The following is a 46,240-nucleotide window of genomic DNA, read 5'->3' as shown; positions in this document are numbered from 1 at the left end:
GGGATCGCTCCCTCTTGGTCTTGTAAGTCGCCGCAGACACATCAAGACTTTCGCCTCAAGCGCTTCGGCTTGCGCAACAGCCTCTCGGCTCCCGCGCAAGACAAAACCATAACACCACAACCTTCACACATGCAATAGCGACATTTCAGCGCTGCACCAGAGCCTCTCCCCAGGGAAGAAAACGCGCCAAATGGGCCCATGAACCGGCCGCCAACATCGGGAATCCGCGTTCAGCGACGTCTTCTCCCGGGGAGAGCTGCGCAGGATCCGCATCCAACCAGCGGATCGGACAGCCCAGTTCATCAAGCACCAACCATGCCGCCGCAAGATCCCAGATTTTGGGCGTGGCCTCCAGTGAAGCGATGGTCTGACCCATCGCAACACTCACCAAATTGAGGCTGGCAACACCCAGCAGACGAATCTTTCCTGGGAAGCGCTGATCAGGTTTGCGCTGCAGGACACGAATCGAGCGGCTGCAGAGCGAAACACAAGCACTGGTGGCCAAGGCTCGGGTCTCCGAAGTGAGCGATTGATTGTTTCGCGTGGCACCGCGTCCACGCAAAGCGACAAAGCGTTGGTCAAGCGCTGGCACATCCAGGAAAACCTCACTGGGACGACCATCGACGAAGCGCGCCACCGAAATCGCCCAGTAGGGAATGCCGGCCGCAAAGTTGGTGGTTCCATCCAGGGGATCCACCACCCAATAAGCCCGAGTCGTGGGAACTGTTTTTGATCCCTCCTCACTGAGGACACCCTCCCCAGGGGCGATGCTGGCCAACCCCTCCACCAAGGCTCCATCACTCCAGCGATCGCAGTCGGTAATTAACGAACCATCAGGCTTCACATCCGAGCTGATCCGACCAAAGTCCTGCAGCTGACGAGCACGAATGCGATCCAGCAACAGATGAACAGCGCCCAGTTGATCGTCACTGAGCACCAACGTCACCACAGAGGCTGAACAGGACTGCTATCAGTTTGAGTCACCGACGAGCCGACAGACGCGATCGATGGGCAGGCGGCCTTGAGTGGCGTTGGCTCAATCGGAATGGGTTCTTGATCAGGTTCCTGCTTGGTTCCCGACAGTGAGACTGCGTTACAGGCAATCAAGGCATCCAGGCCTGTGCGCCGCTGCAGCTGCGCCAGGCTGCTGTTGTAATCCTTGATCGCACGGGCGTATTTCAACTCTGCTTGGGTGAGATCACGCTGGTTGTTGACCACCTCTCTTTGGACGCCAACACCTGCCTGAACCCTCAGGTTCGAGAGGCGCAGTGATTCGCGTGATGAAAGAACCTCGATCGCTGTGGTGTCGATGCTCTGGATTGCCGAACGCAAGCCAAAGAAGCTTTCCTCCACTTCAAGCCGGATCCGATCACGGGTTCTTGCAAAGTTGAAGCGACTCTCTTCAGCGGCCTGTTTGGCACGCCGATAGTCAGCACGAGCGCGACCACCATCAAACAAGCGCCAGCTCGCCCTGAGCGACGTACTGTTCTGCACCCCATAGGTGAAATCACCCATATCGATGTCACTCAGCGACGTCTGACCGCTCTGTCCTTCTGAGCGGGACGCCGTGGTGGAGTTCACAAAGCGAAGAACAGGCTGAACAGCGGCCAGAGAGGCATTGGCCTGGCTGTTATTGATCGAAATATCAAGAATGAGCTGATCTAGCTCTTCGCGGTAGTTGTAGGCAGCAACGATGCTTTCCTGCAATGAAGGCTCCCAGAGCCCCAAAGGACGTGCGGGCGTTGCAGCCGTCGGTGTGACGTCCTGAGGAAGGTCAAGCGAAGCAGCGAGATTGCGGCGCCGAAGATCTTGAAGTCCAAGATTTGTCGTCAGAGTGTTGCGATCACGCGCGAGTTGGGTTTCAGCTTCCAGAACCTCTAGCTTCGTGTTCACGCCTGCATTGAAGCGCGCCCTGGCATCTCGGTAGCTGACTAATGATGCTTTGACAGAAGCCTGGCCAATGCGCACCCCTTCATCGGCTTGCTGCAGATCGAAGTAAGCCTGCTGCGCCTCCAAACGAAGATCACGAAGGGCGATCAAGTAGGCATCCCCGGCTCGCTCAAACCGATCCCGAGCTGCCGCAATTTCAGGAACCCGGGCCGGATTGATCAAATCCCAGCTCACCTGAAGGCTGACGTTGGCGCGCCACTCGCGGCCATAGCGCTCGTTGTATCCATCTCGTGTCTCAGGACGGGTTATCTCCTCACCAGTTGCGGGGTTGATCTGACCCGTGGGTTTCTGCACGACCCGATCGGGGACGAAGTCTGGATTTCGGTAGGAGTACGACTTGAAATATTCGGGGAGTCCGCTGGCCGAAAGGTCGACGGTGGGATACCACGAAGCAATGGCTGCACGCAGTGCAGATTTGGCCTGATCCACCTGACTGGCCGCAGCTTTGAGCTTCGGGCTGTTGAACTCCGCCAGCTGTACGGCTTCTTCGAGCGTGAGCGGGCGCAGCTCATGGATGCGCACCTGAGACGGCGCATCGGGGAGAGCCAGGCTTGGGGGAGCAACCAGCGGTTGGAGGGATGCAGGCAAAGCATCCATTGCTGGAGCCATCGCAGAGGGGTCTGCCTTGGGACGAGCACCCTTCAGATCAATCGCATCCGGGAGCGTTGCCTGGTCGACCAAGACCGACTCAGACTGCGCAGTCTCCTGGCTGAGCGCAGAGGGAACACCGGTGGAAACGACACCCGCAACGAGACAGATACCCGCAGTGATCCGGCGCACAGCAATCAAAAACCTTTGACGGAGCTTAGGGACTTTTTCCTACGACACCCAAAACTGAGTCCACGACGTCAGCCGCCCCATGAACGATCTGAATGGGGACCGGAAGCTGCGCGGCGAGGGCTTCCAGGGTCATGTCATCCAGGAAGACGGGCTCCCCCTGTCGCAGCATCACCGACGGGAGCAGCAGCTCATCGCCCAGCTCTTGGCCCTTGAGGCCAGTGAGCAGATCCTGTCCCGTCAACAGTCCGGTCACCACCTGCTCCTGCCCCCAATAGGGACTCGGCAACCCGATCAGATGAAACTCGACGCCATCAACAGCATTCAGCCGTTCAGCCACAGGCTGCAACGCCTGAGCCACGATTTGTCCGACCACCCAGCTGCAACGACGGGGCCCAGGGACGACGCTGGGCAAATCCTCAGTTGCAGCATCCAACGCTTCAAGGAAGGCACGGATGCTGCCCACGCCATTTTCCTGCTGCGGGAGATCCTCGTAGTTATCCCGGGGAGGCAAAGGCAATCCCGCCACCAGGTACCACTCATCGGAGAGCCAAGCAAAACGGGTGCCCAATACTTCCTGGAAGTGCTGCTGCATGGGTTCCACCTGAGCAATCACCCTGCGGGCGCAGTCCGGATCCACAGGAACCAAGCCGTCGTCCGCTGGCCTGAAGCGGGTGAGCCCCACCGGCACCACCGCCGCAGACAGCACCGCCGGCCAGGGGCCTGCCGCGAAGGCGGCGAGGTCATTCAGCGTTCTCTCCAGGGCAGGACCGTCGTTCAGCCCTGGGCAAACGACCACCTGGGCATGGATCTGCAAATCACGCTGGTCAAACCAGGCGAGCTGGTCCATCACCTGGGCAGCACGCGGATTCACCAGCAGTCGTGAGCGCAGCTCGGGATCCGTTGCATGCACCGAAACAAACAAAGGCGATAAGCGCTGCTCCTCAATCCGCTGCCAGTCGGCCTCGCCCAGGTTGGTGAGCGTCAGATAGGAGCCATAAAGAAAACTCAGCCGGTAATCGTCGTCTTTGAGATACAGGCTGTCGCGCCGCCCAGGGGGCTGCTGATCAATGAAACAGAACGGACAGTTGTTGTTGCACTGGCGCAAGCCATCAAAAAGAGCCTCGGTGAAGGCCAGCCCAAGGCCGTCATCGGCATCTTTTTCAAGCTCCACCTGATGCAGCGCACCTTTTGCATCACGCACCTCAAGGCAAAGCTCCTCCTCCACGCAGAGGTAGCGGTAATCGATCAGATCGCGTGGGCGAATGCCATTGATGCTGAGCAACTGATCGCCCGGCTCAAAACCCAGCTCCTCCCCAATCGAGCCGGACTCCACGGACGCCACGACCGCTGGCTGCGGTTGACGACCTTTGCTAGTTGGATCCAGAGCTGCAACAGCAACCCCGGCGGATGGCTCATTCCACACAAGCCGACTTCATCTGAACTCAGTGTGCGCCGTAAACGCCCCACCAGACCAGAAGCAGCAGCCCGAAGAGCAGCCGGTAGGCGACAAAGAGCCAGGTGCTGTTGCGCTGCAGGAAGTTCAGCAACCAATCGATCGCCAGCCACGACACCACTGCAGCCGAACCAATTCCGACCAGCAACGGAAGGGGACCGGTGCCAGGGCTAGCGGTCAGAGCATCCTTGAGCTCCACCAGACCCGCGATGGTGATGGCGGGAATACCCAAAAGGAAGGAAAACCGGGCTGCATCAGCACGCTGCCAACCGTCGAACAGCGCCGCGGTGAGGGTGCTCCCGGAACGCGACACCCCCGGGAGCAACGCAAGCGCCTGGGCCAGTCCCACCAGAAGGCCATCACGGCCTGAAACAACTGGAAGCTGCTTACGCCGAGCGCCGACCCGTTCAGCCAGGGCCAGCAGCAGCGCCATCACGATCGAGACGATGGCAATCGAGGGAACGCTGCGCAGGGGTGACTGTTCATAGCCCTGAGCCCAGGCGAATTTGATTCCTAAACCGATCAGCAAAATCGGCAGGGTTCCCACCACCATCGCGAACCCGAGACGCGCCTCGGGTTCACGCCACTGGCCATAGCGAAAGGCGCGGCTGATACCCCGCAGCACCTGGCTGAGATCAGTGCGGAAATAGGCGATGACGGCAACGACGCTGCCCAGCTGAATGGCGGCGGTTACAGAAACACCCGGATCGCCCCAACCCAAAAGCTCAGGAACCACCTTCAAATGAGCGGTACTGCTGATCGGCAAAAATTCAGTGAGTCCTTGCACCACCCCCAACACCAGATCACGCCAGCAGGCCTCAAGCAGGGTGAGGGATGCAGAGGGGTCCGCCATCAACGTGTGTATGTCGCTTTGACGGTATCCCCAGCAGGCGAAGCGGGCATGTCGGCCGCGTCACTTGGAGATGTCTTCTAAGGTTCCGTGACTTTCTTCACAAAGGACATTTGATCGGCGGCACCTGGCAAACCTCAGCCCCCGTTCGGTCGTGGTCCTTCCCCGTGGCCCGTATTGCCGCAGCAATGGTGGTGCTGCCGGTGTTCCTTCAAGCTCCGTGGGTGCGCCTGGATCCATTTTCGGCCACGTTGTTCACTGCAGTTCTGATTGCAGCCGGCCTCGTCTTGCATCAGAGCCGCTCCCAGACGGCATCCGACCTGGGTTCCCTACTGGTGGGTTTCAGCGGCAGCTGGCTCGCGGGTTGCATTTTCTGGGGATGGCTACGAGCCCATCCAGTTCTGCATCTACCGGTTGAAGCCTTCGCTTTGCCTGTGGCCCTGGGCGGCCTACAGGGGCGCTGGCGCCTGGCCGCGACGTTTTATCTGTCGTCCCTGGTGGGCACAGCTTGTACAGACCTGGCCATGGCGGCTGCCGGAGTGATGCAGTTCTGGCCCGCGGTGGTGACCGCCTCCCTGGATCAAGCGCCGCTGCTGCTGCATCAAGCGGGGTTGCATCTGCTCCAGCCCCTTCCTCTGGCCACCCTGCTGATTTCAGCAGTCCTTGTGCTGATGGCTGGGCGTCGCCTGAGCAAGAACAGCAGCGGTTTCGCGGGTGATGCTGGATCCATGGCCGCTGCTGTCTTAATCACCACCCTGTGGGTGGACGGCTTGTTCCTGCTTTCAGCCTTGCTGCAGCCCGGGCTCAGTGGCCTGATCGAGTGAAACGAACTGCAAAAGCTCCACCGATTCAGGAGCTTGAACGGTGCAACGACTTGTAGTCTTCCGGAGCCGGCACCGCCGGTCGACCCGTTCCGACCCCCCTGATCGAGAGTTGAGATGAAGCGGCTTCTGAGCTGGCTGACCGGCGCCCTGGTGATGGCAAGTCTGATGGCAGGCCTTGTGCTTCCCAGCAGCGTCCACGCCGAAGACGACCTTCGCGACAAGTATTCCGGCAACGTGATCCGCAACGTTGTTGACGACAAGATCGCTGAACGTGAAGGGAAGGTTGACCTGAACAATTCCTCAGTGCGGCGTTTCCAGCAGTTCCCCGGGATGTACCCGACCATGGCTGGAAAGATCGTTCTGGGTGGTCCTTACGACAGCGTCGACGACGTGCTGTCGCTTGACCTGACCGAGCGTCAGCAGGAGCTATTCGCGAAATACCGCGACAACTTCACCGTCACCCCTCCCTCCATTGCTCTGAACGAGGGCGACGACCGCATCAATGACGGCCAGTACCGCTGATTCCTAACTCCGTCACACTGGTTGTGACTGGTTAAACCGCCGGACCACCGGCGGTTTTTTTGTCCCCTTGATGGCACAGCCCCGCAGCTCTGACCCCATCCCCTCAGGTCCCTGGGACGTGGTGGTGATCGGTGCCGGGGCGGCTGGCTTGATGACCTGCCTTGATCTGCCCCATGGGCTCAAGGTGCTGCTGCTCAACCGCAACACAGGACGGCGTTCGTGCAGCCGCTGGGCCCAGGGGGGAATCGCAGCGGTGACCCGCAAAGAGGACAGCGCCGAAAGCCATGCGGAGGACACCGTTCTGGCTGGAGCAGGCCTTTGTGATGGCGATGCGGTACGGCTGTTGGTGCAGGAGGCACCCCATTGCGTGGAGCGCCTGGGGCAGCTGGGGATGGCCTTCGACCGGGATCAGGACGGCCTGGCCACCACCCTGGAAGCAGCCCACAGCCACAGACGAGTGCTGCATGTGCAAGACCGCACCGGGCGAGCCCTGGTGGATGTGCTGCGGGATCGTGTAGAGCAGAGGCCGGGGTTGCTGCACCGCCGCGGCGTTCGCGTGACGCAGCTGCTGGTGCGCGATGGGCGCTGTTGCGGCGTACAGGTGCTGGATGGGGCACATCTTCACGGAATCGAAGCCCGCGCCGTGGTGCTGGCCAGCGGCGGAGGTGGCCATCTGTTCGCCAACACCACAAACCCTGCCCAGGCCTGCGGCGAAGGCATCGCCCTCGCCTGGCAGGCGGGCGCAGCCGTGGAAGATCTGGAATTCGTCCAGTTCCATCCAACGGCCATCCGCCTGGATGACGCCCCCTGCTTTCTGATCTCCGAAGCCGTTCGTGGCGAGGGCGGGGTGCTGGTGGATGCACTCGGGGGCAGCCCTGTGGCCCATCTGCCCCAACGCGACCTCTCACCGCGGGACCAGGTGAGCCGAGCCTTGATGCAGGCCATGCAGCGGCAGCAGGTAAAACAGATGTGGCTCGACTTCGCCGCCATCCCACGCGACCAGGCGGAGCGACGCTTTCCAACAATCCTGGACCGCTGCGACGAACTCGGACTGAATCCGTTGGAACGGCCGATCCCCGTGGCCCCAGCCGCCCACTACTGGATGGGAGGGGTGGCCACAGACCTGCAGGCCGCAACCACGCTGCCCGGGCTCTATGCCGTGGGCGAAGTGGCCTGTACTGGCCTGCATGGCGCCAACCGACTCGCCAGCAACTCCCTGATGGAGTGCCTGGTGTTCGCCCATCGCCTCAAAGAGATCGAGCTCGGGCCGATCCCAACGGCCCGAGCCCAAGGCACATCGCAAAAGCTCGCTTTGGACCTTGACGGCGGCAGCAGCTCGCACTTGATCGACGCCATCGAGCAGCTTCGACAGCTCTGCTGGCAACGGGCGGGGGTGGAACGATCCGCCGTTGGACTGCGCCAGGCCATCGGCAAAGTGAAGACCGACGAACAGAACCTGGAGCAGCAGGCACTGCTGCGAGCCCTCCTGCAGGAGGATCCCTGTGCCCCCAGGCTTTTAGCTGAAAGCAGCCGACGCGATCTGAACCTATTGCTGGATCTCCACCACAGGTTGCTGACCAGCCGTCTGATGCTGGAGGCCTGCATGTTTCGCGAAGAAAGCCGAGGAGGCCACTACCGCAGTGATGCTCCCGCCCCGCTGCCGCAATGGATGCAGCATTCCCGGCAGCAACGGCAGCGGGGCATCGTTACCCGTGCCGTCCGGGACTAAGAGCCTCCCTGATTCAGAAGTCGGTGTCGCCCTTGTAGCCGCTGAGTTCCGCCAGGGCGTCGAGCCCTTTCACCCCGGAATCAATGCTGCCGTTGATCTCCCAGCTGGGGAAACCCTCCAATCCTTTGCTGCGGCAAAGGTCGGCCTGGTTGTTCTCACCATCCGGCGCACACTCCACCACCTTCAGCTGATCGGAGGCCTCCTTGCCGAACAATTCCTTCTGTTCATGGCAGTGGGGGCACCAGTAGGCGGAGTACATCACTGCGCCGCTGCTGGTGAGGTGCTCAGCCAAGGCAATCGAAGCTGGCGTGCTCTCGGTGGTGACAACAGGTGAGACGCCGGATCCGGTGGCCACGGTCTCGGGCCGATTCGGATCCACCACTGACGCCCAGATCAAGCCCCCCAACAGCACCGCCAGGGCCAGAAGAACGCCGCGAAACAGCAGCTGCCCCAAGTCGTCCCAACCGCCACCAACGATGGAAAGTACGAACAGGGCCAGGGAAAGCCCAGCGGAGAGAACGCAGAAGAAACAGAAGGCCTGAATCTTGAGCAACATCACCCCCAGCAGCACACCGCTGAAGACAGCCATGGCCAGGGAAACCGTGAACAAGCCCCACCAGGTGCGGCGTGACAGGTCGCTCTTGTTTTCCTGCAAGCCTGGCAACAAGGGCAGCAACGCCATCAGCAGCACGGCGCCGTAGGCCAGCACCCCCACCATCGACAACGGAATCCCGGCGAAGACCGTCCCCCAGGCGCTGTTGAGCACCTTGTCGCAACCGTCGGCACCCATCGGACAGGTGAGATTGCCGAGCAAACCCCATCGCTTCAGGGTGATCGAACCGGTGTCGATCAGCCCCGCGGTGGCCAGCACCGCCATGGCGATGCGAGCCCATTTGGCGCCGGAATCCTGGCGGCGACGGCTAACGAGACGGGTGGTGCCCATCCTTGATCTTCAAGTGATCGGATTCTGTCAGTTCTGGAGTAATCAGGCCGCTTCGTAGGCTGATCTTTGGCCTGCCGGCGACGTGATGACAAGCACCCCGACGAAACCGACGGTCGCCTTCGCCCACCTGGGCTGCGAGAAGAATCGAGTGGACACCGAACACATGGTGGGGCTGCTGGCGGAAGCGGGCTACGGCGTCAGCACCGATGAGAGCAATGCCGCCGTAGTGGTCGTGAACACCTGCAGCTTCATCCAGGACGCCCGCGAGGAATCGGTGCGCACCCTTGTGGGACTAGCGGAACAAGGAAAGGAACTGATCATTGCGGGATGCCTGGCCCAGCATTTCCAGGAGGAGTTGCTGGAGTCGATCCCCGAGGCCAAAGCGATCGTGGGCACCGGCGATTACCAGCACATCGTGGATGTGCTGCAGCGGGTGGAAGCGGGCGAGCGGGTGAACCAGGTCAGCGCCGTTCCCACCTTTGTGGGTGACGAACACCTGCCGCGCCAGCGCACCACCGACCAAGCAGTGGCCTTCCTCAAGGTGGCTGAAGGCTGCGACTACCGCTGCGCCTTCTGCATCATTCCGAAGCTGCGGGGAGATCAGCGCAGCCGACCGATCGAATCAATCGTGGCCGAAGCCCACCAACTGGCGGAACAGGGAGTGCAGGAGCTGATCCTGATCAGCCAGATCACCACCAACTACGGCCTTGACCTCTACGGCAAACCCAAGCTGGCGGAACTGCTGCGGGCCCTGGGCGAAGTGGAAATCCCTTGGATCCGGGTGCACTACGCCTACCCCACCGGGCTGACCCCAGATGTGCTGGCGGCATACCGGGAGGTGCCCAATGTGGTGCCTTATCTGGATCTGCCGTTGCAGCACAGCCATCCGGAAGTGCTGCGGGCGATGAACCGCCCCTGGCAGGCGGATGTGAACGACCGCCTGCTGGATCAGATCCGCGACCAACTGCCCGACGCGGTGCTGCGCACCACGCTGATCGTGGGGTTCCCCGGCGAAACCGAGGAGCACTTCCAGCACCTGATGGGCTTCCTCGAGCGCCAGCGCTTTGATCACGTGGGTGTGTTCACCTTCTCGCCGGAGGACGGCACGGCAGCTGCCGACCTGCCCGATCGCGTCGATCCCGAGGTAGCTCAGGCCCGCAAGGATGCCCTGATGGCTCTACAACAACCCATTTCGGCGGAACGGAACAGCCGCTGGGTAGGGCGCACTGTTGACGTGCTGATCGAACAGCACAACCCGCAAACCGGCGAGATGATCGGTCGCTGCGCCCGCTTTGCACCCGAAGTGGACGGTGAAGTGCGAGTGCAACCCGGCGACGATGGTCAGCAGGCCGCGCCGGGCAGCCTGGTGCCGGTGGAGATCACCGGGGCCGACATCTACGACCTCGGCGGGCGGATTGTTGGTGCCCGCGCGATGGTGGCCGCAGCGAGACGCCAGGGTTGATCCTCCTCCAACTGCGGGCCGAACAGCAACGCCAGCTTTTTCTGATCGCCTCCGGCATGAGCACGGCGGGTTCTTTCGCCGGCATCACCGCCAAGGGCTGGATTCTGATGAAAGGGGGCGTGGATCCCTTCGTGCTGGCCTTGAACTTCGCAGCGCTATCGCTGCCCACACTGCTGGTGAGTGGTCCAGCGGGGGTGCGCACCGACCGCGTTGGCTGTGAACAGGTGCTGGTTCAGGCGCAATGGGCACTGCTGGCCGCTTCTGGCCTGGGGGCCCTGGCGATCCCCCTGCTGGAAGGCACAGCCCAGGTGCTGCTGCTGCTGTTCAGCACGCTGCTGGTGGGAATCGCCGGCGCCTACGAGCTGACGGCCCGCAACAAGTACTGCTCAATTTTGGTGGAACGCCCTGACCAACTGGCGGGCTACCTCACCAGCTTTTCGGTGGTGTTCAACGTGGGCAAGCTGGTGGGTCCCCCGATCGGCGGGTTGTTGCTGGCGGCCACTGGCCCGGCCTGGGCCCTGGGCATTGATGCTGCCAGCTATTTGCTGCCAATCGCCAGTGTGATGTTCTTGCTCAACCCGAATCGGGAACGGGAAGTGCGCAGCAGGGGCGGCCAAGACGCCAGCCTGCTCAATGCCTGGCGCCACTGCGGCAGCACCCTGCAGGGGGTGCTCAGCTTCACCGCGGTGCTGTGTCTGATCGGGTTCTATCACCCGGGACTGGCCCCATTGATTGCCTTCGATCAACTGGGGCCCAAGCCCACGGATCTGGGGCTGTTCACCAGCGTGCTGGCGGGCGGAAGCATCGTGGGCGGCCTGGTGCTGCAACGCAACAGCCAGCGTTTCTGCCGGCGCCCTTTCCTCACCCTCGGGGGCTTTGGCTTGATTACCGCGGTGGCCCAGCTGGGAATGGCCCGGACGCCAGGGCCTGTCTTCAGCCTGGCCATGGCCTTTCTGATCGGCGCCGGCACAGCCGGACTGCTGAGCAGCTGCAACTTGATCAGTCAGATCGGCTCACCGCAGGTGATGCGCGGTCGCATGGCTGGGCTCAGCCAGATCGCCTTCCTGGGCGGAGGCGGACTGAGTGGATTGATCGTTGCCCTGATGGTGATGTGCAGCAGCCTCTCCACGGCTTTCGCAATCACCGGTGGCCTCAGCGCTGCTGTGGCTGTGCTCTGGATGCGAAAACGAGGTACGAAGACGTTGGAACCGCTCAGATGAGCTTGATTCCCTTGAGCAGCTTGGTGAGCACAAAAGCCGTCACCAGACCGGAACCAACCAGGCCGAGATAGATGCCGACGCCCATGTGCAAGTACGGAGGTGACCACCATTAGATCACCCACTGGCCTGGGTTCAGGCCATTGCGCTTAGGGTTTGTGAACAGCTGATACCTATTGAGAGGTATCCCTAGCCGGGCCAACCGGACGACAATCCACCAACGCCCGAGGTCATGCGCACTCTTTTTGTTTACCCAGAGTTCCCGAAGACTTTCTGGAGTTACGAGAAAATTCTCGAGTTGGTCAACCGGAAGGTGCTTCTGCCTCCTCTGGGGATGGTGACCGTGGCAGCACTTCTTCCCCAGGAGTGGGAGATGAAGTTGGTGGACCGAAACGTGCGGGAGGTGACGGAGGAGGAGTGGAACTGGGCCGAGCTCGTGATCATCTCAGGGATGATCGTCCAGAAGGACGACATGGCCGTTCAGATCGGAAAGGCCAAACAGCGAGGTCTTCCTGTGGCCATCGGTGGCCCCTACGCCAGTTCCACACCGGATGCGCCGGAACTGGATCTGGCGGATTTCAAGATCCTTGATGAGGGAGAAATCACCCTGCCGATGTTCCTGGACGCCCTTGAACGGGGCGAGACAAGTGGCCGTTTCACCTCCAATGGCGACAAGCCAGATGTGACCTCCACGCCGATTCCCCGCTTCGACCTGCTGCAGCTCGAGGCCTACGACTCAATGAGCGTTCAGTTCTCGCGGGGCTGCCCCTTCAACTGTGAGTTCTGCGACATCATCGTTCTCTACGGCCGCAAACCACGCACCAAGACCCCTGAGCAGCTGGTGGCTGAGCTGCAGTACCTCTACGACTTGGGCTGGCGGCGCTCGATCTTCCTGGTGGACGACAACTTCATCGGCAACAAGCGCAACGCCAAGCTGCTACTGCCGCAGATCCGCACTTGGCAAGAGGAACGGCAATTCCCGTTCAGCTTCGCTACCGAAGCTTCGGTGGATCTGGCCGACGACGAAGAGATGATGCGGATGATGCACGACGCCCGCTTTGAAAGCGTCTTCCTGGGCATCGAAACTCCGGACGAAGCCAGCCTCGAAACGGCCCGCAAGGTGCAGAACACGCGCAACCCACTCGATGCCGCCGTGGATCGGATCACCGCCAACGGCATCCGCGTGATGGCGGGTTTCATCATCGGTTTCGACGGCGAGAAGGATGGCGCAGGTCGCCGGATCGTGGACTTCGTAACCCGCACCGGCATCCCCGCCGCGATGATGGGCATGCTTCAGGCTCTGCCCAAGACAGCTCTCTGGGCACGACTGGAGCGGGAAGGTCGCCTGATTCAGGGGGAAGACGCCGCCAAGGGGGTGAATCAGACCAACCTGCTCAACTTCGAACCCACCCGCCCCATTCGGGACATCGCCAACGAGTACGTGGAAGCGTTCTGCGCGCTCTACGAACCCAACGCCTACATGGATCGGGTCTACAGCTACTACCTCAAGATGGGCGCGCCCCGCTGGAAAACTGCCGCCAAGCTGCCGACCTGGATTGACATCAAGGCTTTGAGCACAGTTGTCTGGCGCCAGGGAATCAAACGCAACACCCGCAGCCGCTTCTGGAAGTACATGTTTGGCATGGCCCGCCATAACCCCGCCCTGCTAGAGCAGTTCTTGGTGGTGTTAGCTCACAACGAGCACTTCCTCGAGTACCGCTCGATCGTTCAGCAGGAAATCCGCGAACAACTGGAATCGCTTCCACCGGAGGAACCCACGGCAGCAAAAGAACTGCAGCCAGCCTGATCGTTAGTCCTGGACGTAGACCGTGCCGTCGCGCAGGCACTGCTCGGCCTTCTGCAACTCCCTCCCCAGATAGAGGGCATGGTCGAGACGACTGACCGGGTGTGGGTCTTCACCTTCCGTGAGCTGAATGCCCAGCTGTTTGGCTGTATTGCCGCGATAGACAGCTGAGGGACGGCGAGGAGCATTGCCGCCGTCGCAGCGCAACACCTCACCGGTTTCCGAATCCCTGGCCAACCCCTTGTCATCGATGGTGTTGCCGTAATGCTCCAGCACCAGTTGGGCGGCTTCACGATCCAGCTTGATCAAGAAATAGCCACTGGGATCCAGAGCGATGAACCGCTGGGACAGTCGCTGATCCAGAGCATCCATCGCCGCAGCGGTGGAGGCCGGTGCTTCCGGGGTGGTGGTCATGCCTTCAACCTACAAAGCCAAGGCCGGAGGTTCAGCTTTGAAGGGCAGCTCTGCATTAATGGCCTCGATCTCCTCCAGCATCAAGCCATTCACCTTGGGCAACCAGGTGCGAATCAATTGATCCATCTGGGGCTGATACCAACGGTGCAGGCTGGCGTGGGGACGTGCGACAAAGCCTCTCCGGCGCTTGTGGCTGCCGCCAGCTCCAGGGTCAAAGCTGACGATGCCATTAGCCAGGGCCCATTCGATCGGAGCGTAGTAACAGACTTCGAAGTGAAGACAATCAACCTCCTCATGGCTGCCCCAGTAGCGGCCCCAGAGCTGACGACCGTCCTGCACGCACATCGACATCGCCACCGGATCGCGCGGGTCACCGCGATGGGCTGAAAAGAGCACCAACTGATCGCGATGCAGCCGTGCCAACGCTTCAAAAAAACCCTCCTCCAGGTACTTGCTGCCCCACGGTCCCCAGCGAGCACAGTGCTGCTCATAGAAGCGATGCATGGTCTGCAACAGCGCTAGGTCCAGCTGGTCGCCGCTGAGGGGTGTCACGGTGATCCCAGCCTTGGCTACAGCCTTGCGTTCCCGCTTGATGTTGCGGCGCTGGTTGGCATTGAAGCCCTTGAGGTAATCCTCAAAACTCTTGTCGTCGCCGCGATTCCACAGGCTTTGCTGATTCAGCCAGGCGGCACAGCCGGCGGCCTCCGCCAGGGGCCGCCACTGCGGATCCACATAGAGAAAATTGCAGCTGAGGATGCCGTTGTGTTCGCAGAAGCGATCGATCGCCCGCAGCAACTCCCGGGTGAGCAGAGCCTCGTCTTCTCCAGATCGCACATGGAAGCGGTAGCCCAGCACGGGGCTGACCGGACTCATGCCCAGGAGCTTGGGGTAGTAGCGCAGCCCCAGATCCGCCGCCAGACGGGCAAAGGTCTGGTCGAACACAAATTCGCCATAGCTGTGGCCCTTGAGGAACAGCGGAGCCACCGCAATCGGCGTGTCATCGCGCCAGAGGGCCAGATGCAGTGGCTGCCAGCCCTGCTTGGGGATGGTGCTGCCTGAGCTTTCCAAAGCCTCCAGCCAGCTCCATCGGTAAAAAGGGATCGCGTCAGCTCCCACCAGGCTGTTCCACTGCTGCTCTGGGATCTCGTTAATGGAGCGATGCCAGCGGGCCGTGAGTGACGTCATTGCGACGGTGCCTTTGGCCTTTGTGGGATGACCTTAACCAGAGAGCTGCATGGGCTGATCAGGGCGGCAAGGGTGTTTCCGAGCGGATCCGTTGGTAGCGAACAAGCCACTCCCCATCCCCGAGATCCTCAGCGCCATCGGACTGCCAAGCACCCGGTTGCATCAAGGCAGCTGGCAAGCGCGCATCGGTGCAAGGCAGCCAACTGAAGCGGCCGCCCAGGAGCTGGGGCACCAAGGTGAGCTGAAGCGCATCGACGCAATCGGCTTGCAACAGATCGGCGCTGAGTTGGGCGCCACCCAGGAGCACCAGACGCTGAAGCCCAGCTGCTCGAAGCGCATTGAGCCGCTCCGGCCAGGTTGGTGCCAAAGGCAACCAACGATCAAAGCCTTGATCCACAGGCTCAGGAGCCAGCAGCCAACGTTGAAGCGGTTGATCAAAGAAACGCCAGGTGCTCGAGAAGTCGGGGGATCGGCTCACCACGACAGCAGCCGGCTGCTCCGCCCGCCCCTCAAGGCGGCGTTGCTCAAGCAGCTGAGGGTCACGGATCAAACAGGTGCACTGATGGGCCCGCAGTGTTCCGGCACCGATCAGGCAGGCATCCCCCCAGGCGAGCGCCTGCTCCAGAGCGCGACGGTCACCCTCCCCTCCCAGCTGGGCGGCACCCCCGTCTGGCGGAGCCAAACGGCCATCGAGGCTGATGGCCAGCACCAGCCGAACGAAGGGGCGTGAAGAGGTGGGGCGTTGTGGCATCAAGCCGTCGATCAGACGGCAGCCACGGCATCGAGAGCAGCCGGAGACATCTCCAGTTGCGGTGTTTCGGCGTAGACCTCGGCCGCATTGTTTGGGCTCTCCTGCAGCCGCACTTTGTGGAGGCTGGCGCCGATGGCCTTGATCGGGCTGGAGAGACGATCAGCGACGTGAAGGGCAATGTTCTCTGCCGTGGGAACACACTCCTCAAAGAAGGGCACGTCTTTATTGAGAAAGGTGTGATCGAAGGGCTCGACTACCAGATCATCCACGAGGCGCTGCAACGCGGAGAGGTCGCAGACCATACCGGTGCGGGGATCGATCTCACCGCGCACGGTCACATCCACTAAATAGTTGTGGCCATGGCCGTGGGGACGGGCGCACTTGCCGTAGATCGCTTCGTTCTCCTCCTGGCTGAGCTCCGGGCGGGCCAGTCGGTGAGCGGCGGCGAAGTGGGTGCGGATGGTGAGGAATGCGTCCATGGGATGTCCGAGATAGTCGGACCAAAGGCCCGGTTGTTCGTAGAGGCGCAACGCCGTGATCGGCAGATGAGGGCTGAGGCGTTGCCAAATCACCCGCACCAGGGCCTCGGTGGTGGGGAGGCAACCTGCAGGGGTGGAAACGTCAAATTCCGGCCAGGCCTCATTGAGGAAGCGGAAATCGAGCTGGCCCGTCACCTCATTGCGGATGGCGTGCTTCACCTCCGAAAGGTTGAGCACCATGCCGTCAGCGTCCAGGCCGCCAGCCATGGAAACAATCAACTCGTAGTTGTGGCCATGGCCAGGAGCCAGAGCGCAGGGCCCGAAACGGGCGGCATTGTCATCGGCCGACAGCTCGGGCAGCCAATAGCGATGGCTGGCACTGAAGCAGGCCCTCCTGGTGATGACACAACCACGACCTTGGCCGTGCCGTGCTGGTGACTTCGTTTCAGTCATGTGACGTTCCGGCCGCGAGGCATCCTAATGAGCTAATGCCGTTTCCGAGCCATGGCGGATTCCACCCTCACCCTCAAGCAGCGTCTTGCCGGGCGCAGCCTTTATCTGGTGGGAATGATGGGCAGCGGTAAGACGAGCACTGGCCGCCCCCTGGCCGAACGCCTGGGCTACGGCTTTGTGGATGCCGATGCCGTGATCGAACAGGCGGCGGGCTGCGGCATTCCAGAGATCTTTGATCGGGATGGCGAAGCAGGCTTCCGCAGCCTGGAAAGCCAGGTGCTCAGTGCCATCAGTCAGCGCCACTCCCTGGTGGTGGCCACCGGCGGCGGTGTGGTGACCCAGCCGGAGAACTGGGGATTGCTGCACAGCGGCATCGTGATTTGGCTCGATGTGGTTCCCGATCAGTTGCTGCAACGGCTGAACGCCGACAGCACGGAGCGCCCTCTACTGCAGACCGCTGATCCTGAGGCGGCTCTCAACGCGCTGTTGAACGAGCGCCGTCCCCTCTATGCCGAAGCCGATCTAACGGTGGTGATCAACGAGGAAACTCCAGAGACCGTGGCTGACGGGATTCTGCAACTGCTGCCAAGCCTGCTGAAGGATCCGACCCAACGCCGAACCGACTGAACTCATGCAGTTGGCGGCTCCAACCGCACCGCAAACCACTGCACAGTCAACCCGGGGCTGATCTCCAAATCACAGGCCGTATCGATCAAACGCTGCGCCGCAGATTCCACATCGGGTTGATCCGCCAGATCGGCCGGCAACTGATCAAGGCTGCGCAACCAACCGCTCAGCCATGTCAACGTGTCGGCAGCGCTCAGCAGCTGCTCCGGCTTGCCGGGCTCCAGCACCACAAAGTCATCAAGGGCACGGATCAGAGGATCAGACATGGAACGGCGGTTATGGATGCTGCTGATCGGCCTCACCATCCTGCTCAGTGGCGGGCCCGCCTGGGCTCAGGGAAGCCTTGAACAGAGGTTGAACAGTTGGCCCGACTGGAGCCTGCCGGCACCATTGCCGCGGCCATCGAATCGAGACGACCTGATCTATCCCGACTGGTTTACTGGGTTGTGGCAGGTGGAGAGCGTTGATCTCGATGCCCCAGACGATCCACCGCTGCTGCATCAAGCACGGTTCCAAGCCGACCGGCGCGGTCGACTGATCGGCGATCGCAGCTTCAATGCCATGGCCATCGGTCGTGCCCTGCTCGGGGAGCAGCTGCTGGGGGTCGAAGAAGACCCCGACTCCGCCAACCGCCAAGTCGCGCGACTCAAAGGCGATATCTATCTCGAAACCACGGTGACGGGCCGCCGCCAGGAGAGCACGAGCGCCAACACCTTCCTGGCCGATGAATTGGTGCTGCAGATCCTGCATGCCCCCGGCCCGCCGCGGCTGAGCCGGATCGAAACCCTGAGCCGATACAAACGCTGCGGCGAGGACATCTGCGCCGAACAATGGCAAGGACGCTATGCCTCACCTGGTGAGAGTCTCCGGGATCAGGCCATCGCCCAGCACCACTACCAATTGCGCTTCACACCTCTTCCAGGGTCCGCTCCATCAATTTGAGTTCAATCTGGTCCCGCCATTGGAACAGCGGCTGCAGCTTGGGGTGATCGCTCAGCCCAGGTACCCCCCTGCCTGCCAGGGCTGAGCCTGCAGAGGAGGGGAAGCGAAGCAGCGACAACTGAGCGGCGACGGCGATATCGGCCAAGGTCATGCTGTCGCCCACCAACCAGGGGCTGGCCTGCACAGATGTGGCGAGCTGCTCCAGGCTGGCCAGCAGCTCGGTGCGCTCCTTCTGGTTGACCAGTTCGGTGATGTTGCTGACCCAACCGCCGGGGATCACACCCATCACCGAACGCACGGGGTCGGGCAGATCGTCAGGCAGCAGAGCAACCCGCAGCTCGGGATCGAGCGCCGCGGCCTGCACCAGAGAGGAGCGGCCCGCCATCGCCAGCGTGGTGTCGGCCCAGTCCTCCAGCAGATGCACCTGGGCGGCCTGGCGCGGATCGAGAGGAATCAGGGCAGGGTCCGGCTCCCGCTGATCCAGATGCAGCGCAATGGCGCTGGAGTCGGCAATCACCTGATCGCCATCAACCAACACGGGAACCTGCCGTTGGCCGGACAGCCGGAACACGGCCACCTGGCCGACGCCGGGGGTCACCTCCACGGTGCGGAAACTCAGCCCCTTGGCCTGCAACACCATCCGCACCTTGAGACAAAACGCGGAATGGCGGAATTGATGCAGCTCCAACATGTCCAAAACAGCCATGGGCCCGGCAGAGTAGCCAGCAGATTTGCGAGTACGCCGGAACCATGCGGGAGTTTTTCCTCAACGTCTCCCGTTACCCCCGTTATCTGGTGGCCTTCACCCTCGGGGTGATGAACTCCGTCGCCGAACCCCTGGCCGCACGCCGGAGCAATCCCGTCACGGCCGTGGCCTTGATCGGCGCCTTGATCAGCGGTGGAATCAGCCTCACCTTGGTGCTGCGTGCCATGGTGAATTCAGCACCGATGGCGTGATGGCACAGGGGCGTCGAGTGGAGCGGGTGGCCGCCCTGATCCGCAAAGAAGTCAGCGAACTGATGATCAACGGCATCCGGGATGAACGGGTGCACCAGGGCATGGTGAGCATCACCGAAGTGGAGGTGTCCGGCGATCTGCAGCACTGCAAGATCTTCGTGAGCGTGTTTGGGGAAGCTCAGGAGCGCGACCAGGTACTCGAGGGGCTTCAGGCCGCCAGCGGCTACCTGCGGGGAGAACTGGGGCGGCGGCTGCAGATGCGCCGCGCCCCCGAAGTGGTGTTCCAGCTGGACCGTGGCCTGGAACGCGGCACCTCCGTGCTGGGACTGCTGAATCGCCTCGAGGACGAACGGCAGCAGCGAGGCGAGATTCCAGCGAGCAGCGATGAAGAGATCGGCAGCGATGAACAGCCGGCCGGCTGACAATCTCATGAATGACAGCCTGCGGCGCCGGGTGGCAGAACTGCTGGTGCTGCGGGCCAGTGGCCATCAAAGCGACCAGCAGCGCCGCTACCCGCAGTGGGAGCTGCCGAACAGCGAACTGCAACGTCTGCTGCAGGAGGGTGTGGGCGGCGTGATCCTGCTGGGGGGCAGCGCCGTGGAACTGCAGCAACGCACCCAGCAACTGCAGGGCTGGAGTGACCAGCGATTGCTGTTCTGCGCCGACGTTGAAGAGGGCGTGGGCCAGCGCTTCGAAGGAGCCAGCTGGCTGGTGCCGCCTCTGGCCCTTGGTCGTCTCCACCAGCGGGACCCCGAGTTGGCCTTGAATTTGAGTGAGCGCTATGGCCGCTGCACCGGCGAACAGGCCCGTCGCTGTGGCCTGAACTGGGTGCTGGGCCCGGTTTGCGACGTCAACAACAACCCCGCCAACCCGGTGATCAACGTGCGGGCCTGGGGTGAAGATCCCAGCAGTGCTAGCGCCCTGACAGTGGCCTTCCTGGGGGGACTGAAGCAAGCGGGTGTTCTCGGATGCGCCAAGCACTTTCCCGGCCACGGCGACACCACCAGCGACTCCCATCTGGACCTACCGGTGCTGCCCCACAGCCGCGAGCGGCTGGATCAGATCGAACTGCCGCCTTTTCGTGCCGCCATTGCCGCAGGTGTGGACAGCGTGATGACGGCCCATCTGGTGCTGCCGGAACTGGATCCGCAGCAACCGGCCACCCTCTCCAAAACCGTGCTCACCGATCTGCTGCGGCGCCAGATGGGGTTCAACGGGCTGGTGGTGACCGATGCCCTGGTGATGGAAGCGATCAGCGCACGGCACGGAGCCGCCGAAGCAGCTGTGCTGGCCTTTGAAGCCGGGGCCGACCTGATTCTGATGCCGGCGGATGCGGATGCCGCCATCGATGGTCTCTGCGACGGTTTCAGCAGCGGACGGCTGTCCCTCGCGAGGTTGGACGAGAGCCTGCAGCGCCGGGCTCATGCGCTGGCATCGATCCCAACCAGCACACCTTCAGGTCCGATCGTTACCGCAGCCGAGCAAGCCCTTGAGGCTGAGCTGGTGCGTCACAGCATCACGGTCAGCGGTACAGCGGTTCACCCGGAAGCAGGAATCAACCTGGTGCGCGTGGATGCAATGGTGCCCAGCGCAGCCGCCCTCAGCGGCTGGTCACCGGCCCTGCGCATCCCTGAAGCCGAGGGATTTCGCTCGGTGGTGCTGCATGGCGAGGGCCTGTCGCCCTGGAGCGGCCAGCCGGAGGCCCCCCTGGCGCTGGACCGCCTCGGCGATGGAGCGGTGCTGCTGCAGCTGTTTCTGCGGGGCAACCCCTTCCGCGCCGGGCGAGATGCCCAAGAACCCTGGGCCGCAGCGATCCAACAACTGATCGCCCTCAACCGCCTGGCGGGAGTGGTGATCTACGGCAGCCCTTACCTCTGGGACAGCCTGCAGCCGCTTCTGCCCAGGGGCTGCCCTGCCGCCTATTCCGCCGGCCAGATGCAGGAAGCCCAACGCCAGGTACTCACCGCGCTGTGCCCCACAACTACGCCAACTGGCAACAGCGGTGCATTCACCGACTGACCACCGCCAACCAACCGCACTGGCCAACCGCATCTAATCTCGCGCCAACCTCAAGCCGCCCGGCCATGCTCAGCCTCTCGATGATCGTGCGCGACGAAGAGGCGCGTCTCGGAGAGTGTCTGCGCTCCGTGCAGGACTTCGCCGACGAGATGGTGGTGGTGGACACCGGCTCCACCGATGCCACGGTGGCCATTGCCGAGGCTGCTGGAGCAAGGGTTGAACAGATCACCTGGCCGGGTGACTTCGCTCCAGCCCGCAACGCGGCCCTGGAATTTCTTAACGGTGACTGGGTGCTGGTGCTGGACGCGGACGAGCAGCTGCGCGCTGAGGCCATCCCCGCACTCAAAGCCCTGATGGCCCAGCCCGATGTGCTGGTGATCAACCTGCTGCGCTACGAAGTCGGGGCCGCCATGGCGCCCTATTCCAGCGTCAGTCGTCTGTTCCGCCGCCACCCCTCGATCCGGTGGAGCCGGCCGTACCACTCGATGATCGACGACAGCGTTCGCACCCTGCTGGAGACGGAACCCCAATGGCGCATCGCCGATTGCAGTGAGCCGGCAATCCTCCATGACGGCTACCGACCTGAGCTGCTGGCCGGCAGCGACAAGGCGGATCGGCTGCGGAAGGCCATGGAAGACGATCTGAAGCACCGTCCCGGTGATCCCTACGCCAGCGCCAAGCTCGGGGGACTGTTGATCAGCGAAGGCAAGACCGAAGACGCCATTCCCTTGCTGCGAAGCGGTCTGAAGCAGTGCGCAACGGCCAGTGCCGAACGCTATGAGCTGCTGCTGCATCTGGGCCTGGCCCTAAGCCCCAGTGATCCCACCCAAGCGGTGAGCTGCTACCGGCAAGCCCTGGAGATCCCCCTGGACACGCGGGTGAGTCTTGGAGCGCGTCTCAACCTGGCAGCCCGACTGATGGAACAGGGGGACCTTGAGGAAGCCATAAGCCTCACCCAAACCGCCGCCCAGCGGGCTCCTGAAGTGGCCCTTGCCTGGTACAACCTGGGGTTGATGCAGCGGAGGCGCGGCGACCTCGCTGCGGCCCTGGAGGCCTATGGGCGCGCTCTCACCCTGGATCCCAACAACGCCGAGTGCCATCAGAACAATGCTGTGGCGCAATTGCTGGGCGGCAACATCGACGCCGCTCGCAGCAGCTTCATCCGAGCCATCAACCTGCTTCAGGCTCAAGGAAGCGCCGACGCAGCTGAGCAACTGCGCGAGAAGGTGCGGGGGATCGTGAAGCTGGACGGGGAGGCTGTGGCTTGAGCCATCCCTTGCAGAGCCGAACGGTGATCGTCACCCGCGCGGCCGACCAGCAGGGGGCCGCGAGACAGCTGCTGGAAGAGCGTGGAGCAACGGTGCTGGACCTTCCAGCCCTGGTCATCGGACCACCCGACCACTGGGGGCCCCTAGATGATGCCCTCGAGGACTTGGAGAGCTTTCACTGGCTGGTGTTCTCCAGCGCCAATGGTGTGCAAGCCGTGGAGCAGCGGCTGCAGCGCCTCGGCCGTTGCTTAGCCCGACGCCCCGCCAGCCTCAAGATTGCGGCGGTGGGTCGCAAAACAGCGCAGGTGCTGGACGACCTTGGGGCAGCTGCAGATTTCGTGCCCCCGAGCTTCGTGGCCGACAGCTTGATCGATCACTTCCCAGTCTCGGGCTGGGGCCTCAAGATGCTTTTGCCACGGGTTCAAAGCGGTGGTCGCACCCTGCTGGCGGACGCCTTCGGTGAGGCCGGTGTGAGGGTGGTGGAAGTGGCGGCCTACGAGTCCGGCTGCCCCGCCGCGATGCCGGAGCCAACAGCAGTAGCGCTACAGGAGGGCAGGGTCGATGCCATCGCCTTCAGCAGCGGCAAGACAGCGGAGCACACCGCGCAACTGCTGGAGCAACGCTTCGGCGCTGGCTGGGCTGAACGGTTGGAGGGGGTGAAGGTGATTTCGATCGGGCCCCAGACCAGCCGCAGCTGCCTCCAATGCTTCGGCCGGATGGATGCTGAGGCCAACCCCCACGATCTCGAAGGGTTAGCCGCAGCCTGCGCTCAGGCGATGCAGAAGGGATCCTGAGGCTCATCGTTCAGCGCCAGGCGAATGCAACCGCGCGCCACATCGATGCTGAGCACCGACCATCCGGTCGGAAGCAGCACCGGAGCATCCTCGCCGCAGCGGCCATCGGAGCCCATACAGATCACACCGCTACCGGTGGGGGTGGTCACCATGGCTCGTTTCTGGTCTCCCACCAGCAGAACCCCCGTCAGGGTGAGGCCGGTCGTGGGGTCCTGAGCATCCGCAGCCTCCACAACAACCAGAGGGCCAAAGGGATCCGCCCGTCCGCCGGGGGCGGCCTGCTGCACATCCTCAGCCGAAGGCAGAGGGGTGAGGCCAATCGGTGGAGCCGCCGGCGCTGAGGTTTCCGGCAGCGGCGCAGGTTTCACTGGAACCGGTGGCAGCACCGTGGCCGTTGGCGTTTCACCGCCACAGCCACCAACGACCACCAACACGGCAACAGGGGCAAGCCAGCGCTCAGCCGCCTGCTTCCACCAGGTCACGGAAACGGTCAAGGTTCGCCTGGAGCTCCTTGGTCACGATGCCCCCCAGGATGCTGGGTTCCATGAGCGGTGCCAAGACCCCAGGCAATTCGTAGGTCACACTCAGCTTGACCACAGTGCGGTCATTGGCTTCGGGGTAGAAGCGCACAGCCCCTTTGGTGGGCAGCCCCCCCACCGATTCCCAGTGCAATTGCTGGGCTTCGACCCGCTGCGTGATTCGGGCTTTCCAACTGAAGCGGAAGCCCTGGGCCGCCAAGGTCCAATCGGTGAGATCGGGATCCTCCAGGGGCTTAACCGATTCAATCCATCGCATCCAACGGGGCATCGCTTCGAGATCACTCCAGACCTCCCAGACCTTGGCGGCCGGTGCCTGCACCTCGGAGGTGACCGTGTGTTCGAGCCAGCGTCCCATCAGGCCACCGCCGCGTTGGTCGCCAGCTTCGCAGGCTGATCGAGGATGGCAGCCGCTGCCAGATGACCGCTCATCGTGGCCCCCTCCATCGAATCGATGTAGTCCTGGCGGGTATAGCTGCCGGCCAGGAAGAAATTACGGATCGGCGTGCGCTGCTCCGGGCGGTAGGGCTCCATGCCCGGGGCTTCTCTGTACAACGACTGAGCCAGTTTCACCACGTTGCTCCAGGTGAGCTTGAGGTTGCGAGCCGAGGGGAACAGTTCGCGCACCTGGCGGTCGGTGTGGGCCACGATCTCATCCACCGACTTGGGAATCCAGGGATCACCTGGAGTGAGCACGCATTGGAGCAGGGAGCCTTCTCCCTCCTTGCGGTAATCCTCCGGGCTGGCCAGGGCCAAATCGGCAAAACAGCTGAAATCGGCATCAGCCGTGTACAGCAAGTTGTTGAGCCCCGTGGGTGTTGCCACATCCCGGCGCTGGGCTTCCTGGGCATCGCCCAGCTCAGTCACCCAGCCGTCGTAGCGGAGCTGAACGGTGGCCACGGGCACGGCCTCCAACTGATGAATCGCCTTGAACTGGGGGTAACGGTTCCAGGCCTCGGGCAGCAGTTTCTGAATCCCGGGAACATCACAGGCGGCCAGGTAGGCGTCAGCCTCAACACGGATGTCTCCTTCGGGCGTTCCCAGCTGCAGGCCTGTGATCTCTGGGGATTCACCCTCGCTGTAGTCCACCTGCTTCACCCGGTGACGCAGATGCAACTTGCCTCCACGCTGCTGGATGTAGTCGAAGATCGGACCCGTCAGCCAGCGATGGGGTGATCCCTTCAGCAGATTGAGCTTGGAGGCTTCCGTCTTGGCCGCAAACATCATGAAGATGGTGAGCATGCAGCGGGCGGAGATGGCCTCGCAGTCGATGAAGCCCAGGGCATAGGCAATTGGATTCCACATCCGCCGGATGCTTTCGGGGCTGCCGCCATGGCCCACAAACCAGTCCTGGAAACTGACGGAGTCAAGGGCTCGGATGGTACGCATCGCCCCCTCGTAATCCACCAGACCCCGCACGATCGGACTGGTACCTAAGGCCAGGGCATTGCGCAGCTTGTCGATCCAGCTGAGCTGCGGTGTGGTGAAGAACGCCTTGAGGCCGTTGAAAGGTGCACCGATGGGGAAGCGGAAATCCAGCTCCCGCAGATCACCCCCCTTGTTCACGAACAGGTGCGTGTGCTGCTTCGGCAGAAGGTTCTCGAACGCTCCCACCTTGCGCATCAGGGCAAAGAGGTTGGCGTAGTTGAAAAAGAAGACGTGCAACCCCATCTCGATGTGGTTACCGCCCTCATCCACCCAGCTGCCCACCTTGCCGCCCATGAAGGGGCGGGCTTCGTAGAGATTCACCTCATGGCCTGCATCCACGAGGTCAACTGCAGCGGAGAGGCCGGCGAGGCCGGAACCAACGATCGCGACCCGCACAAGATCTGGACAACTAAGGCGACTCTATGTACGAGCGTTCATAGAGTGAGAGCACGAGCCTGCGTCGACCATGACTTCCACCCCCGATACCGCGCCGGCCCATACCGCCAAAGACGGCAAGGGCATCCTGATCACTGAACCGGCGATGCAGCAGCTGGCGAAGTTGTGTGGCGAACAGGGTGAGAACCAAGTGCTGCGCGTCGGGGTCCGCTCCGGGGGCTGCAGTGGCATGAGTTACACGATGGATTTCGTGCCCGCCTCAGACACCCTCGACGACGACGAGACCTACGAATACGTGGCCGCTGATGGCCAGAACTTCCGGGTGATCTGTGATCCGAAAAGCCTGCTGTACATCTACGGAATGCAGCTGGACTTCAGCACTGCCCTGATCGGTGGTGGCTTCAACTTCACCAACCCCAACGCCAGCCAGACCTGTGGCTGCGGCAGTTCCTTCGCCGTATGAGCGAAGCCGCGTGGGAATCTGAGGGGAGATCACTGCCCTCTCCCTGTTGATGGAGACTTCCCAGGACAGCCTGTTTGAACAGGCCATGGCCCGCTATCAGGCCGGCGCCGCGGCCGAAGAGGTTCTGCCTGATTTCGCCCGCATCGTTGAAGCAGCTCCCCGCCAATCAGCTGGCTGGACCTGCCTGGCCTGGCTGCAGCTGCTTTGCGACCAGGCGGAGGAGGCGCTGCGATCGGCACGTTTCGCCGTGAAACTCAACGGCCAGGACCCCCAAGCAAGGATCAATCTGAGCCTGGCGTTGCTGGAGACCCAATCCAAGGGCGTGCGCGACCACATCCAGGTGGTGCAGCAGGTGATGGCCCTGGCCCCAGAGGTGTCCAGTGAACTCAAGGCCTCGATCGCCGACGGGCTCGAGCGCAAACCCGGCTGGAAAGCCCTCGAAAAAGTGAAAGCCTGGCTTGAGCTGTGATCACAACGGACGCTCTGCCTGCCTGACAGACCCTGCATGACAGCCACCTGGACCATCAACCGCCTGCCGTCCCAGGTTCGCGTGCGGCCTCCATCGGATCGTTCGGATCCGAACACCTGGATGTGGTGAAGAGCACCCCGGCGATGGCACGCATCCTGCTACTCAGCAATGGCCACGGCGAAGACCAGTCAGGCGCGCTGCTGGCCCAGGAGCTGCAGCAGAAAGGGCACAGCGTGCAGGCACTACCCCTCGCTGGGCTTGGCAGCCCCTATCGCAACGCCGGAGTGCGGCTGCTGGGACGCAGCCATGAATTCAGCACCGGCGGCATTGGCTACACCAGTCTTCGCGGTCGCCTCACCGAGATTGTCCAGGGGCAAGTGCTGTATCTGCTCAGACGCCTGATCCGTCTGATCCGCAACCGGCATCACTTTGATCTGATCCTGGTGGTGGGGGATGTGATCCCCGTGATCGCGGCATGGCTCAGCCACCGCCCAGTGGCGACGTACCTGGTCGCCTACTCCAGTCACTACGAAGGGACGCTGCGCCTGCCCTGGCCCTGCGCCACTCTGCTGAAAAGTCGCCGGTTCAAAGCGCTTTACAGCCGCGATCAACGCACCGCCGAGGACCTCAGCAGGCAACTACAAAGGCGGGTGACCTTCCTGGGCAATCCCTTCATGGATTCGGTGCTAACAGCGGCACTCCCCCCGCCCACCAGCACGGCACGCATCGCTCTGTTGCCCGGCAGCCGCCGCCCGGAACTGGAGCAGAACCTGCAACTGCTGCTGCTGCTGATCGAGCTGCTGCCCCGCACAGTTCACTGCAACGTGGATTTGGCCTTGGTGCCCAGCCTCGATGACGACAACTTGCAGCGGCTCAGCGAACGATGCGGTTGGCATTTGGAGAGCGGAGTGCTGAAACGTGAGGGTGCCCGGGCGATCAACGTTTGCCGCGGGAGCTTCAGTGCCGTGCTGCAGCACAGCGACTTGGTGATCGGCATGGCGGGTACCGCCATCGAGCAGGCCGTGGGGCTGGCCAAACCGGTGCTGCAGGTGCCGGGCCAGGGGCCTCAATTCACAGCAGCATTCGCTGAAGCCCAACGGCGCCTGCTGGGCCCCACAGTGTTCTGCGCCCCCGGAGAGAGTGGCAGCCGTGAGGCCTTGAAGGCCACAGCGGAGCTGGCCATGGCTCTGCTGGATCGTGCGCGAAGGGATCCTGGCTTGCAACAGCAATGCCAAGTGGAAGCCAAACGACGCCTCGGAGAAGCGGGTGGAGGCCCGAGAATGGCGGCAGCCATTTGCGCACTGCTTCCATGAGTGCCCCGTCAGAACCGGCCTGGAAACGCTGGCTCGACCGCCTGCTGATGGTGAATGTGCTGCTGGTGTTTATCGGAGCAGGGGTCTTCGCCGTTGCCGTGGTCAGACAAGGCCAAGGCGATGACTGGCTGATGGACCAGGTTCAGGTGTTGTGGCAACCCCTGTTCGCTCCAGCCATCAGCCTCCTGATCATGGCCGCCCTGGTGAGCGGCATCTTCAGCTGGTGGCAGCGGCGAGTGCTGAAGCCAAATCGGGGTAGCGGAAGCTGAAGTTCAGAGCATCAAGCCGCTCCGAAGCAACCTGCTGACCCTCCAGCACCACCTTGGCGCCATCCCCCAGAAGCACCTGGAGCACAGGTCCAGGGACCGGCAGCAGGCTGGGGCGTCCCAGGCTGCGACCCAACTGCTTGCAGAAGGCCGTCATGGACACCGGCTCGGGAGCAACGGCATTGATCACGCCACTCCAGCTCTCGTCCGTGAGGGATTGAAGGATCAGAGCGCAGAGGTCACTGCGGTGGATCCAACTCATCCACTGCCGGCCACTGCCGATCGGACCGCCAAACCCTGTGCGGAAAATCGGAAGCATTTTTCCGAGTGCGCCGCCGTCGGCGGCCAGAACAATGCCGATGCGCAAGGTCACCTGCCGAACCGCTGAAGGCACCGCCTCAGCCGCCGCTTCCCAGCGCTGACACAAGCTCGCAAGGAAGTCGTCGCCCGGGTCGCTCGATTCGAGAAAACGCTGGTCCAGGCTGGATCCGTAGAAGCCAATCGCCGAGGCATTCACCAGCAACTTCGGTGGCGTTGCACAAGCCTTAATCGCCTTCACCAGCTGAGAGGTCGTCTCCAGACGACTGGTTTCAAGCAGCTGCCGGTGGGTCGGGCTCCAACGTTTTTCGGCAATCGGTTCGCCCGCCAGGTTGACCACCGCATCGGCCTGGTTGAGGGCATCCAACAACCCGGCGTCGGCCCAGGTGCTGCTGCTGGCAGGGTCGAACTGCATCCAGGTCAATCGCCCATCCGCCCGTTCAGCGTCATAGCCACGGGCCAACCGGCGGCTGACCACCGTGAGCTGATGCCCTGCCTGAAGCAGGAGCGGCAGGAGCTCACGGCCAACAAAACCAGTGCAGCCAAACAGCAGCAGACGCATGAAAGCGGTGGTGGTGCGGCTGGGAGGCTAAGGGGTTTGTGGGCGATTGGTTTTAGCCTGGTGCCATCACCTTCCCCTGCCATGGCCGAATCCGACGCCGCTGCCCCCGCCAAGGCCAAGCCTGCTGCGCTGCGCAAAGGTGCTTTGGTCAAGGTAAACAAGGCCGCCTACAGCGCCAGCCTTGAGGCCTCTGCCAGCGACCCCACGGCCCCCGCCTACATCTTCGAAGGCCCCGGAGAGCTGCTGGTGGTGAAAGGGGACTACGGCCAGGTGCGCTGGAACCGTCCAGTGCCCGATGTGTGGCTGCGGATGGATCAGCTGGAAGCCTGTTCCTGATCCTGCTCTTGATTGGAGGCGGGCTCCAGGGCCTCCTCCACGGAAGTGACGGCCGCTGGAACTGATGTGATGGCGGCGGGGATGCGCCAAACAGCTCCGGACAGCACGCCGCTGAGATCCCCAAGCGCCGCCAGCACAGGATTCAAAACGCTGGCCCCATCCGCAGCGGCGGCGGCCTGCCAGGGGTTCCAACCCGCCAAGCTGACCACACTGCGGTAAGCCGCTGGCCAGGGGTTATCAGGCAACAGCCGTTGCAGAGCCTGGAACTGCTCTGCTGCCTGCGCCGGGCGGTTTTCCAGCACCGCCAGCAGAGCAAGGGTCCAACGCGGTTGAACAGCATCGGGATCCTGCGCCAAGGCCGCCAAGGCCTCAGAACGCACCGGCTCGCGATAGCTGAAATGGCCATCGAGCATGTGCTCCTGCCCCACCGCAGCGAACACCGGATCCAGCCCCACCGGCCCTGCCGCCAGGCCAGCGGCGAGGTCGGGGAAGCGTTCCGCAAAGGAGGGGCCTGCAATCGGATGCGTCGCGCGGCGGCGCCAGAGGGAATAACTCCCCCCCCGGGGACGCTCGAACTGATTCACCAGCTCGAACACACCGCTGCTGCGCACCGCTTGATCCAGCCGTCGTGCCGCTTTGCGCACCGATCCCTGATTCCCTTCCGCTAACACCACCCATTCCGTCCGTGCCAGCACAGGCTCACGGTCCTGGCGGCTGCCCCCCAGCTGCCGACCAACGGTCTGCCCCCCGTCGCGACGGCCATAGAAGCTGACATTGTGCTGGTTGAGATCGGAGGTGCTGGGCACCACGATCAAGGTGGCGGGAGGGGCGCTGGGGTCTGCACCGCCGGCAGCCTTCACCACCGCTTCCACCGGGCCACGGGGCCGGTCTTCAAAACGATGCAGCTGATGGGCCCAGCCCGCAGGAGCACAGGCCAGCAGACCCGCTCCGAACAGGGGCCACACCAGCCTCGAACGCCTGGCTTCCAACCAATGGCCCCATTGCCACCACCCCCGGGCCAGCAGCAACAACAGGGAGGGGAGCAGGGGAGCGATGTAGCGATCACCTTTATTCGGACTCAGGGTGGTAAGAACCCAGGCCGCCACCAGATTGATCAGGAGCCAGCGCCAGGACCAGGCGTGATCAGTGGAAGGCTGCTGGCGCTGCCAGCACCAAAGCAGCAGCCCCGACACCCCCACCACCAACAGCACGCTGCCGAGCTGCTCCGGCAACAGGCGCGGATACCACAGCCAACTGGCGAAGCTGAGCACGCCGGGATCCCCTTCACGGGCCGCCGACTCGAACACGGCCCGGTTGGTGCCCCCCAGGCTGGTGATCCAGTTGTGGCGCAACCAGGGGCCAATCAGTACCGCCGTGAGCAGGGGTAAGAGCAGGGCCTGGCGCAACCAGGGACCGCCCCGCCGCAGCGCGATTGCTCCGGCCCAGACACCGGCGGGGACAAGCACCAACAGGGCGCTTTGCTTCACCAGTACCGCTGCCAATGCCGCCACAGTGCATCCCAAGGCCTGCCCCCAACGGCCACCGCTCTCGGGATCGCACCAGACCCCGAGACGCCAGATAGCCAGGCTGCAACTGGCCACCAGGGCCATCTCCAGCACGTAATCCGTGCGCAAATCCAGAAAGGCCGGCGTCAATGCCGCCAAGAGGCAGGCAATCAGGGCCAGGCCATCCCCCTGCAGCCGTCGCCCCCAGCCCGCCATCACCACCAGGAGCAGGCCGTGCCAGAGGCTGAGGCTCCAGGCCGCTTGCTCCGGGGCATCGCCACTCAGCGCCATCACGCTGCCGTTCACCAGCGAGGCCAGGGGCGGAATTTTCGGTGACAGATCCAGCAGCGCCTGCCAACCCTGCCAACCGCCACCGGGCAACAAGCCCAAGGCACGGCCGTGGTCCATGGCGCTGTTGAGGTAGTCGGCCTGATCCCAGGCGGGGACTCCGGTCTGCAACATCCACCAAAGCCGATCCACAAAAGTGGAGAGCACCCAGATCAGGGCAACCGAAGCCCAGAAACGCCAGCGCTGTTTCACACGATCTCCAACCGACGCCGTTCATCCTGGAGCCGCTTGCGTCGCTGCTTGGCCTCCCGCAGCATCTCGCGACCATCGTGGAGATAACCATCCACGTAACCCATGGTGTAGCGCTCCAGTTCGGCCAGAGCGTCCTCAACTTCCGAGAGGCAGTGATACAGGCTCAGGCCGAAACCACGGGCCGAGGCCGGCGTGGGCAACGACTGGAACAGTTGCTTGACTTTTTCCATTCGGCGTCCGCTCGCCTCGAGATAGCTGCAGAACGCCTCCATCAGCTCGTCGTCGTAGGGATCAGCCGACAGTGCCTTGAGTTGCTTGGGAAATGGATTGATCACCTCACCAAGCATGCGGTCGATCGGGGCATAGACCCGCCGCAGCCACTCCCCCAGGGCATCGTCCGCGGCCACAGCACGGTCGTGGGCACGGCTGGCCCGGCGCAGATCCGTCGGCGATGCCGCACGGCCCGGCTTGGGCCGCGTGCGATCAAAGGCCTTACGGCGCTCGGCATCCCCGAGCACTTCCCAGGCGGCATTGAGGGCCAGCATCTCCTGGTCGTCGCCGCCGGCATCGGGATGGTGCTGCTTCACCAGCTGGCGGTAGGCCGCTTTGATCTCAGCGTTGCTTGCGGTGCTGCTGACACCGAGCACGGCATAGGGATCGCTCACAGCTGACCATCCCTCCGGGCGGGAAGCTGCGAAGCGGCACTGAACATCGGGGTGGAGAGGTAACGCTCGCCATAACTAGCCAGCACCACCACCAGCCGTTTGCCCGCCATGGCGGGGTCTTGGCCCACCCGCAGGGCCGCTGCCATGGCCGCTCCACTGCTAATACCGCAGAGCAAACCCTCCTCCCGGGCCAGGCGCCGACCCACCTGCATCGCCTCCTCATCGCTCACCGTAAGGATCAAATCAATCCGATCCAGTTCCAGCACCGCGGGAACAAAACCAGCTCCGATCCCCTGGATGCGATGGGCCCCAGGAGGCTTCCCGGACAGCACGGCACTGGCCTCGGGCTCAACGGCAATCACCTGAAGCTGCGGCTGACGCTCTTTCAGCAGACGGGCGCAGCCGGTGATCGTGCCACCGGTGCCCACCCCCGCCACAAAGGCATCGATCTGGCCCTGGGTATCGCGCCAAATCTCCTCGGCCGTGGTGCGTTCATGCACGGCCGGATTGGCGGGGTTGTCGAACTGCTGAAGCAGATAAGCGTTGGGAATCTCCTCCACCAACTCCTTCGCCAGCGCTATCGCCCCGTTCATGCCCTGGGCACCGTCGGTGAGCTGCAACTCGGCGCCGTAGGCCCGTAGCATCGCTCGACGCTCGGTGCTCATGGTGTCCGGCATGGTGAGAATCAGCCGATAACCCCGGGCCGCCGCCACCATGGCCAAGGCGATTCCGGTGTTGCCGCTGGTGGGCTCCACCAGCACCGTACGGCCGGGAACGATCGTGCCGGCTTGCTCCGCCTCCAGCACCATGGCGCTGGCGATGCGGTCTTTCACCGAGGCGGATGGATTGAAGCTCTCCAACTTGGCCAGGATCTCGGCCTGACAGCCGCAGGCCTGGGGCAGACGGTTCAACCGCACCAGAGGCGTGCCACCGATCAAGGCCGTGATGTCAGGAGCAATGCTCATGGCTGCAGCTTGGCCATAGAACAACCATAAAAAAAGCCCTCCCCAGGGGAGAGCTTGGTGTGTGTGTGAGGAAGGTTGTTCTGAAGGCCCAACCGAAGTCGGGCCAATAGATCAGAACTTGAAGGTGGTCTGAACCAGGCCACCGAAGACGCCGAGGGACTTGTAGTCGCCGTTGACGTTCTGGGTGTCGTCACCGAAGGGACGGCTCAGCCAGTACACAGCAGGGGTGATCTGGATGTTGTCGGTGACCTGGAAGCTGTACCAGAGCTCCATGGCGTAACCGCCATCAGCCACGAAGCCGTCCTCGACCTCGTAGACGAACTGGGGCTGACCCACGGCATAACCAAGAGCGTTGCCCTCGAGGAGGACATCGTTCCAGGTCAGACCCACCATCCAGCTGGCCATAGACCGCTTGTTGGTGTTGTCATCCCAAGCATCGTTGCCAGTCAGGTAGGAGCTACCGACGCCAGCACTGATGGAAGGCATCCAGCCGGACTCCTCAGGACGCCAGAAGGCGTGTGCAGACCAGCTGTGGCTATCGGCGTTGGTGCGCTCGCCGTCAGCGACGGTGCAAGGGGTGCCGTACTTACCGCCCTTAGCGAACTCGGTAGCGGTACGGAACTTGGCACCACACTGGCCGTAGCGATAACCGGCGGCCAAGCCCCACTGCTTGTTGCCATAGGCAATCTGAGTGGTGATGTTGCCTTCGGAGTTATCGGTCATGAAGCCACCCGTGTTGGGGTTGCTGTCATTGGCCTCACCGGAGTCGGCAACGTAGTTAGCAGCCACGGTGAAGTAGGGATTGCCCTTCTCCACTTGCTTCTTGTTGGTGTAAATGGCACCGAAGCCACCACCGGTCTCCTTGTTCCAGACGCCGGGGGTACCCAGGGAACCACCGAAGAAATCAAGGATCTTGCTGCCGCCCTTGGCGTAGGCACTGGCTTTATAGCCCATCATCTCGGTGTTCCGGGTCAGGGGACCGACCTGGACAGTGAAGCTGTCGCCGAGGGGGAAGCGGTAGTAGATGCGATCAATCTCGACGATGTTGTCGCCGGGGGCAGCGGTGTCGAGTTTGTTCAGAGCAACGCCGTTGCCATCCCACACACTGGTATCACCCATGTTGCCTGCGCGCAGGCGGGTGTACAGGAGATCCTTGCCGCTGAAGGAGGTCTTCAGGCCAAGACGCAGGTCGTAGCTGAAGGAGAAAGCGCCGTACTCAGCGTTGTAAGCATCACGGGCACCCTTCTCGCCACCGGTGTTGTAGTTGTCACCTTTGGCGCGCGTCGCACCAGCCACCCAGACAGTTTTGGCCTTGAGCTTGGTGGTGGTGGAGAACTGGGTTGCTTCCAGTTCGCCAACGCGGGCCTCGAGGCCGTCAACGCGACCCTTGAGGATGGCCAGCTCGGTTTCGAATTCCTTGAGCAGACGACGCAGCTCGTCGGTCACTTCAGTGATCCGGTCGAGGCAGGCGTTCAGCAGGGCAGCCGCTTCGTAGCGGGTCATGGCCCGGTTGCCACGGAAGGTGCCGTTGGGGTAGCCGGCGACGCAGCCGTAGGTCTCCACCAGGTTGGCCAGAGCCTGATAGGCCCAGTCGGTGGGGTAGACGTCGGAGAATTGGGTGACGCTGGTGACCTGATCAGCGGAAGCCGCGTAATCAGAAACGCCGTTGATGTTCAGCTCGGCGGCATTGGCACCACTGGCGATCAGGCCAAGGGCAGCAGGAGCCACCAGCAGTTGCTGGAAAAGCTTCATTTTGGGTTCTCACACCAAGAGAAAAGTGCCGGCAAGACATGCCAGCGGCTTCACGCTATTAGCGCGAGACAACCATGTCGGTAACAGCAACTCAAGGGTTGTTTATGTATCGGTTAAGACCATTCCTTCATGCTGGAGCCGCATAAAAAAGCTCCCCACCGAAGTGGAGAGCTGAAGAATCTGAAAGGGATAAGGCCCCTGAAGGGGCCTTAAACCAAGGATCAGAACTTGAACTGGGTCTTGACCAGGCCGCTGAAGGCGTTCATGCCATTGGAGTCCTGAGAAGGGAAGGGCTTGCTCAGGTAGGTGATGGCAGGAGTCACGCTGATGTTGTCGGTGACCTGGAACTTGTAGAAGAATTCCCAGGCGTAGCCGGCGCCTTCTTCGACAGCGTCGCCGTCAACAGAAGCGACGAAGGTGGGCTGACCAACGGCCATACCGAAGGAATTGCCTTCGATGAACACGTCGTCCCACTCGAGACCCACGTACCAGGACGCGGTGTAGCCGTCAGTACCGCCGTCGAAGTAGGTAGAACCCACACCGGTGCTGATGGAAGGAATCCAGCCGGAATCTTCAGGAGTCCACCAGGCACTCAGACCCCAGGAGTTGGTCTGACCACCGATACCCGAAGCGATCGCAGCTTGAGGGTTGGCGTTACCGATGTACAGCTTCTCAGCGTTGCCGGAAGCCTTGGTGTAGGCAGCAGCAATACCCCAGTTCTCAGGCGCATAGGCGATCTGAGTGGTGGCGCTGAAGTCAGCACCATCGGTTCCGATACCACCCGTGTTGGGGTTGCTGTCGTTGCCGTTGGTGGAGAGGTAGCTGGTGGCGATGCTGAAGTCGTCGGACTTCCAGTACACGCCAGCACCAGCGCCGAGGGCCAGGTTGTAAGCACCAGGCGCGCCAGCGTAGGTGAAGAAGTCGTACGTCATGGCAGACGGATAGGCGCTAGGCCACACCGGAAGCATGTCGTCCATACGAACCACAGGGCCGCCAACCACGGTGAAATTCTCACCGATGGGGAAGCTGTAGTACATGCGGTTCACGACAACAGCGTTGTCGGAATCGAAGCCGTACTCCTGGGCGAACAGGCCGGTGTAGACGTTGCTCATGTTGCCTGCACGCAGGCGGGTGTAGAGCAGGTCCTTACCGGTGAAGGAGGTCTCCAGGTTCAGCGCCAGGTTGTAGCTGAAGGAGGTGCCACCGTTGGTGGCTTCGAAGGCATCGCTGCCACGGCCGTGAGCCTTAGCGGCACCGAAGACCCAGTCAGCTTTACCTTTGAGCTTGGTGGTGGTGGAGAACTGGGTTGCTTCCAGTTCGCCAACGCGGGCCTCGAGGCCGTCAACGCGACCCTTGAGGATGGCCAGCTCGGTTTCGAATTCCTTGAGCAGACGACGCAGCTCGTCGGTCACTTCAGTGATCCGGTCGAGGCAGGCGTTCAGCAGGGCAGCCGCTTCGTAGCGGGTCATGGCCCGGTTGCCACGGAAGGTGCCGTTGGGGTAACCGGCGACGCAGCCGTAGGTCTCCACCAGGTTGGCCAGAGCCTGATAGGCCCAGTCGGTGGGGTAGACGTCGGAGAATTGGGTGACGCTGGTGACCTGATCAGCGGAAGCCGCGTAATCAGAAACGCCGTTGATGTTCAGCTCGGCGGCATTAGCGCCGGTGGCCAGAAGGCCAAGGGCGGCAGGAGCCACCAGCAGTTGCTGGAAAAGCTTCATTGAATTCCTCACACAGGAAGTAGGCGCAACTACGCCATTTCCAGATTGTGAGGGCTGCTCGCCGACCAACCAACGCTGCCTGTGCCGGTCCTTACATCGACATGTATCAGTCGATACTGTTCTTCTCAGAGCGAGGCCTCTTAAAAACGATGCCCCCGCCCGGAAGTCCGGACGGGGGCTCTCGCCGGGTCCGCTTTTGCCGCGGAACCGGATGATCAGTAGAAGGCGCCGTTCAGCCGGCGTTCTCCGCGATCAGCAGACCCTGAATCAAACAACTGGAAATCATGGACACCTCCTCCTGAAGGATTGTGAATGCCGGCAACGCCTTCGGAATGATGACCACTCCCCGAAGGAAGCATTCACCTCTCCACGCCGCTGCACCCTGAACACCCGGACCATACTCAGTTTTTGACGTAATGAGGGGCACCCATGCGCTCCGGCTCAGCTCCTGAACCAGCCCCCTGGAGCGCATTGGCAGGGCTCGGCTTGGCCGCCGCCGTTCTGACCCTGATCGGCCTCGGTGATCTCCCCCTGCGGGACTTCGATGAAGCCACCGTGGCCCGGGTGGCCTTCGAACTGCGCCAAGGGCTCGGGGAAGCCCCGTTGCTGCCCACCCTCTGGGACCAGCCTTACCTCAACAAGGCGCCGGGTCTGCACGGTTTGATCGCCCTCGTGATCGGCGCAACAACCAGGCCCGACCAGCTCCCCTCGGAGTGGACGATCCGCCTGGCGCCGGCCTTGCTGTCGTGCCTGGTGGTACCGATTGGGGGCTGGCTGCAATGGGTGCTGCGACCAGGGGATCGCTCCAGCACCCTCGCCACCAGCGTGATCCTGCTGACGCTGTTGCCGGTGGCCCGGCATGGACGTCTGGCCATGCTGGATGGCACCCAGCTGACAGCCATGGCTCTGCTTTGGCTAGCCCTGCTGCAGCTCAACCGCAGCCGATGCAGCGCACTCTGGGGAGCAGTCGCCGGCCTGATGGCCAGCGCCATGCTGCTGCTCAAAGCCCCGCTTCTGGTGCCCGCGGCGGTGGCCGGCGGATTGGCGCTGGCCTGGGGCCAGGAATGGAGAAACTGGCATAACAGGGCTGCAGCCTTGATCGGGATGCTGCTGGGCCTGGCACCGGGGATCGGCTGGCATCTCTGGCATGCCCACATCCGAGGGGGAAAAGCACTCTGGCTCTGGGGCGGTGATGGCGCCGGGCGGGTTCTTCTGGATGCTGGCGAAGGCAGTGATCTGGGCTGGCGGGTCCCGGTGATCGAAGTACTGGAGGGGGGCTGGCCCTGGCTGCCGCTGCTGCCCTTCGCCCTGGTCTGGGCCTGGCGATGGCGTCAGAGCCGCTGGGGGCGTTGGTCTTTGGCCGGCCTGCTCACCCTGGCCGGTGCCATTCTTCCGCTGCGCACCCAGCTCCCCTGGTACAGCCACCCGCTCTGGCTGCCGCTCGCCCTGATTTGCGCTCCGCTGCTGGCTTGGCTGGTGGAGCAACCCTTTTCCTCTAAGAATGCGCCAGAGAGTCCAAATCCCCCTTGCCGCTGGTTGCTGTTGCAGCTCCCCGCGTTCTGGTGCGGGCTCGGACTGCTGCTCCTGCTGCTTTGGCTAAGCAGCTTCAGCAGCACCGGCAGCAGCCTTGTGCCCTACCGCGGCCTGGCGGGTGTGCTGGGCCTCGGCTGGTGTGGCGGCGGATGGTGGCTGCGCTCTGCCGCACCACAGCGACGACGCCTTGGGGTGATCAGCCTCAGCTGCGGCAATGTGGCAGCGCTGGCCCTACTGTTTCACTCCCCCCTGTGGTTGTGGGAGCTCAACGAGACCTGGCCCGTGCAACCTGTAGCAGCCTTGGTCAGAGCCAACCCTGGAAGCGAGATCAGGCTGAAGGGGTACGACGAACGTCCCAGCCTCAACTGGTATGCCGAACAACGCATTCAGCGATTCAAAGGTGGCCCAGGTCGCCGGCTCAGCGACAAGTCCCAGGAGGACTGCATCACCGAAGGCCAAGCAGGGCGATGGACCCTGTCCAACTGTCGGTAGCCTGAGCCCGACTGGAGCGCACTGTGTCGTCCACCGCGGAACGTGAAGGACCGATAAGCCACAGCGGCCTGTCCATCGTGCTGCCCACATTCAATGAGGGTGGGTCCATCCGCCAGGTGATCGAATCCTTGCTGCACCTGGGGACGGATCATCCGCTCGAAATCCTGATCGTCGATGACGATTCCCGCGATGGCACCCCTGATCTGGTTCGCGCCCTGGCCCGACAGGACCCAAGGATCCGGATCATCCAACGGGTGGGACGCTCTGGGCTGGCCAGCGCCATCAAAGAAGGCCTGATCGCAGCCCTCTATTCCATCGCCGTGGTGATGGACAGCGATGGACAGCACGAACCTGCCTCCGTTGGCGAGGCCGTGCAGCTCCTGGATCGAGAGGGACTGGACCTTGTGGCGGGGAGCCGCTTCCTCGACCACTCCGAAATCCGAGGCCTCAGCGATCGACGCACCGATGGCTCCACCCTCGCTAACCGTCTAGCCCGTTGGAGCCTGCCAAGGTCGTACCGGCACCTGAGTGATTGCATGAGCGGCTTCATCGTGCTGCGCCTCGACCGCTGCCTGCCGCTGGTGCGTCAAGTGGATGTGAACGGCTTCAAATTCTTCTATGAACTCCTGGCCATCAGCCGCGGTCGTCTGCAGGTGGGAGAAATTGCGCTGCGCTTTCAGCCACGGCTGCATGGCAGCTCCAAGCTCGATCTCGCCGTCCTCTGGGACTTCGTCGTGTCCCTGATTCACACCGCAACCCTGCGGCTGCTACCGCGAAGGGCCATCAGCTTCGGGCTTGTGGGCGCCTCTGGCGTGGTGGTGCAGCTGCTCTCCACAGCACTGCTGATGGGTCTTTTCGGCCTGGCGTTTCAGCAGGCGCTTCCGGTGGCCGTGATCACAGCCGCAAGCTCGAACTATCTGGTGAACAACGCCCTCACCTTCCGCGACCGACGCCAGAGCGGAAGGCATTTGATCCGGGGGTTGCTGAAGTTCCTTCTGGTGGCCTCCCTGCCGGCCCTGGCCAACGTTGGCCTCGCAACCAGTTTTTACACCCTGATCCAGGCCCATGCGCTCTGGGCCCAACTGGCGGGCATTGTTGTCGTCTACGTCTGGAACTATGCGGCGTCATCCCGCTTTGTCTGGAACAACCCCTAAGCCAGCCTGGCTGCCCATCGGCCTGGGAAGCCTGCTGCGGCTGGTGCAGATCTGGATGCCGGTGCTGGGGGTTCACAGCTGGCGGCAAGCCGACACCGCAGCCATGGCAAGGCATTTCAGCCAGGCAGGAACACCGATCTGGATGCCACAGATCGACTGGGGTGGTGCGAGTGCAGGCTTCGTGGAGTCGGAATTTCCCCTCTACCCCTTTCTGGTGAGCCGCCTCTACGGCCTGATGGGGGTGCAGGAATGGCTGGGCCGCGGTTTATCAGTGCTCTGCAGCGCACTGACCATCTGGCTGGTGATGCGCCTGGGCAGACGTTGGTTCAACCCCGAAGCCGGTTGGTGGGCGGGCCTGGCCTTTGCCATCGCACCTCTAGCGGTGTATTTCGGGCGCGCCTTCCAGGCCGAAGCCCTGTTGCTGCTGTGTGCTGCTGGGGCCTTGGAGAGCCTGAGCCTTTGGAGTGAGAGACGGTTGCCCTGGACCCTGGCCCTGAGCTGGGTTTGCTTCACCACCGCTGGCCTGATCAAGGTGATTCCACTGCTCTGGTTGGGGCTACCCCTGCTGATGGTGCAGCTCAGCTCCAACCCTCAAAGCCAGGCCCCACCACTGCAGACCTTGCCCGGACGCATGCTTCGCCTGCTGGGGCGTCCTGGCTTCTGGCTGTACATCGGCACCAGCCTGATGGCGATCGCCGGCTGGTACTGGCATGCCCATCAATTGGGACAGGCCAGTGGACTGAGCTTCGGGTTCTGGGGATCGGGAGCCGATCGCAGCAGCATCAGTCTTCTGCTGGACCTCAACGGCTGGATCAACCTGCTGCTGCGGGTGAGCCTGCGCCTCCTGGCGCTGGTGGGGGTGCCGTTCCTGCTGATCGGCCTGAGGGCAAGCTGGCGCAGCGGCGGCGGGCAGACCGCCCTCAGCGGCTTGGTGGGGGTGCTGCTCTGCACGATCGCCACCATGCGCTCGAGCACGATTCATGAGTACTACCAGCTGCCGCTGCTGCTGTTCAGCTCGCCACTGATCGGCTTGGGCTGGCAGACCTGGCACCAGCGGCGACCCCGCTGGCAGCCTCGGCTGTTGCTCGGCCTTGCGCTGGTGGTGAGCCTCACGGTGGTCTCACTGGATTACTGGGCTGTGGAACATCGGCAGAGAGAGGCGTGGATGCCTTTGGCCCTCACCATCCGCAGAGATCTGCCGCCCGACGCGCGGATTGTGAGTGTCACCAGCACCGATCCCACACTGCTCAACCTGGCCCGCCGTCAGGGCTGGCTGATCTCCAGCAAGCAACTCACACCAGAACGGCTCCAGCGCTGGAAAAGTGCTGGAGCAAGCCATCTGGCCGGCAGCTTCGTGTGGGACAAGACTTACCGGCCGATGCCGGAACGGCGGCAACAGCTCCTGCGAGAGATGGTGGACGCCAGCCCCCGCGCCTGGGTGGACTCACGCAGCCAGACCTATCTGATTCCGATCGATGACCTCCAGCCCCAGCGCTGACTCCCGGCCATCTCAGCCGCGGGGCTATCCCCCGCAGCTGCTGGTGCTGTCCGCAGGGCTGGGCCTGCTGCTCTGGGGCATTGCGGCGACACGCCATGGCCTGCTCCAAAGCAATGCCTATGACCTGGGGCTGTTCGATCAGTGGGCCTGGCTGATCGGATCGGGAGCGGCACCAATCTCCTCGATGGAGCAGGTGCATGTACTGGCCGACCACGGGGCCTGGATGCTCTATCTGGCCGGTGGGGCCTATCGGATTCTGCCCAGCGTGCATTGGCTCTTGGCCAGTCAGGCCCTGGCCCTGAGTTGCACCGCCTTACCGGTTTGGTGGCTCGCGAAGCAGGCTGGCTTGGGACCTCGGCAGTGCTGGCTGGCCTGCGGCCTCTGGTGGCTGCAACCGGTGGTGTTCAACACCGCTCTGTTTGATTTCCACCCCGAAACCTGGGTGATGCCCGCCTTCGCTCTGGCGCTCTGGGCCGAGCGCGAGGGCTGCCCCCGGCTCTGGTTTGGTTTGCTGCTGGTGATGCTGGGCTGCCGCGACGGTCTGGTGTTGATCACAGCAGGCATGGCCATCGACCTTGCCTGGCGCCGACGATGGCGGTGGAGCCTGGCGGCGGGGGGCCTCAGCGTCGGCTGGCTGCTGATGCTCAGCCGTTGGCTCTATCCACTGCTCCGGGATGGGGAAGGCCCCAAGGCTGCAGGGCGGATGTTCAGCCATTTGAACGGCGGGCTGATCAGTGTTCTCAGTGGCCTGGATTGGGGCGGCGGTACCGAGTATCTGCTGCTGCTTTGTCTTCCCTGCATCGCCCTGTGGCGGCGGAGCTGCCTCAGCACATTGCTGATCGGGCTGCCGTTGGTGCTGGTGAATCTGCTCTCTGCATCCACCAGCTACCGCACCCTGGTGCATCACTACAGCCTGCCCCTGGCCGTGGTGGCCGTGGTGGCCTGCATCGACGGCCTGCGGGGGCAACCCCAGTCCCAGCGAGGCTTTCCCTGGATGCTGTGCTGGGCCATGGCCTGCTGGCTGATGCTGGCCAAACCCTGGTTCTTCACGGGGCCCTACCTGGGCCGCCTGCCTCAACTCCAAGCCGTTGATGAGGCCCAGGCTCTGATCCAACCGCAGGACGCGGTGCTCACCACCAGTTACCTAGTGCCACAGCTCAGCCAGCGCACCAACATCGGCTTCCCCAAGAAAAAAATGAGTCCATCCCCCACAGCGGGACCCTGGAACGTGCTGCTGCTCAACCCCAATGACCCGGGCTGGGGATCAAGCCGCGAGGTGCAGGAAAGGTTGCTTACTCAAGCCACCGACAAGAACTGGAGCTGCCAGAGCTGGCCAACTGGCCTGAAGCTGTGTCGGGCACCTGCCGCTGCAGAACAACAGCCCCGCCGTGGCAATGCACCAAGCGATAGTCGCCTGATGCCTTGAGCTTCCGCAGTTCCCGCTGAATGCGCTGCTGTTTGTTGCGCGATCCCTTGAACACTGGAGCCAGGGGCGTGTAGTAACCGGGCAGGGCCACAACCCAGTCCACAGGTTGAACGCGTCCCTGGCGATCACGGTATTGAACATGCCGCGGGAAACGAATCGCCGCCTCCCGCTGGGCCAACAACGGCAACAGAGGCGTATCCGCCGCCACGCTGGCATCCGCTGGAATCAGCGCCACCGCCTCCGCAGCCGCCTGGCGACGCTCCAGCATTTGCTGAGGAGACACATAGGTCCAGGGGGAAAAGCTGTCAGGGATCACCGCCGAGAGCGTGCGATGGGGGTTCGCCACCAGCGTGAGCACAAGGCCAAGAGATAGAGCTGCGGTCCAACAGCGGCGCAGCCAGGGCTTCGACCACCCCCCAGGATGGCGTTCCCACCAGAGCACAGCACCGAGATAGAGCCCCGGCACCAAAGCCAGCACATAGCGCAGCGTGACGGACAAGGCCGATCGCCCCTGGGAGAGCAAGGCAATCAACAGCGGAGCCAGCATCAGCAGAACGGCATCCACCGAGAGCAGGGGCACCAGAACCAGCGGCAAACTCAACGCCAGCACGAAGCCAAGGGTGGCCCCCGGCGGCGACACCAGCGCCTCGAGCAACGCAAAAGGTTGGCGCAGCATGGTCCACAGCACAGCAACCGTTCCCCCCGACGGGTCGTCCACCAGATGGCCGAACTTCTCCTTCAAGAAGCGATCCGATAAGGAGGAATCCACCATCGGTTGAATCCAACCGGTGACCAGCACGACCCAGGCGAAGGACACAAGCATCAGCAAGGCTCCGGTGATGCGTTGGTCGGGACGACGCACCAGGGCCCAGAGCCCAAGGGAAAACAACAACAACCCACTGTCTTCTCGCACCAACAGCAACAGGGCACCAAACAGCCATACCCGCCAACGGCAACCGTCGAGAAGACCTCCCACCACCAGAAACGCCAACAAGGGCAGCCAAACCAGATCGTGAAAGTTCTCGAGGGCGGGGCCAATCACCGCGCCACTGAGGAAGTAGGCAAGGGTGATTCGCTCAGCCAAGGGCCGCGGAAGTCGGGCATCGGCCAATCTCCACAGCACCAGACCCGCGCCAGCGAGCAGCCCCACCTGAAGCAAAGGAAGCGCCCACATCCCAAACACAGCCACCAGGGGTGCCATCAATACGGTTAAGGCGTTGGCGTGCTGCCCCAGGTGCAAGTAATCGATGGACGGGAGACCATCACCGGCCACCACCGCCCCCGACAACACCGATGAGAGGCTGCTTTCAAAGGGCCGCCCCTGCGCAGTCGCCCAGAGCTCCTGCAGAAACAGGGCTTGGTCATAGGTTGCGCTCAGGCTGAACAGCCGCCAGGCCTGAAGCGCAAAACAGATCAGGGCAAACAGACCCGCCATTGCCAACACCTTGCGTGGCCACCGGGTTGTGGAGGGCGCATCAATGCCGGTGGGTCGACGCATGCAGCCGTCCTTGAAGGATTTTGGGCAGGTTACGGAGGGTCCTGGACGGGGCCAAGCAGCACGCGCGTGCGCAACAACAACAGATAGATGGAGCCGTACAGCACCAGCTCACCCCACTCCTGATCCCGATTGAGGATCAGATCGGAGAATGTGCGCGTGGCAATGCAAAACGCGAGTGCAGACACCGCCAGGAACAACGGCCAGCTGTAGACAGCTGGAGTGAGAGCCCGGGTCACAACCGCCATCGATTCAGAACAGTTTGTTGTGAGAGCTCGCATCCAACGAGGTGCCAGAACCACGACAGCCAAAACCCCAAGGGTCGCCAGGAAGGTGCCCACATCCAGTCGATCCTGAAACCAACCGATGTTGTGCAGGGTCGTCTCGTTCTGCGCGTTGATCTCGTTCAACAAGGGCGGGGTCCGCCAACTGAAGATCACCTGCCCCCAGGCGAGCTCCTCCATCAAGACCAGGACCAGACATACGGCGCCGAACTGGAACAAGCGCCCGGGTCGGCGTTCCTGCAAACGCGCATTCAAATCGGAGCCGATCAACCAGGTCGCCCGGGTGGCGAGCAGCAGGACCAGCACTTGGCTCCACTCCACCAAGCCACCCTCACCAAACACCAAATTTTTGTAGGCGTCACGGTCCGGCGAGCCGGTCTTCAAGCCCACAACCAGCAGAACCACAAGCGCCAACAGACCCCACACCGCTCGGGTGCGGCTCTGATGGGCCCATGGATCGGCAACCGACAGCAACCGCAACAGCCCCTGGGAACGGGTTGCCCAGACCGCCAGTCCCGTGCTCACCCCAGCCAAGACGCCCCAACCGAGATCAGGGTTGGAACCACCAGAGACAGACATCACCAGCTGCACGGCCACCGTCAACAAAGACGCACCCGCAACCACCACGAACAATGCAGCGATGGCGGTCTTGAGGGCGCAACCCCGTGTGTAGATCACAGGCACCAACCCGTCCCTTGCGCGAAGCGCAGGTTAAGCAGAGGTTTAGAACCGGAGTCTGAGACCGGGGTTCATCCTCCGCACAAGCCAACCGTGATTCAGCAACCCACTGCAACGAATCCAAATCAGATCGGAATCATTCCGCTCACGCCACGATCGATCCGCAAGCTGCTGACGGCCATCACCGCAGGGTTTTTGGTGGCCCACAGCGTCGTGCAAGTGGGCATTTACGGCTTCGGGGCGGAGAAGCATTGGCTGGACAGCCTCAACATGGACCGGGAACTCAACCTGCCCACCCTGTTCAGCAGCGCGCTGTTGCTGATGGCGGCCCTGTTGATGCAACGACTGGGGCAGAGCAGCGATCGCATCGCGGCCCAAGGCTGGCGTTTGCTGTCGAAGATTTTCATCTTTCTGGCACTCGACGAAGCCCTTCAGATCCACGAGATCCTGATCATTCCAGGGCTTAGGCGCCAGGTGCACCCCGCTCTGGCATCCACCTGGGTGGTGCCCTACGCCGTTCTCGCCCTCATCCTGCTGTGGCGCTTTCGCCGCTTCCTCAGCTCGCTCTCCCGAGCAACGGCATCACGGTTGCTGCGATCAGGTGCCGTCTACATCGGCGGCGCCATCGGCATGGAGATGATCGGCAGCTTTGCCGTTCGATCCAGCCTGATCCGCCTGCATAGCCCCTGGTATGGCGCCATCACAGGCTTGGAGGAAGCATTGGAGCTGCTGGGCATCATTTTGCTGATCGATGCACTGTTGCGAGCGCTGCTCGATCAACGCAACAGCATTGATCTCACCTTGCGCCTGGGCGCTGATTCAGACGAAAACTGAAAAAAAAACCGCCCTGCTGGGCGGTTGAAGGAAATATCGAACCTGAGATCAGAGGGCATTGCCGCGGGGCAGAACCTCTTCAGGGAAGACGAAGTTTTCGTGCGGCTGGTCAGCCGGTGCCATCCAGGCACGCAGACCTTCATTCAGAAGGATGTTCTTGGTGTAGAAGGTCTCGAATTCGGGATCTTCTG

The 46,240-nt window shown here is 62.7% G+C and carries 45 protein-coding genes and 2 pseudogenes; 23 read left to right on the top strand and 24 right to left on the bottom strand.

All coding sequences use genetic code 11. The features are described 5' to 3' along the window. Positions 1 to 145 precede the first annotated feature (145 nt). Genes FZZ90_RS12330 through FZZ90_RS12315 form a run of 4 tightly spaced genes read right to left on the bottom strand, consistent with a single transcriptional unit; the run spans position 146 to position 5,036 of the window. A complete protein-coding gene (locus FZZ90_RS12330; protein ID WP_226426074.1) occupies positions 146 to 949 on the bottom strand; it encodes an inositol monophosphatase family protein in 804 nt (267 codons plus the stop codon). Beyond that, the gene (locus tag FZZ90_RS12325; RefSeq protein WP_226426073.1) at positions 943 to 2,730 is read right to left on the bottom strand and encodes a TolC family protein; all 1,788 of its coding nucleotides are present in this window, start codon (positions 2,728 to 2,730) and stop codon (positions 943 to 945) included. The genes FZZ90_RS12330 and FZZ90_RS12325 overlap by 7 nt, the downstream gene beginning before the upstream one ends. A 25-nt stretch (positions 2,731 to 2,755) precedes the next feature. Continuing rightward, complete coding sequence (locus tag FZZ90_RS12320) at positions 2,756 to 4,153, bottom strand: TIGR03279 family radical SAM protein (protein WP_226426072.1); 1,398 nt, start codon at positions 4,151 to 4,153, stop codon at positions 2,756 to 2,758. A gap of 19 nt (positions 4,154 to 4,172) precedes the next feature. Further along, positions 4,173 to 5,036: an undecaprenyl-diphosphate phosphatase gene (locus FZZ90_RS12315; RefSeq protein WP_226426071.1), complete on the bottom strand. Its 864-nt coding sequence runs from the start codon at positions 5,034 to 5,036 to the stop codon at positions 4,173 to 4,175. A 110-nt stretch (positions 5,037 to 5,146) separates the two neighbouring features. On the opposite strand from FZZ90_RS12315, the gene FZZ90_RS12310 reads away from it, so the two are divergent. The 3 genes from FZZ90_RS12310 (at position 5,147) to nadB (ending at position 8,108) form a co-directional block, all read left to right on the top strand. Continuing rightward, entirely contained in the window at positions 5,147 to 5,857 is a 711-nt protein-coding gene (locus FZZ90_RS12310) for a DUF3120 domain-containing protein (protein WP_226426070.1), read from the top strand. Between the two features lie 114 nt (positions 5,858 to 5,971). Beyond that, complete coding sequence (psbU, locus tag FZZ90_RS12305; protein WP_186493929.1) at positions 5,972 to 6,379, top strand: photosystem II complex extrinsic protein PsbU; 408 nt, start codon at positions 5,972 to 5,974, stop codon at positions 6,377 to 6,379. 70 nt (positions 6,380 to 6,449) lie between these two features. Next, on the top strand, positions 6,450 to 8,108 hold the full coding sequence (gene nadB / locus FZZ90_RS12300; protein WP_226426069.1) for an L-aspartate oxidase: 1,659 nt from the start codon (positions 6,450 to 6,452) through the stop codon (positions 8,106 to 8,108). Between the two features lie 13 nt (positions 8,109 to 8,121). Here nadB and FZZ90_RS12295 read toward each other — a convergent pair whose 3' ends face one another. Next, entirely contained in the window at positions 8,122 to 9,051 is a 930-nt protein-coding gene (locus FZZ90_RS12295) for a vitamin K epoxide reductase family protein (RefSeq protein WP_226426068.1), read from the bottom strand. A gap of 85 nt (positions 9,052 to 9,136) precedes the next feature. Between FZZ90_RS12295 and rimO the strand changes: the two genes are divergently transcribed. Both rimO and FZZ90_RS12285 read left to right on the top strand, forming a co-directional pair. Beyond that, positions 9,137 to 10,513: a 30S ribosomal protein S12 methylthiotransferase RimO gene (rimO, locus tag FZZ90_RS12290; RefSeq protein ID WP_226426067.1), complete on the top strand. Its 1,377-nt coding sequence runs from the start codon at positions 9,137 to 9,139 to the stop codon at positions 10,511 to 10,513. Further along, the gene (locus FZZ90_RS12285) at positions 10,510 to 11,733 is read left to right on the top strand and encodes an MFS transporter (RefSeq protein WP_226426066.1); all 1,224 of its coding nucleotides are present in this window, start codon (positions 10,510 to 10,512) and stop codon (positions 11,731 to 11,733) included. The genes rimO and FZZ90_RS12285 overlap by 4 nt, the downstream gene beginning before the upstream one ends. Here the strand turns inward: FZZ90_RS12285 and FZZ90_RS12280 are convergent. Further along, the gene (locus FZZ90_RS12280) at positions 11,726 to 11,818 is read right to left on the bottom strand and encodes a hypothetical protein (protein WP_011365270.1); all 93 of its coding nucleotides are present in this window, start codon (positions 11,816 to 11,818) and stop codon (positions 11,726 to 11,728) included. The two genes, FZZ90_RS12285 and FZZ90_RS12280, sit on opposite strands and share 8 nt — an antisense overlap. Before the next feature lie 144 nt (positions 11,819 to 11,962). Here FZZ90_RS12280 and FZZ90_RS12275 point away from each other — a divergent pair, with 144 nt between their 5' ends. Next, positions 11,963 to 13,537, top strand: a complete 1,575-nt coding sequence (locus FZZ90_RS12275; protein ID WP_226426065.1) for a B12-binding domain-containing radical SAM protein — start codon at positions 11,963 to 11,965, stop codon at positions 13,535 to 13,537. A 3-nt stretch (positions 13,538 to 13,540) separates the two neighbouring features. On the opposite strand, the gene FZZ90_RS12270 is transcribed toward FZZ90_RS12275, so the two are convergent. Genes FZZ90_RS12270 through FZZ90_RS12255 form a run of 4 tightly spaced genes read right to left on the bottom strand, consistent with a single transcriptional unit; the run spans position 13,541 to position 16,816 of the window. Further along, complete coding sequence (locus tag FZZ90_RS12270) at positions 13,541 to 13,948, bottom strand: DUF4346 domain-containing protein (RefSeq protein WP_226426064.1); 408 nt, start codon at positions 13,946 to 13,948, stop codon at positions 13,541 to 13,543. Positions 13,949 to 13,957: 9 nt separating this feature from the next. Continuing rightward, complete coding sequence (locus tag FZZ90_RS12265) at positions 13,958 to 15,133, bottom strand: GNAT family N-acetyltransferase (protein ID WP_226426063.1); 1,176 nt, start codon at positions 15,131 to 15,133, stop codon at positions 13,958 to 13,960. A 58-nt stretch (positions 15,134 to 15,191) separates the two neighbouring features. After that, positions 15,192 to 15,884, bottom strand: coding sequence for a dihydrofolate reductase family protein (locus tag FZZ90_RS12260; RefSeq protein ID WP_226426062.1), 693 nt, complete (start codon positions 15,882 to 15,884; stop codon positions 15,192 to 15,194). Between the two features lie 11 nt (positions 15,885 to 15,895). Then, a complete protein-coding gene (locus tag FZZ90_RS12255) occupies positions 15,896 to 16,816 on the bottom strand; it encodes a 6-carboxytetrahydropterin synthase (protein WP_226426061.1) in 921 nt (306 codons plus the stop codon). A 51-nt stretch (positions 16,817 to 16,867) separates the two neighbouring features. On the opposite strand from FZZ90_RS12255, the gene FZZ90_RS12250 reads away from it, so the two are divergent. After that, on the top strand, positions 16,868 to 17,443 hold the full coding sequence (locus tag FZZ90_RS12250) for a shikimate kinase (RefSeq protein WP_226426060.1): 576 nt from the start codon (positions 16,868 to 16,870) through the stop codon (positions 17,441 to 17,443). A 2-nt stretch (positions 17,444 to 17,445) separates the two neighbouring features. On the opposite strand, the gene FZZ90_RS12245 is transcribed toward FZZ90_RS12250, so the two are convergent. After that, entirely contained in the window at positions 17,446 to 17,709 is a 264-nt protein-coding gene (locus FZZ90_RS12245; RefSeq protein ID WP_226426059.1) for a chlororespiratory reduction protein 7, read from the bottom strand. Between FZZ90_RS12245 and FZZ90_RS12240 the strand changes: the two genes are divergently transcribed. After that, complete coding sequence (locus tag FZZ90_RS12240) at positions 17,708 to 18,385, top strand: DUF6816 family protein (RefSeq protein ID WP_226426058.1); 678 nt, start codon at positions 17,708 to 17,710, stop codon at positions 18,383 to 18,385. The genes FZZ90_RS12245 and FZZ90_RS12240 overlap by 2 nt on opposite strands. On the opposite strand, the gene FZZ90_RS12235 is transcribed toward FZZ90_RS12240, so the two are convergent. Beyond that, positions 18,351 to 19,076, bottom strand: a complete 726-nt coding sequence (locus FZZ90_RS12235; RefSeq protein WP_226426076.1) for a glutathione S-transferase family protein — start codon at positions 19,074 to 19,076, stop codon at positions 18,351 to 18,353. The genes FZZ90_RS12240 and FZZ90_RS12235 overlap by 35 nt on opposite strands. A 59-nt stretch (positions 19,077 to 19,135) precedes the next feature. Between FZZ90_RS12235 and FZZ90_RS12230 the strand changes: the two genes are divergently transcribed. The 5 genes from FZZ90_RS12230 (at position 19,136) to FZZ90_RS12210 (ending at position 23,423) form a co-directional block, all read left to right on the top strand. Next, positions 19,136 to 19,342: a DUF751 family protein gene (locus FZZ90_RS12230; RefSeq protein WP_186495423.1), complete on the top strand. Its 207-nt coding sequence runs from the start codon at positions 19,136 to 19,138 to the stop codon at positions 19,340 to 19,342. Further along, positions 19,342 to 19,764: a 30S ribosome-binding factor RbfA gene (rbfA, locus tag FZZ90_RS12225; RefSeq protein ID WP_226426057.1), complete on the top strand. Its 423-nt coding sequence runs from the start codon at positions 19,342 to 19,344 to the stop codon at positions 19,762 to 19,764. The genes FZZ90_RS12230 and rbfA overlap by 1 nt, the downstream gene beginning before the upstream one ends. Continuing rightward, positions 19,745 to 21,361 (top strand): glycoside hydrolase family 3 N-terminal domain-containing protein, encoded by a 1,617-nt coding sequence (locus tag FZZ90_RS12220; protein ID WP_226426056.1) that lies wholly within the window; start codon positions 19,745 to 19,747, stop codon positions 21,359 to 21,361. Before rbfA ends, FZZ90_RS12220 begins: the two co-directional genes overlap by 20 nt. Before the next feature lie 65 nt (positions 21,362 to 21,426). Then, positions 21,427 to 22,629, top strand: a complete 1,203-nt coding sequence (locus FZZ90_RS12215; protein ID WP_226426055.1) for a glycosyltransferase family 2 protein — start codon at positions 21,427 to 21,429, stop codon at positions 22,627 to 22,629. Beyond that, the gene (locus tag FZZ90_RS12210) at positions 22,626 to 23,423 is read left to right on the top strand and encodes a uroporphyrinogen-III synthase (protein WP_226426054.1); all 798 of its coding nucleotides are present in this window, start codon (positions 22,626 to 22,628) and stop codon (positions 23,421 to 23,423) included. Before FZZ90_RS12215 ends, FZZ90_RS12210 begins: the two co-directional genes overlap by 4 nt. Here the strand turns inward: FZZ90_RS12210 and FZZ90_RS12205 are convergent. From FZZ90_RS12205 to zds, 3 genes are read right to left on the bottom strand one after another with little or no spacing between them, the layout of a single operon-like run. Beyond that, complete coding sequence (locus FZZ90_RS12205) at positions 23,399 to 23,917, bottom strand: hypothetical protein (protein ID WP_226426053.1); 519 nt, start codon at positions 23,915 to 23,917, stop codon at positions 23,399 to 23,401. The two genes, FZZ90_RS12210 and FZZ90_RS12205, sit on opposite strands and share 25 nt — an antisense overlap. Beyond that, entirely contained in the window at positions 23,880 to 24,317 is a 438-nt protein-coding gene (locus FZZ90_RS12200; RefSeq protein WP_226426052.1) for an SRPBCC family protein, read from the bottom strand. The genes FZZ90_RS12205 and FZZ90_RS12200 overlap by 38 nt, the downstream gene beginning before the upstream one ends. After that, on the bottom strand, positions 24,317 to 25,783 hold the full coding sequence (gene zds, locus FZZ90_RS12195) for a 9,9'-di-cis-zeta-carotene desaturase (protein WP_226426051.1): 1,467 nt from the start codon (positions 25,781 to 25,783) through the stop codon (positions 24,317 to 24,319). The genes FZZ90_RS12200 and zds overlap by 1 nt, the downstream gene beginning before the upstream one ends. Positions 25,784 to 25,853: 70 nt before the next feature. On the opposite strand from zds, the gene FZZ90_RS12190 reads away from it, so the two are divergent. The 4 genes from FZZ90_RS12190 (at position 25,854) to FZZ90_RS12175 (ending at position 28,297) form a co-directional block, all read left to right on the top strand. Beyond that, positions 25,854 to 26,246: an iron-sulfur cluster assembly accessory protein gene (locus tag FZZ90_RS12190; protein ID WP_226402901.1), complete on the top strand. Its 393-nt coding sequence runs from the start codon at positions 25,854 to 25,856 to the stop codon at positions 26,244 to 26,246. A 49-nt stretch (positions 26,247 to 26,295) separates the two neighbouring features. Further along, a complete protein-coding gene (locus FZZ90_RS12185) occupies positions 26,296 to 26,715 on the top strand; it encodes a hypothetical protein (protein WP_226415129.1) in 420 nt (139 codons plus the stop codon). A gap of 143 nt (positions 26,716 to 26,858) precedes the next feature. Further along, positions 26,859 to 28,028, top strand: a complete 1,170-nt coding sequence (locus FZZ90_RS12180) for a lipid-A-disaccharide synthase-related protein (RefSeq protein ID WP_226426075.1) — start codon at positions 26,859 to 26,861, stop codon at positions 28,026 to 28,028. Continuing rightward, positions 28,025 to 28,297, top strand: a complete 273-nt coding sequence (locus tag FZZ90_RS12175; RefSeq protein ID WP_226426050.1) for a hypothetical protein — start codon at positions 28,025 to 28,027, stop codon at positions 28,295 to 28,297. Before FZZ90_RS12180 ends, FZZ90_RS12175 begins: the two co-directional genes overlap by 4 nt. Here the strand turns inward: FZZ90_RS12175 and FZZ90_RS12170 are convergent. Continuing rightward, positions 28,245 to 29,174, bottom strand: a complete 930-nt coding sequence (locus tag FZZ90_RS12170; protein WP_226426049.1) for a TIGR01777 family oxidoreductase — start codon at positions 29,172 to 29,174, stop codon at positions 28,245 to 28,247. The two genes, FZZ90_RS12175 and FZZ90_RS12170, sit on opposite strands and share 53 nt — an antisense overlap. A gap of 81 nt (positions 29,175 to 29,255) precedes the next feature. On the opposite strand from FZZ90_RS12170, the gene FZZ90_RS12165 reads away from it, so the two are divergent. Beyond that, positions 29,256 to 29,510 carry an NAD(P)H-quinone oxidoreductase subunit O gene (locus FZZ90_RS12165; protein WP_226426048.1) on the top strand — a complete coding sequence of 85 codons (255 nt, stop codon included), beginning with the start codon at positions 29,256 to 29,258 and terminating at the stop codon, positions 29,508 to 29,510. Here the strand turns inward: FZZ90_RS12165 and FZZ90_RS12160 are convergent. The 5 genes from FZZ90_RS12160 to FZZ90_RS12140 form a co-directional block, all read right to left on the bottom strand. Further along, on the bottom strand, positions 29,489 to 31,555 hold the full coding sequence (locus tag FZZ90_RS12160; RefSeq protein ID WP_226426047.1) for a glycosyltransferase family 39 protein: 2,067 nt from the start codon (positions 31,553 to 31,555) through the stop codon (positions 29,489 to 29,491). The genes FZZ90_RS12165 and FZZ90_RS12160 overlap by 22 nt on opposite strands. Continuing rightward, complete coding sequence (locus FZZ90_RS12155) at positions 31,552 to 32,220, bottom strand: J domain-containing protein (RefSeq protein WP_226426046.1); 669 nt, start codon at positions 32,218 to 32,220, stop codon at positions 31,552 to 31,554. The genes FZZ90_RS12160 and FZZ90_RS12155 overlap by 4 nt, the downstream gene beginning before the upstream one ends. Then, complete coding sequence (gene cysK / locus FZZ90_RS12150; RefSeq protein WP_226426045.1) at positions 32,217 to 33,185, bottom strand: cysteine synthase A; 969 nt, start codon at positions 33,183 to 33,185, stop codon at positions 32,217 to 32,219. The genes FZZ90_RS12155 and cysK overlap by 4 nt, the downstream gene beginning before the upstream one ends. A 111-nt stretch (positions 33,186 to 33,296) precedes the next feature. Continuing rightward, on the bottom strand, positions 33,297 to 34,937 hold the full coding sequence (locus FZZ90_RS12145) for an iron uptake porin (RefSeq protein WP_226426044.1): 1,641 nt from the start codon (positions 34,935 to 34,937) through the stop codon (positions 33,297 to 33,299). A gap of 221 nt (positions 34,938 to 35,158) precedes the next feature. Further along, positions 35,159 to 36,655, bottom strand: a complete 1,497-nt coding sequence (locus FZZ90_RS12140; protein ID WP_226426043.1) for an iron uptake porin — start codon at positions 36,653 to 36,655, stop codon at positions 35,159 to 35,161. Positions 36,656 to 37,084: 429 nt separating this feature from the next. On the opposite strand from FZZ90_RS12140, the gene FZZ90_RS12135 reads away from it, so the two are divergent. The 4 genes from FZZ90_RS12135 to FZZ90_RS12120 are packed head-to-tail and all read left to right on the top strand — an operon-like array spanning position 37,085 to position 42,758. Next, positions 37,085 to 38,680 carry a glycosyltransferase family 39 protein gene (locus tag FZZ90_RS12135; protein ID WP_226426042.1) on the top strand — a complete coding sequence of 532 codons (1,596 nt, stop codon included), beginning with the start codon at positions 37,085 to 37,087 and terminating at the stop codon, positions 38,678 to 38,680. A 23-nt stretch (positions 38,681 to 38,703) separates the two neighbouring features. Next, positions 38,704 to 39,834 (top strand): glycosyltransferase, encoded by a 1,131-nt coding sequence (locus FZZ90_RS12130; protein ID WP_226426041.1) that lies wholly within the window; start codon positions 38,704 to 38,706, stop codon positions 39,832 to 39,834. Further along, positions 39,797 to 41,332, top strand: coding sequence for a glycosyltransferase family 39 protein (locus FZZ90_RS12125; protein ID WP_226426040.1), 1,536 nt, complete (start codon positions 39,797 to 39,799; stop codon positions 41,330 to 41,332). The genes FZZ90_RS12130 and FZZ90_RS12125 overlap by 38 nt, the downstream gene beginning before the upstream one ends. After that, positions 41,310 to 42,758 (top strand): DUF2079 domain-containing protein, encoded by a 1,449-nt coding sequence (locus FZZ90_RS12120; protein WP_226426039.1) that lies wholly within the window; start codon positions 41,310 to 41,312, stop codon positions 42,756 to 42,758. The genes FZZ90_RS12125 and FZZ90_RS12120 overlap by 23 nt, the downstream gene beginning before the upstream one ends. Positions 42,759 to 42,765: 7 nt before the next feature. Here FZZ90_RS12120 and FZZ90_RS12115 read toward each other — a convergent pair. Together FZZ90_RS12115 and FZZ90_RS12110 are read right to left on the bottom strand one after the other, a co-directional pair. Further along, positions 42,766 to 44,193, bottom strand: a pseudogene (locus FZZ90_RS12115) (DUF2079 domain-containing protein); the annotation flags it as partial. A 92-nt stretch (positions 44,194 to 44,285) separates the two neighbouring features. Continuing rightward, positions 44,286 to 45,221 carry a hypothetical protein gene (locus FZZ90_RS12110; protein WP_226426038.1) on the bottom strand — a complete coding sequence of 312 codons (936 nt, stop codon included), beginning with the start codon at positions 45,219 to 45,221 and terminating at the stop codon, positions 44,286 to 44,288. 87 nt (positions 45,222 to 45,308) lie between these two features. On the opposite strand from FZZ90_RS12110, the gene FZZ90_RS12105 reads away from it, so the two are divergent. Further along, the gene (locus FZZ90_RS12105) at positions 45,309 to 46,049 is read left to right on the top strand and encodes a hypothetical protein (protein WP_226426037.1); all 741 of its coding nucleotides are present in this window, start codon (positions 45,309 to 45,311) and stop codon (positions 46,047 to 46,049) included. A 48-nt stretch (positions 46,050 to 46,097) separates the two neighbouring features. On the opposite strand, the pseudogene FZZ90_RS12100 reads toward FZZ90_RS12105, so the two are convergent. Continuing rightward, positions 46,098 to 46,240, bottom strand: a pseudogene (locus tag FZZ90_RS12100) (photosystem II D2 protein (photosystem q(a) protein)); the annotation flags it as partial.

It is taken from the genome of Synechococcus sp. MU1617 (assembly GCF_020514235.1).
GTDB lineage: Bacteria > Cyanobacteriota > Cyanobacteriia > PCC-6307 > Cyanobiaceae > Parasynechococcus.
This window is presented reverse-complemented; position numbering and strand designations above follow the sequence as displayed.

What these genes read in the sequence shown, in the direction of transcription:
- FZZ90_RS12230 (WP_186495423.1), top strand. Translation starts at nt 19,136, where the DNA reads ATGCGGGAGTTTTTCCTCAACGTCTCCCGTTACCCCCGTTATCTGGTG.
- rimO (WP_226426067.1), top strand. Translation starts at nt 9,137, where the DNA reads ATGACAAGCACCCCGACGAAACCGACGGTCGCCTTCGCCCACCTGGGC.
- FZZ90_RS12140 (WP_226426043.1), bottom strand. Translation starts at nt 36,655, where the DNA reads ATGAAGCTTTTCCAGCAACTGCTGGTGGCTCCTGCCGCCCTTGGCCTT.
- FZZ90_RS12165 (WP_226426048.1), top strand. Translation starts at nt 29,256, where the DNA reads ATGGCCGAATCCGACGCCGCTGCCCCCGCCAAGGCCAAGCCTGCTGCG.
- FZZ90_RS12280 (WP_011365270.1), bottom strand. Translation starts at nt 11,818, where the DNA reads ATGGGCGTCGGCATCTATCTCGGCCTGGTTGGTTCCGGTCTGGTGACG.
- FZZ90_RS12260 (WP_226426062.1), bottom strand. Translation starts at nt 15,884, where the DNA reads ATGCCACAACGCCCCACCTCTTCACGCCCCTTCGTTCGGCTGGTGCTG.
- FZZ90_RS12270 (WP_226426064.1), bottom strand. Translation starts at nt 13,948, where the DNA reads ATGACCACCACCCCGGAAGCACCGGCCTCCACCGCTGCGGCGATGGAT.
- FZZ90_RS12235 (WP_226426076.1), bottom strand. Translation starts at nt 19,076, where the DNA reads ATGTTGGAGCTGCATCAATTCCGCCATTCCGCGTTTTGTCTCAAGGTG.
- FZZ90_RS12250 (WP_226426060.1), top strand. Translation starts at nt 16,868, where the DNA reads ATGGCGGATTCCACCCTCACCCTCAAGCAGCGTCTTGCCGGGCGCAGC.
- cysK (WP_226426045.1), bottom strand. Translation starts at nt 33,185, where the DNA reads ATGAGCATTGCTCCTGACATCACGGCCTTGATCGGTGGCACGCCTCTG.
- FZZ90_RS12295 (WP_226426068.1), bottom strand. Translation starts at nt 9,051, where the DNA reads ATGGGCACCACCCGTCTCGTTAGCCGTCGCCGCCAGGATTCCGGCGCC.
- FZZ90_RS12275 (WP_226426065.1), top strand. Translation starts at nt 11,963, where the DNA reads ATGCGCACTCTTTTTGTTTACCCAGAGTTCCCGAAGACTTTCTGGAGT.
- FZZ90_RS12220 (WP_226426056.1), top strand. Translation starts at nt 19,745, where the DNA reads ATGAACAGCCGGCCGGCTGACAATCTCATGAATGACAGCCTGCGGCGC.
- FZZ90_RS12185 (WP_226415129.1), top strand. Translation starts at nt 26,296, where the DNA reads ATGGAGACTTCCCAGGACAGCCTGTTTGAACAGGCCATGGCCCGCTAT.
- psbU (WP_186493929.1), top strand. Translation starts at nt 5,972, where the DNA reads ATGAAGCGGCTTCTGAGCTGGCTGACCGGCGCCCTGGTGATGGCAAGT.
- FZZ90_RS12170 (WP_226426049.1), bottom strand. Translation starts at nt 29,174, where the DNA reads ATGCGTCTGCTGCTGTTTGGCTGCACTGGTTTTGTTGGCCGTGAGCTC.
- FZZ90_RS12175 (WP_226426050.1), top strand. Translation starts at nt 28,025, where the DNA reads ATGAGTGCCCCGTCAGAACCGGCCTGGAAACGCTGGCTCGACCGCCTG.
- FZZ90_RS12190 (WP_226402901.1), top strand. Translation starts at nt 25,854, where the DNA reads ATGACTTCCACCCCCGATACCGCGCCGGCCCATACCGCCAAAGACGGC.
- FZZ90_RS12135 (WP_226426042.1), top strand. Translation starts at nt 37,085, where the DNA reads ATGCGCTCCGGCTCAGCTCCTGAACCAGCCCCCTGGAGCGCATTGGCA.
- FZZ90_RS12125 (WP_226426040.1), top strand. Translation starts at nt 39,797, where the DNA reads ATGCGGCGTCATCCCGCTTTGTCTGGAACAACCCCTAAGCCAGCCTGG.
- FZZ90_RS12145 (WP_226426044.1), bottom strand. Translation starts at nt 34,937, where the DNA reads ATGAAGCTTTTCCAGCAACTGCTGGTGGCTCCTGCTGCCCTTGGCCTG.
- FZZ90_RS12245 (WP_226426059.1), bottom strand. Translation starts at nt 17,709, where the DNA reads ATGTCTGATCCTCTGATCCGTGCCCTTGATGACTTTGTGGTGCTGGAG.
- FZZ90_RS12265 (WP_226426063.1), bottom strand. Translation starts at nt 15,133, where the DNA reads ATGACGTCACTCACGGCCCGCTGGCATCGCTCCATTAACGAGATCCCA.
- FZZ90_RS12315 (WP_226426071.1), bottom strand. Translation starts at nt 5,036, where the DNA reads ATGGCGGACCCCTCTGCATCCCTCACCCTGCTTGAGGCCTGCTGGCGT.
- FZZ90_RS12200 (WP_226426052.1), bottom strand. Translation starts at nt 24,317, where the DNA reads ATGGGACGCTGGCTCGAACACACGGTCACCTCCGAGGTGCAGGCACCG.
- FZZ90_RS12255 (WP_226426061.1), bottom strand. Translation starts at nt 16,816, where the DNA reads ATGACTGAAACGAAGTCACCAGCACGGCACGGCCAAGGTCGTGGTTGT.
- rbfA (WP_226426057.1), top strand. Translation starts at nt 19,342, where the DNA reads ATGGCACAGGGGCGTCGAGTGGAGCGGGTGGCCGCCCTGATCCGCAAA.
- nadB (WP_226426069.1), top strand. Translation starts at nt 6,450, where the DNA reads ATGGCACAGCCCCGCAGCTCTGACCCCATCCCCTCAGGTCCCTGGGAC.
- FZZ90_RS12240 (WP_226426058.1), top strand. Translation starts at nt 17,708, where the DNA reads ATGGAACGGCGGTTATGGATGCTGCTGATCGGCCTCACCATCCTGCTC.
- FZZ90_RS12180 (WP_226426075.1), top strand. Translation starts at nt 26,859, where the DNA reads ATGGCACGCATCCTGCTACTCAGCAATGGCCACGGCGAAGACCAGTCA.
- FZZ90_RS12215 (WP_226426055.1), top strand. Translation starts at nt 21,427, where the DNA reads ATGCTCAGCCTCTCGATGATCGTGCGCGACGAAGAGGCGCGTCTCGGA.
- FZZ90_RS12120 (WP_226426039.1), top strand. Translation starts at nt 41,310, where the DNA reads ATGACCTCCAGCCCCAGCGCTGACTCCCGGCCATCTCAGCCGCGGGGC.